At 59.7% G+C, this 40718-nt stretch carries 41 protein-coding genes and 1 tRNA gene; 15 read left to right on the forward strand and 27 right to left on the reverse strand.

Translation table 11 applies throughout. The features are described 5' to 3' along the window. Positions 1 to 30 precede the first annotated feature (30 nt). A tRNA-Met gene (locus AC1DVF_RS22895) sits at positions 31 to 107 on the reverse strand. 280 nt (positions 108 to 387) lie between these two features. Here AC1DVF_RS22895 and dinB point away from each other — a divergent pair. Then, positions 388 to 1449, forward strand: a complete 1062-nt coding sequence (dinB, locus tag AC1DVF_RS22900; RefSeq protein WP_095049107.1) for a DNA polymerase IV — start codon at positions 388 to 390, stop codon at positions 1447 to 1449. A gap of 110 nt (positions 1450 to 1559) precedes the next feature. Here dinB and AC1DVF_RS22905 read toward each other — a convergent pair whose 3' ends face one another. The 4 genes from AC1DVF_RS22905 to AC1DVF_RS22920 all read right to left on the reverse strand — a co-directional run bounded on the left by AC1DVF_RS22905 (position 1560) and on the right by AC1DVF_RS22920 (position 6332). Next, positions 1560 to 2513 carry a hypothetical protein gene (locus AC1DVF_RS22905; protein ID WP_477783175.1) on the reverse strand — a complete coding sequence of 318 codons (954 nt, stop codon included), beginning with the start codon at positions 2511 to 2513 and terminating at the stop codon, positions 1560 to 1562. A gap of 17 nt (positions 2514 to 2530) precedes the next feature. Next, positions 2531 to 4246: a proline--tRNA ligase gene (locus AC1DVF_RS22910; protein ID WP_093436373.1), complete on the reverse strand. Its 1716-nt coding sequence runs from the start codon at positions 4244 to 4246 to the stop codon at positions 2531 to 2533. A gap of 129 nt (positions 4247 to 4375) precedes the next feature. Further along, entirely contained in the window at positions 4376 to 5935 is a 1560-nt protein-coding gene (locus tag AC1DVF_RS22915; protein ID WP_093436370.1) for an AmpG family muropeptide MFS transporter, read from the reverse strand. Between the two features lie 43 nt (positions 5936 to 5978). Beyond that, positions 5979 to 6332: an MGMT family protein gene (locus AC1DVF_RS22920; protein WP_257357183.1), complete on the reverse strand. Its 354-nt coding sequence runs from the start codon at positions 6330 to 6332 to the stop codon at positions 5979 to 5981. Between the two features lie 165 nt (positions 6333 to 6497). Here AC1DVF_RS22920 and AC1DVF_RS22925 point away from each other — a divergent pair, with 165 nt between their 5' ends. Beyond that, positions 6498 to 7505: a DUF481 domain-containing protein gene (locus AC1DVF_RS22925; protein WP_093436364.1), complete on the forward strand. Its 1008-nt coding sequence runs from the start codon at positions 6498 to 6500 to the stop codon at positions 7503 to 7505. A gap of 118 nt (positions 7506 to 7623) precedes the next feature. On the opposite strand, the gene AC1DVF_RS22930 is transcribed toward AC1DVF_RS22925, so the two are convergent. Beyond that, entirely contained in the window at positions 7624 to 7833 is a 210-nt protein-coding gene (locus AC1DVF_RS22930; protein ID WP_002554837.1) for a cold-shock protein, read from the reverse strand. Between the two features lie 354 nt (positions 7834 to 8187). Between AC1DVF_RS22930 and dcd the strand changes: the two genes are divergently transcribed. Both dcd and AC1DVF_RS22940 read left to right on the forward strand, forming a co-directional pair. Beyond that, a complete protein-coding gene (gene dcd, locus AC1DVF_RS22935; protein WP_093436360.1) occupies positions 8188 to 8754 on the forward strand; it encodes a dCTP deaminase in 567 nt (188 codons plus the stop codon). Between the two features lie 107 nt (positions 8755 to 8861). After that, a complete protein-coding gene (locus AC1DVF_RS22940) occupies positions 8862 to 9071 on the forward strand; it encodes a hypothetical protein (protein WP_093436355.1) in 210 nt (69 codons plus the stop codon). A gap of 46 nt (positions 9072 to 9117) precedes the next feature. Here the strand turns inward: AC1DVF_RS22940 and pdeM are convergent, their stop codons facing one another. The 11 genes from pdeM to AC1DVF_RS22995 all read right to left on the reverse strand — a co-directional run bounded on the left by pdeM (position 9118) and on the right by AC1DVF_RS22995 (position 23292). Further along, complete coding sequence (gene pdeM / locus AC1DVF_RS22945; protein ID WP_093436351.1) at positions 9118 to 9774, reverse strand: ligase-associated DNA damage response endonuclease PdeM; 657 nt, start codon at positions 9772 to 9774, stop codon at positions 9118 to 9120. Next, the gene (locus tag AC1DVF_RS22950) at positions 9771 to 12260 is read right to left on the reverse strand and encodes a ligase-associated DNA damage response DEXH box helicase (protein ID WP_477783176.1); all 2490 of its coding nucleotides are present in this window, start codon (positions 12258 to 12260) and stop codon (positions 9771 to 9773) included. Before AC1DVF_RS22950 ends, pdeM begins: the two co-directional genes overlap by 4 nt. A gap of 192 nt (positions 12261 to 12452) precedes the next feature. Beyond that, the gene (locus tag AC1DVF_RS22955) at positions 12453 to 13217 is read right to left on the reverse strand and encodes an ABC transporter ATP-binding protein (protein ID WP_034154958.1); all 765 of its coding nucleotides are present in this window, start codon (positions 13215 to 13217) and stop codon (positions 12453 to 12455) included. Positions 13218 to 13230: 13 nt separating this feature from the next. Beyond that, entirely contained in the window at positions 13231 to 14349 is a 1119-nt protein-coding gene (locus AC1DVF_RS22960) for a succinylglutamate desuccinylase/aspartoacylase family protein (RefSeq protein ID WP_477783177.1), read from the reverse strand. Positions 14350 to 14377: 28 nt separating this feature from the next. Beyond that, positions 14378 to 15088 (reverse strand): ABC transporter permease, encoded by a 711-nt coding sequence (locus tag AC1DVF_RS22965; RefSeq protein WP_477783178.1) that lies wholly within the window; start codon positions 15086 to 15088, stop codon positions 14378 to 14380. Beyond that, positions 15085 to 15813, reverse strand: coding sequence for an ABC transporter permease (locus tag AC1DVF_RS22970; RefSeq protein ID WP_093436331.1), 729 nt, complete (start codon positions 15811 to 15813; stop codon positions 15085 to 15087). Before AC1DVF_RS22970 ends, AC1DVF_RS22965 begins: the two co-directional genes overlap by 4 nt. 56 nt (positions 15814 to 15869) lie before the next feature. Next, positions 15870 to 16652: a transporter substrate-binding domain-containing protein gene (locus AC1DVF_RS22975; RefSeq protein WP_008083900.1), complete on the reverse strand. Its 783-nt coding sequence runs from the start codon at positions 16650 to 16652 to the stop codon at positions 15870 to 15872. A 223-nt stretch (positions 16653 to 16875) separates the two neighbouring features. After that, entirely contained in the window at positions 16876 to 18564 is a 1689-nt protein-coding gene (locus AC1DVF_RS22980; protein WP_477783179.1) for an ATP-dependent DNA ligase, read from the reverse strand. Then, complete coding sequence (locus AC1DVF_RS22985) at positions 18561 to 19595, reverse strand: ligase-associated DNA damage response exonuclease (RefSeq protein WP_460090046.1); 1035 nt, start codon at positions 19593 to 19595, stop codon at positions 18561 to 18563. Before AC1DVF_RS22985 ends, AC1DVF_RS22980 begins: the two co-directional genes overlap by 4 nt. 410 nt (positions 19596 to 20005) lie before the next feature. Further along, positions 20006 to 22456 carry a penicillin acylase family protein gene (locus AC1DVF_RS22990; protein ID WP_477783180.1) on the reverse strand — a complete coding sequence of 817 codons (2451 nt, stop codon included), beginning with the start codon at positions 22454 to 22456 and terminating at the stop codon, positions 20006 to 20008. 191 nt (positions 22457 to 22647) lie between these two features. After that, complete coding sequence (locus AC1DVF_RS22995; RefSeq protein WP_454564747.1) at positions 22648 to 23292, reverse strand: glutathione binding-like protein; 645 nt, start codon at positions 23290 to 23292, stop codon at positions 22648 to 22650. A gap of 146 nt (positions 23293 to 23438) precedes the next feature. On the opposite strand from AC1DVF_RS22995, the gene AC1DVF_RS23000 reads away from it, so the two are divergent. Then, on the forward strand, positions 23439 to 23996 hold the full coding sequence (locus tag AC1DVF_RS23000; protein WP_477783184.1) for a cysteine hydrolase family protein: 558 nt from the start codon (positions 23439 to 23441) through the stop codon (positions 23994 to 23996). 233 nt (positions 23997 to 24229) lie between these two features. Here AC1DVF_RS23000 and AC1DVF_RS23005 read toward each other — a convergent pair whose 3' ends face one another. From AC1DVF_RS23005 to AC1DVF_RS23020, 4 genes are all read right to left on the reverse strand, one after another. Continuing rightward, complete coding sequence (locus tag AC1DVF_RS23005; RefSeq protein WP_034154967.1) at positions 24230 to 24433, reverse strand: SEC-C metal-binding domain-containing protein; 204 nt, start codon at positions 24431 to 24433, stop codon at positions 24230 to 24232. Beyond that, positions 24430 to 24924, reverse strand: coding sequence for an LEA/WHy family protein (locus tag AC1DVF_RS23010; protein WP_093438814.1), 495 nt, complete (start codon positions 24922 to 24924; stop codon positions 24430 to 24432). Before AC1DVF_RS23010 ends, AC1DVF_RS23005 begins: the two co-directional genes overlap by 4 nt. Before the next feature lie 115 nt (positions 24925 to 25039). Then, complete coding sequence (locus AC1DVF_RS23015; RefSeq protein ID WP_095049121.1) at positions 25040 to 25516, reverse strand: YchJ family protein; 477 nt, start codon at positions 25514 to 25516, stop codon at positions 25040 to 25042. Between the two features lie 4 nt (positions 25517 to 25520). Next, positions 25521 to 26018, reverse strand: a complete 498-nt coding sequence (locus AC1DVF_RS23020; RefSeq protein ID WP_477783181.1) for a DUF6231 family protein — start codon at positions 26016 to 26018, stop codon at positions 25521 to 25523. Positions 26019 to 26217: 199 nt separating this feature from the next. Between AC1DVF_RS23020 and AC1DVF_RS23025 the strand changes: the two genes are divergently transcribed. The 4 genes from AC1DVF_RS23025 to AC1DVF_RS23040 all read left to right on the forward strand — a co-directional run bounded on the left by AC1DVF_RS23025 (position 26218) and on the right by AC1DVF_RS23040 (position 28923). After that, positions 26218 to 26913, forward strand: a complete 696-nt coding sequence (locus AC1DVF_RS23025) for a PA1041 family peptidoglycan-binding anchor lipoprotein (protein WP_093438801.1) — start codon at positions 26218 to 26220, stop codon at positions 26911 to 26913. A 91-nt stretch (positions 26914 to 27004) separates the two neighbouring features. After that, the gene (locus tag AC1DVF_RS23030) at positions 27005 to 27727 is read left to right on the forward strand and encodes a PA1041 family peptidoglycan-binding anchor lipoprotein (protein WP_099758177.1); all 723 of its coding nucleotides are present in this window, start codon (positions 27005 to 27007) and stop codon (positions 27725 to 27727) included. Positions 27728 to 27890: 163 nt separating this feature from the next. Beyond that, positions 27891 to 28172, forward strand: a complete 282-nt coding sequence (locus AC1DVF_RS23035) for a DUF1145 domain-containing protein (RefSeq protein ID WP_093438792.1) — start codon at positions 27891 to 27893, stop codon at positions 28170 to 28172. After that, a complete protein-coding gene (locus AC1DVF_RS23040; protein WP_099758178.1) occupies positions 28165 to 28923 on the forward strand; it encodes a hypothetical protein in 759 nt (252 codons plus the stop codon). The genes AC1DVF_RS23035 and AC1DVF_RS23040 overlap by 8 nt, the downstream gene beginning before the upstream one ends. A gap of 236 nt (positions 28924 to 29159) precedes the next feature. On the opposite strand, the gene AC1DVF_RS23045 is transcribed toward AC1DVF_RS23040, so the two are convergent. Further along, positions 29160 to 29624: a CopD family protein gene (locus AC1DVF_RS23045; protein WP_093438783.1), complete on the reverse strand. Its 465-nt coding sequence runs from the start codon at positions 29622 to 29624 to the stop codon at positions 29160 to 29162. Between the two features lie 99 nt (positions 29625 to 29723). Here AC1DVF_RS23045 and dinG point away from each other — a divergent pair, with 99 nt between their 5' ends. From dinG to pdxH, 5 genes are all read left to right on the forward strand, one after another. After that, a complete protein-coding gene (dinG, locus tag AC1DVF_RS23050) occupies positions 29724 to 31868 on the forward strand; it encodes an ATP-dependent DNA helicase DinG (RefSeq protein ID WP_007918588.1) in 2145 nt (714 codons plus the stop codon). A 95-nt stretch (positions 31869 to 31963) separates the two neighbouring features. Then, on the forward strand, positions 31964 to 34435 hold the full coding sequence (locus tag AC1DVF_RS23055) for a beta-galactosidase (RefSeq protein WP_477783182.1): 2472 nt from the start codon (positions 31964 to 31966) through the stop codon (positions 34433 to 34435). A 139-nt stretch (positions 34436 to 34574) separates the two neighbouring features. Next, on the forward strand, positions 34575 to 35720 hold the full coding sequence (locus AC1DVF_RS23060; protein ID WP_477783183.1) for a serine hydrolase domain-containing protein: 1146 nt from the start codon (positions 34575 to 34577) through the stop codon (positions 35718 to 35720). Positions 35721 to 35833: 113 nt separating this feature from the next. Next, positions 35834 to 36934, forward strand: coding sequence for an OmpA family protein (locus AC1DVF_RS23065; protein ID WP_099758181.1), 1101 nt, complete (start codon positions 35834 to 35836; stop codon positions 36932 to 36934). A gap of 24 nt (positions 36935 to 36958) precedes the next feature. After that, positions 36959 to 37606: a pyridoxamine 5'-phosphate oxidase gene (pdxH, locus tag AC1DVF_RS23070; protein ID WP_093438758.1), complete on the forward strand. Its 648-nt coding sequence runs from the start codon at positions 36959 to 36961 to the stop codon at positions 37604 to 37606. A gap of 5 nt (positions 37607 to 37611) precedes the next feature. Here pdxH and AC1DVF_RS23075 read toward each other — a convergent pair whose 3' ends face one another. Continuing rightward, complete coding sequence (locus AC1DVF_RS23075; protein ID WP_093438753.1) at positions 37612 to 37848, reverse strand: hypothetical protein; 237 nt, start codon at positions 37846 to 37848, stop codon at positions 37612 to 37614. A 168-nt stretch (positions 37849 to 38016) separates the two neighbouring features. On the opposite strand from AC1DVF_RS23075, the gene AC1DVF_RS23080 reads away from it, so the two are divergent. Beyond that, positions 38017 to 38481 carry an outer membrane lipoprotein gene (locus AC1DVF_RS23080; protein ID WP_007969461.1) on the forward strand — a complete coding sequence of 155 codons (465 nt, stop codon included), beginning with the start codon at positions 38017 to 38019 and terminating at the stop codon, positions 38479 to 38481. Between the two features lie 76 nt (positions 38482 to 38557). Here AC1DVF_RS23080 and AC1DVF_RS23085 read toward each other — a convergent pair whose 3' ends face one another. Genes AC1DVF_RS23085 through AC1DVF_RS23100 form a run of 4 tightly spaced genes read right to left on the reverse strand, consistent with a single transcriptional unit; the run spans position 38558 to position 40612 of the window. Further along, on the reverse strand, positions 38558 to 38809 hold the full coding sequence (locus tag AC1DVF_RS23085; RefSeq protein WP_460090050.1) for a pyocin S6 family toxin immunity protein: 252 nt from the start codon (positions 38807 to 38809) through the stop codon (positions 38558 to 38560). 27 nt (positions 38810 to 38836) lie between these two features. Beyond that, a complete protein-coding gene (locus AC1DVF_RS23090; RefSeq protein WP_460090051.1) occupies positions 38837 to 39082 on the reverse strand; it encodes a colicin E3-like toxin immunity protein in 246 nt (81 codons plus the stop codon). Between the two features lie 53 nt (positions 39083 to 39135). Continuing rightward, on the reverse strand, positions 39136 to 39390 hold the full coding sequence (locus tag AC1DVF_RS23095) for a colicin E3-like toxin immunity protein (RefSeq protein ID WP_460090052.1): 255 nt from the start codon (positions 39388 to 39390) through the stop codon (positions 39136 to 39138). Between the two features lie 7 nt (positions 39391 to 39397). Continuing rightward, positions 39398 to 40612, reverse strand: coding sequence for an S-type pyocin domain-containing protein (locus AC1DVF_RS23100; RefSeq protein ID WP_460127309.1), 1215 nt, complete (start codon positions 40610 to 40612; stop codon positions 39398 to 39400). Positions 40613 to 40718 lie beyond the last annotated feature (106 nt).

Here is a 40718-nt window from a genome sequence, read left to right on the forward strand (position 1 = left end):
CCACTCTTTCGAGTAGCCTTTTTTGATGTTTGGTTGCGGGAGCCGGATTTGAACCGACGACCTTCGGGTTATGAGCCCGACGAGCTACCAGACTGCTCCATCCCGCGTCTGTGTGTCGGCATTCTACAGAGGAACGCAGGGGTGTCAACCCGCAATCTGGATAAAATCTGTTGAGGTTCAATCGGTTAGCGCTTTTTGTCGGGTGTTTTTCCTGCTGCAGGGCAGGTGGCGCAAGGCTTTCAGCTCTATTGGATGCCTCTCGTCGATTGATAAAATAAATTCAAAGGACATTTCCTGCCGTTCGGAAAGAACCTTCATACCACTGGTGCTATATACAGGTGTCAGTGAGATACTGCCGATCCGGTTCGCCACGTTTACTTTTCTGACATGACTCAGCGAAAAATCATCCACATTGACTGCGACTGTTTCTACGCCGCCATCGAGATGCGCGATGACCCGCGTCTGGCCGGCAAGCCGTTGGCGGTGGGTGGCTCGGCGGACCGGCGCGGGGTGATCGCCACCTGCAATTACGAAGCGCGGGCCTATGGCGTGCGTTCGGCGATGGCTTCGGGACATGCTTTGAAGCTGTGCCCGGACCTGACCATCGTCAAGCCGCGCATGGACGCCTATCGCGAAGCGTCGAAAGAAATACACACGATCTTCAGCGACTACACCGACCTGATTGAACCGCTGTCGCTGGATGAGGCTTATCTGGATGTTTCCGATAGCGCGCATTTCGGCGGCAGTGCCACACGCATTGCCCAAGACATTCGCCGGCGGGTCTCCAATCAATTGCACATCACCGTGTCTGCGGGCGTGGCGCCGAACAAGTTTCTGGCAAAAATCGCCAGTGACTGGAAAAAGCCGAACGGCTTGTTCGTTATTACGCCGGATCAGGTGGAGGAGTTTGTCAGCGGTTTGCCGGTGAGCAAGTTGCACGGCGTCGGCAAGGTCACCGCCGACAAGCTCGGCAAGCTGGGGATCGTCGACTGCCAGCACTTGCGCGAGTGGGACAAGCTGGCGCTGGTGCGCGAGTTCGGCAGTTTTGGCGAGCGACTGTGGAGTCTGGCCCGTGGGATCGATGATCGGTTGGTGCATAACGACAGCCGGCGTCAGTCGATCAGTGTGGAAAATACCTACGACGTTGATCTGCCGGATCTGCGCAGTTGCCTGGATAAATTGCCCGAACTGCTCGAAACCCTGAAAACCCGTATGGCGCGGATCGACAGCAGTTATCGGCCGGGCAAGCCGTTCGTCAAAGTGAAGTTTCATGATTTCACCCAGACCACACTGGAGCAGGCCGGGGCGGGGCGGGATCTGGGCAGTTATCAGTTGATGCTGACGCAGGCGTTTAATCGCGGCGGTAAACCGGTGCGGTTGTTGGGGGTTGGGGTAAGGCTGGAGGATTTGCGCGGCGGGTTTGAGCAGATGGAGTTGTTTGAGCGGTAGATTTGCGGTGTTTGTCAGGGCCTCTTCGCGAGCAGGCTCGCTCCCACATTGGATTTGTGTGGTTCACCAATCCCCTGTGGGAGCGAGCCTGCTCGCGAAGCTTTCAGCTGTCAGTTCGGCCCTGGATCCGCCACCAGACGCCCGGCATCCTTGGTCAGCGACTTGAGAAACTCGGTCTGCAACTCAGGATCATTGCGCGTCAATTCGATCAGGCTTTGTTCCAGCTCGCTGGCTTCTTCTTCCAGACCCAGTTCCGACAGACGTTTGACCCGGTGCACCCACTGGCTCACTTCGTCGTCTTCCAGGTCGTCATAAATCAGCCCGTGCGCTTCCAGCAACTTGCCGCGCAGATGACTGCTGATCATCAGCGATGAGTCAGAGTGCACGTCATCCTTGGCGTCTTCGACGCTGATCTGCAGTTTGCCGACATGATTGAGGTCATTTTCGGCAAACGGACTGTCGAGCAGGTTCAGGCGCAGCACACCGTTACGATCAGTGGTCATGTCGAAGGTCTGTTTGCCAGCCTTGACCTGCACCGGGCGTTCGCTCCACGGCAGGCTCGAATACTCCGTACGCTTGTCGCGCTGGACTTCATCGATGCCGGCCAGGTTCTGTTGCGCACGACCGTTGGACTGCGCGTTCATGAACGGGTTGAGCCCGGCAAAACCATAGCTCAGCCAKTCCTTGGTGACGCTGTCCGGCAAGTTGCCGAGGGCGAACACATTGACCACGTTGGCGCCGATGCCGCCCACCACGGCTACCGCGCCCAGCGGAATCTCATAGATCTCCCGCCAAGGCTGGTAAGGCGTGTAGCGATCGTAGCGACGCGTCACTTCGAACTCGGTGACTTCGAAGGTCTTCTGCTCGTTGATCTTTACGCGTCGCTGCGGCAGCTCAAGCTCCTTAGGCTCACCGACATCGATCTGCAGGCTGTGGTCGAGCAATTTTCGCTCGACCCGCTCTTCGTGCTCGCTGCGTTGTGACATGTGATTGGCACAGCCGCTGACCAGCAGGGCACCGCACAGGGCGGTGCCACCGAGGCCTAAGGTGTTTCGCTTGAACATGACGTCTCTATCTGGTTTCAGCGGCGGATACGGGCCTGAAGGAAGGACACCACATCGGCGACCGGCAGCGCTTGCGCTTCCGGCTCGGTACGGCTCTTGTATTCCAGGTTGCCTTCGGCGAGGCCGCGGTCGCTGACCACGATCCGGTGTGGAATGCCGATCAGCTCCATGTCCGCGAACTTGATGCCCGGGCTGGTTTTCTTGTCGCGATCGTCCAGCAGCACTTCAAAGCCGGCAGCTGTCAGTTCGGCGTACAGCTTGTCGGTGGCTTCGCGCACCTGCTCGGTTTCATAGCGCAGCGGCACCAGAGCGATCTGAAACGGCGCCAAGGTGTCGCTCCAGATGATGCCGTTGGCGTCGTTGTTCTGCTCAATGGCCGCAGCCACCACGCGAGATACGCCGATGCCGTAGCAACCCATTTCCAGGGTGACTGGCTTACCGTTCTCGCCCAGCACTTCGCACTTCATCGCCTTGCTGTACTTGTTGCCCAGCTGGAAGATGTGCCCGACTTCGATGCCGCGCTTGATTTCCAGCGTGCCTTTGCCGTCCGGGCTTGGGTCACCGGCGACTACGTTACGCAGGTCAGCGACGGTCGGAACCGGCAGGTCACGCTCCCAGTTCACGCCGAAGTAGTGCTTGTCGTCGATGTTCGCGCCGATACCGAAGTCGCTCATCAGCTCGACCGAACGGTCGATGATGATTGGCAGCGGCAGGTTGAGCGGGCCGAGCGAACCGGCGCCGGCGCCAATGGCGTCACGCAGTTCGGCATCGGTGGCCATGACCAGCGGGCTGGCCACGCCAGGTTGCTGGGCAGCCTTGATTTCGTTGAGTTCGTGGTCGCCGCGGATGACCAGCGCGATCAGCTTGCCTTCTTCTTCGGCGCGCACGATCAGGGTCTTGATGGTCTTTTCAATCGGCAGATTGAATTTTTCCACCAGCGCCGCGATGGTTTTGGTGTCTGGCGTATCGACCAGGCGCAGCTCTTCGGTCGGAGCAGGGCGCGAAGTTTCGCGTGGCACCGCTTCGGCTTTTTCGATGTTCGCCGCGTAGTCGGAACCGTTGCTGAAGACGATGTCGTCTTCGCCGGACTCGGCCAGTACGTGGAATTCGTGCGAACCGGCGCCACCGATCGAACCGTTGTCGGCTTCAACCGGACGGAATTTCAGGCCCAAGCGGGTAAACACGTTGCAGTACGCTTGGTGCATGCGGTCATAGGTGACCTGCAGCGATGCCTGATCAGCGTGGAACGAGTAAGCATCTTTCATGATGAATTCACGGCCACGCATCAAGCCGAAGCGTGGGCGGATTTCGTCACGGAATTTGGTCTGGATCTGGTACAGGTTGATCGGCAGCTGTTTGTAGCTGCTCAACTCGTTGCGCATCAGATCGGTGATCACTTCTTCATGGGTCGGGCCCGCGCAGAAGTCGCGACCGTGGCGGTCTTTGATGCGCAGCAGCTCAGGGCCGTACTCTTCCCAGCGCCCCGATTCCTGCCACAGCTCGGCCGGTTGGGTGCTCGGCATCAACACTTCCAGAGAACCTGCAGCGTTCATCTCTTCGCGAACGATGGCTTCAACCTTGCGCATTACCCGCAGGCCCATGGGCAGCCAGGTGTACAGGCCGGAGGCGAGCTTGCGGATCATGCCGGCGCGCAGCATCAGCTGGTGGCTGATCACGACCGCGTCGGAAGGCGTTTCTTTCTGTGTGGCGAGCAAAAATTGACTGGTGCGCATGGTTGGCCGTTGTCGGTTGCTATGACTGGAAATGACTCCGCAGTGTACCGGCGAGTTTTGCCGACGTACAGGCGTGAGGTCAGTAGGGAGGCACGACGGCGGGATTCCTCCCGCCGTTGCCGAAACGTCTTACGATTCTTCTGCGACCGGTGTCGGCACAGGCTCGGGCGTTGGCGTCGGGCCTTGGCGGCGGCTCTCCTGGAACCAGTGCAGGGCGATCAACAGCAGAGTCGGCACACCGAGCAGGGCGGTGATCAGGAAGAAACTGTGGTAACCGAACTTCTCCACCAGAACCCCGGAATAGCCGCCCATCAGGCGCGGCAACAGCAGCATGATCGAGCTGAGCAGCGCGTATTGCGTGGCCGAGAACTTCAGGTTGGTCAGGCTCGACAGGTAGGCAACGAACGCCGACGTCGCCAGGCCGGAACTGAAGTTGTCGAGGGATATGGTCACCACCAGCATCTGCAGGTTCGGGCCCATGTCGGCGAGCATGACGAACAGCAGGTTGGTGGCTGCCGAGGCCGCGCCGCCGATGAACAGGATCGGCAGAATGCCGAAGCGCACGATCAGCAGGCCGCCCATGCCGGCGCCGACCAGCGTCATGATCAGGCCGAAGATCTTGCTGACACTGGCAATCTGATCCTTGGTAAAACCCTGGTCGATGTAGAACACGTTGGCCATGACGCCCATCACCGTGTCCGACATTCGATAAGTGGCGATCAGGCCGAGCAACAGCAGTGCCTGCCAGCGATAGCGCAGAATGAAGTCGTTGACCGGCGTCAGCACCGGGGCGAGGCCGCGACGGCCCATGGTCGACAGGCACAGACCGGTCAGCAGCGTATACAGAATGGCGCGCAGAAACGCGCGGTCTTCAAGCAGCAGGTCGAGCGGGCTCATGCCGCCGAACAGTACGCTGGCGAAATCAGTGTTGTAGAGCTGGGTGAACATCGCCGGTACCGAGACCAGCAACACGATCAGCACAAACACCGACATCAGTTGGTGCATGAAGGTGTAACGCCCGGCCTGCAACTGAGTGCGTAGCGGCACCGGTGGCTCGCGCATGAACAGCGTGGTCAGCAGCGCGGGAATCATCAAGGCACCGAACAGCGCGTAGGTGCCGGCCCAGGCCGAATGCTGATAGTTGAAGCCAGTGGAGCCGAAGCCCTCAGCGAAGAACAGCGCGCCAGCGGTGGCCAGCAGTGCAGCCACGCGATACCCGGACATATAGCTGGCGGCGAGGGCGGCCTGGCGGTTGTCTTCGGCGATTTCCAGGCGATAGGCGTCGACCGCGATGTCTTGGGTGGCGGAGGCGAAGGCGACGACAACCGCAATGGCGATCAACCAGGACAGGTGCTTTTGCGGGTCGCAGAAACCCATGCCGATCAAGCCGAGGATGACCAGGGCTTGTGAGAGCACCAGCCACGAACGGCGACGGCCAAGTTTGCCCAGCAAAGGCAGGCGCCATTGGTCGAGCAGTGGTGACCAGACCCATTTGAACGCGTAGGCCAGGCCGATCAGGCTGGCGTAGCCAATGGTTTCACGGGCGACACCGGCTTCACGCAGCCAGACGGATAGCGTAGAGAACACCAGCATGTACGGCAGGCCGGCGGCGAAACCGAGCAACAACAGCACGAGCGTCGAAGGACTGGCATAAGCGGCTAGCGCGGCGCGCCAGGTTTTACGGGGCATGGGCTGAAGTCTGCCTCAAGATTGCGGAAACAAAGCGCGCACTCTAACCGCTGTGCTCTACCGGACGCCAGCCATGGCGCTGAATATCCACACGATTGTTCAGGACGGTGATGCCTTCCATGCGCAATCGAGCCCGTTGTTCATCGCCGGACGGGGTGCCCACCGGCAGGCTGATCCGACCGCCGGCGCCCAGCACACGGTGCCAGGGCAGCTTTGTATCGCTGGGTAACTGACTCAAGGTGCGGCCGACCCAGCGGGCGGCGCGCCCCAGCCCGGCCAGTTCAGCTAACTGACCATAACTGACGACTTTGCCTTCGGGCACTTGGGCGAGCGTCGAGTAGAGCGCCGTGCGTCGGATTTGCGCATCGTTTTCAACGCTGTCGAGCGGGTCTTTCACGTGCGCGGTTCCTGAGCATGAACAGTTTGATGGCTTTCAGAGTAATCGGTGATCGCGCAATTGAGAAATGAACTCATCGGAAATAGTCCGGTCAGTCCTTGTCAGGGTCTTATTCCTACGGATAATGCCGACCTTTTTTCGCAAACTTGAGCCTTCGATTTGCTTATGTTGTCCAGATCCCTGCTGTGCCTTGCTGTTTTCAGTGCGTCCACGCCCCTGCTTGCCGACACCGTCTGGTTGAAGAACGGTGACAAGTTGAGCGGCACCATCACCGTGTTCGATGGCGGCAAGCTGTTGATCCAGACCAAATACGCCGGTGCGGTCACCATTGACTGGAAAGAGGTCAAGACGCTGGACAGTGATCAGCACTTGCTGGTCAAACAGGATGCCTACAGCGGTGAAGTGTCCAAGTCGCTGACGGCTGCCGAAGATGGCAAGGTCACCCTGGCCAACGGTGAGGCGCCGAAAACCGTTGAGCTGGCGAGCATTCAGCAGATTCTCAAACCGAAACCGGTGGTCGAGGATCTGGTGTGGAAGGGCAATGTCGACCTGGCGCTGGATTATCAACGCGCCGAGAAAGACACTGATGACTACGATGTCGGCTTCAAGACCACAGCACGGCATGGGCGCTGGCGTCATACCGCCGAGGGTGAATACAACCGCGAAGTGCAGGACGACGAGACCACCACCGACAACTGGCGCGCCGAATACGCACTCGACCGCTTCCTGACCGATAAATGGTTTTGGCAAGGCCGTCTGAACTACAAGCGCGATCACATCGAAGAGCTGGCACGCCAGCGTGTGGTCGGTACCGGTCCTGGCTACCAGTTCTGGGACGACGAGTTGGGCGCGTTCTCGCTGGGCTCGCTGCTTAACCGCACCGACTACGAGTATCGCGATGGTAGCAAAGACAACTTCTATTCCGTCGCGATGAAGTGGGATTACAACCGTTACCTGATCGGCAAGAAAGTCGAGTTCTTCACCAACGGTGAAGTGGGCAAGCCGCTGTCCGGTGTCGCCGATTACGCGCTGGATGCTGAATTGGGGCTGCGCTACAAGGTCACCGACTGGGCGTCGCTCAACCTCAAGGCTGAACGCGACATCATCAGCGGCACCAACGATGCCGATCTGAACAAGACCCGTTATACCGCCGGGTTTGGCGTGGCCTGGTAAGGCACCCACAAAAAATCGCAGCCCTGGCAGGCTGCGATTTTTTTTGCCTGTACAAAACAGGCGCCCACAAAAAAGCCCCGCTTTTAAGGGCGGGGCTCTTTTCTAAAGAAGCTACAAGTTAGATAACTTGTACTTCTTCAGCTTGCATGCCTTTCTGACCGCGGGTAGCGATGAAAGAAACCTGTTGGCCTTCTTTCAGGCTTTTGAAGCCGTCGGATTGGATAGCTTTGAAGTGAACGAACAGGTCGTCACCGGATTGTGGAGTGATGAAGCCGAAGCCTTTTTCATCGTTGAACCACTTAACGGTACCGGTTTGGCGATTAGACATGGTGTAACTCCTTGAACAAAGATAACTGCGACTCAGGAAGAACCCTGGCCGAGACTGAGTGCAAAGAGCAGGAAAAATTCTTGTAGATGGTTGGATCGAAATTCAACATATCGTGTAGAGATTCTCAGTGACACAAGCAACACAGTGACGCCACCTTAACCCAGTTTCCGAGAAGTGCCAATGCTTCTTGCGAAGGTTTCTCTGTTTTCGGGATCGGCGGTGTGACGGTTCGTCGCCAAAGCCCGTATTTCATGGGTGTTCGGCGAGAATTGCACCGCGCACTTTGAACCCGGCGGCGCGCCCGGTAAGATGCCGGACAGAATTTTTCCACCTCGCTATTCAGGACACCCCGCCATGAGCATCAAATCGGACAAGTGGATTCGCCGCATGGCGCAGGAACAGGGCATGATCGAGCCGTTCGTCGAGCGCCAGATGCGCGGCAGCGATGACAGCCGAGTGATCTCCTACGGTGTATCGAGCTACGGCTACGACGTGCGCTGCACCAATCACTTCAAGGTGTTCACCAACATCAACTCGTCCATCGTCGACCCGAAAAACTTCGATCCGGGCAGCTTCGTCGACGTCCACAGCGATGTTTGCATCATTCCACCGAACTCCTTCGCCCTGGCCAGCACCGTCGAATATTTCCGCATTCCGCGCAATGTGCTGACCATCTGCCTGGGTAAAAGCACCTACGCACGTTGCGGCATCATCGTTAACGTCACGCCGCTTGAGCCTGAGTGGGAAGGCCACGTGACCCTGGAATTCTCCAACACCACCAACCTGCCGGCGAAAATCTACGCCAACGAAGGCGTGGCACAGATGCTGTTCCTCGAATCCGACGAGGAATGTGAAGTGTCCTACAAGGATCGCGGTGGCAAGTACCAGGGCCAGCGTGGCGTGACCTTGCCGCGCACCTGATCGGTCCATCCGACAGATCGCGGGAATTCTTTGGCGGGCAGACACTCTATGGGGTGTACTGCCCGTTTTTGCTTTCGGCAAAACGGGCCTTCGCCGAGGAGTGCCCTATGAAGATCGATCCGCAAATCACTGCCGAACTGGCAAGGCTCGAGCCCAATCAGATTGGCGTATTGGCCTGGTCCTTGTTGGCGCATCCGCCACTGAGCATGGCCGGCGGAATTCCCGGACAGCCCAATCCCGATACCCCCAACGAGCAACCAAGCGAGCCTGGCGAACCGACGCTTCCGGACGAGCCGCCACCGGCACCGGTTGCCTGATCTGCATTGAAAACCAATGGCCAGTCAGATGAGGTCTGCAAAGACTTCAACTGACTGGCCATATTTCGTTATCGCCGATGACGAAAATCCTGCAACTCTCTTCGCGCTCGACCGCATAGCCGCCGGTGAAGGCGCCGAATGCCGGTAGCAGGCTGAGGCGTTCGCCGAGCCTGAAACACGCCAGGCGCAAGCTTTGCCGACCCTTGCCGCGCAGCCGATAGACCGGGTGTACGTGACCCGCCAGCACGTGCCTTTCAGGGTGCGGATCAGGCTCGTGCTGCAAGGCGAATGGCCCGAGCAGCAGCGGTTCCGGCACCACCCGGATATTCAGCGATTCAGGTGGATCACCGGCGCGTTTGTCATGATTGCCGCGAATCAGTGTCATCGGCAGATCAGCGTGGCGCGCGCGCCATTGTGCCAGCGCGTCCAGCGTGCCTGGCGCATGAGAGCCGGGCCCGTGGAGGAAGTCACCGAGAAAGATCAATAACCGGCAGGGCAGCTTCGCCAGCAGCCGATCAATCACTGCGATATTGCTCGCCGTGGTGCCGTGCGGAACCGGTTGACCCAGACTGCGGTAAGCCGCCGCTTTGCCGAAATGCACATCGGCAATCAGCAGGACCTGTTGCGCGGGCCAGTACAGGGCTTTTTCCGGCAAAAGCCATAGTTCTTCGCCGGCCAGGCGTACCGGGTAGCCTGAACTCATGAGGATTTATCCTTGTCGGCGCTGTTCTCCAGATCACCAACCATTCGCCTGATGCGATCAGCGAGTTTTTCCGAACTCATGCTTTCGCGCATGCGCTCCACCAGCAGCGGGAAGCCCAGTGGTGTAGGACGTTTAACCTGATGCACGTCCAGTTTCATCCCGTTGATCCGCTCCAATGTCTGTTCCAAGCGACGAATATCCAGTTCTTCTCGCAGGACTTCTTCCCCGGCCTGGGCCAGCAACAGATTATCTGCGTCGTATTGTTTGAACACTTCAAAAAACAGTCCGCTGGACGCCTGCACCTGTCGGGTGCTTTTCGGTGCGCCGGGGTAGCCGGCGAAGACCAGTCCGGCAATCCGCGCGATCTCGCGAAAACGGCGCAAGGCCAGTTCGCCTGCGTTCAGACTGGCCAGAACGTCCGCTAATAAATCATCGGCATTGAAGAGATCGGCATTCAAATACTCGGCCCAGTCGATCGGCGTGGCGCTGAGCAATTCCAGGCCGTAATCGTTCACCGCGATGGAAAACGTCACGGGCTGCCGTTGACTGACGCGCCATGCCAACAGGCTCGCCAGTCCCAGATGCACCTGGCGCCCGGCAAAGGGATAGAGGAAAAGGTGCCAGCCTTCGCGGGACTTCAGCACCTCGGCCAACAGGTTTTCGGTGGTGGGCAGTCCAGACCAGCGCATCTGCGTTTCCAGTAACGGCCGCAGTGCGTGCATTTCCGGCCCGACAAACTCACCCTGCGCGGCCGCGCTGAAACGACTGACGACGGCGGCGGCGAGCTCATTGGAAAGCGGCATGCGCCCGCCATTCCAGCGCGGCACGGCGGCTTTTTTTGCGGTGCTGCGTTTGACGTAAGCGGTCATGTTTTCCACTCGCACCAACTCCAGTAAACGCCCGGCGAAGAGAAAACCGTCACCCGGTTTAAGCCGTGCGATGAAACCTTCCTCGACACTGCCCAACTGTTTGCCACCGCCGCCCTTGCTCCAGAATTTCAGATGGATGCTCGCGTCACTGACGATGGTGCCGATGCTCATGCGATGGCGCCGCGCCAATCGCGCATCCGGCACCCGCCAGACGCCGTGCTCGTCTGGCTCGACCCGGCGGTAATCCGGATAGGCTGTCAGAGACATCCCGCCATGGCGTACGAAAGCCAGCGCCCAGGCCCAGTCAGCAGCGGTCAGGTCACGATAAGCCCAGGCGCCACGGACTTCTTCGTACAGCTCATCGGGTAAAAATCCACCGCCAAGGGCCATGCTGACCAAATGCTGGACCAGCACATCCAGCGGTTTGTGCGGTGACTGGCGTGGTTCGATACGCCGTTGTTCGACGGCATCACGGGCGGCAGCGGCTTCGATCAGCTCAAGGCTGTGAGTCGGCACCAGCGTTACTCGCGAGGTGCGTCCCGGCGCGTGGCCTGAACGACCGGCGCGTTGCATCAGGCGCGCGACGCCTTTGGCCGAGCCGATTTGCAGCACGCGCTCGACTGGCAGGAAATCCACGCCCAGATCCAGGCTCGAGGTGCAGACCACGGCTTTGAGGTGCCCGTCTTTCAAGGCCTGTTCGACCCAGTCGCGAGTCTCGCGAGACAGTGAACTGTGATGCAAAGCGATCAACCCGGCCCAGTCCGGCCGTGCCTCCAGCAGTGCCTGATACCAGATTTCCGATTGCGCCCGGGTATTGGTGAACACCAAAGTGCTGGCGCAGGCCTCCAGTTCGGTGACCACTTGCGGCAGCATCTTCAGGCCGATGTGTCCGGCCCACGGAAAACGTTCAATCGCCGGTGGGAGGAGGGTGTCGACCTTCAGCGCTTTTTCGTTTTGCCCCTGAATGCTGATGCCGCCGCCCTGTGGGATCAGCACTTGTTCGGCGTGGGATTGATTACCGAGAGTGGCGGACACCCCCCAGACGATCAGTTCGGGTTGCCAATGCCGCAGGCGTGCGAGGGCCAGTTGCAGTTGCACGCCGCGCTTGTTACCGAGCAGTTCGTGCCATTCATCGACGACGATCATGCGCAGACTCGCCAGCACCACCTGCGCATCGGCACGAGCGAGCAGTAAGGTCAGGCTTTCCGGGGTGGTGATCAGCGTGGTCGGCAGGCGCCGGCTCTGCCGGGCGCGTTCGCTGCTGCTGGTATCGCCGGTGCGCAGGCCGATGCTCCATGGGATCTGCAGGTCATCGACCGGTGTTTGCAGGGCGCGCGCAGTGTCGGCGGCGAGGGCGCGCATGGGGGTGATCCACAGCACGGTCAGTGGTTCGGCCGGTGGTTTGCGCTTGCGTGGGCTTTCAACAACAGCGGCGGGTTTGGCGAAGCGATTGAGCGCGGCAAACCACACCGCATAGGTTTTACCGGCACCGGTGCTGGCGTGGAGCAGACCGGATTGGCCGTTTTTGACCGCCGCCCAGACCTGTTTCTGAAAGGCGAACGGCTTCCAGTTGCGGGCGCTGAACCAGATTTTTGCCAGGTCGGAGGATTTCGCCATGCGGGCTGCGCGCGCTCTGGAGGGGTTCTTCCAGTGACCACGGGGCGGGCGGACAAGTTTGATTTTTGTAGGCTGCGGAGGTCCACTGTGGGAGCGAGCTTGCTCGCGAAGGCGGCGGAACATTCAAAATCAATGTGACTGACAGAATGCTTTCGCGAGCAAGCTCGCTCCCACAGGGTTTTGCACTAATGGCTATTTGAGGTTGCCGCTGAGGAATTGTTTCAGGCGTTCGCTTTTAGGGTTGCCGAGTACATCCTCGGGCGCACCTTCTTCTTCCACCAGACCTTGGTGCAGGAACAACACCTGGCTGGAGACTTTGCGGGCGAAGCTCATTTCGTGGGTCACCATGATCATGGTCCGGCCTTCCTCGGCCAGCCCTTGAATCACCTTCAACACTTCACCGACCAATTCCGGATCGAGCGCCGAGGTCGGTTCATCAAACAGCATTACCTCCGGCTCCATCGCCAGCGCCCGGGCAATCGCCACGCGCTGTTGCTGACCGCCTGAGAGAAACGCCGGATATTGATCGGCCACTCGTGCCGGCAGGCCAACCTTGTCCAGATAACGCCGCGCACGGTCGTCGGCTTCCTGTTTGCTGCAACCCAGCACCCGGCGCGGGGCCATGGTGATGTTTTCCAGCACGGTCATGTGGCTCCACAGGTTGAAGTGCTGGAACACCATCGCCAGCCGCGTGCGCAGGCGTTGCAGTTCATCGGCGTCGGCGACGTGCATGCCGTGGCGGTCGGTGACCATGCGGATCGCCTGGCCATCGAGGCTCATGGCGCCATCGTTGGGTTGTTCGAGAAAGTTGATGCAGCGCAAAAAGGTGCTTTTGCCCGAGCCGCTGGCGCCGATCAGGCTGATCACGTCGCCGGTCTTGGCCTTGAGCGAAACGCCTTTGAGCACCTGATGGTCGCCATAGCTTTTGTGCAGGCCTTCAACGGTCAGTTTGTACATGGGACAGACATCCTCAAGGCGAAAGTAGGTAGCCGCTGCGATAGGCTTCAGCGCCCGCGACGTGGGCGATAACCATGCCGGCAGTGGCCATGCGTCGCAGCGAGCGGGCGTACATCACGCCGGCGCTGGTGCAATGAACGGGGGTGACCCGATCGTGGATCGGGTCGATGATTTCGGCGATCTGTTGCCCGGCTTCGAGGTATTGACCCGCCGTGGCGGTGTAAACCAGCAGCCCGCCGACCGGGGTGGTCACCGGTTCCACACCGGCCAGCGGCGTAGCGGGGAACGGCAACGGTGGTTGCGATTTGGTCTCGCCGACAATCGCATCGGACTGGATCAGATAATCGATCAGCGCCTGGCAGTCGCGGCTGGCCAGCGGATGGGTGACGTCGCCCTGGCCGCGCAACTCGACGGTGACTGAAAAACTGCCCAGCGGAATCTCGAAGTGTTCGCCGAAGCGCTCCTTCAGTTGCCACCACAGTAGGGTGAAGCATTCGTCGAACGACTGACCGCCTGAGTCGGTGGCCAGCAAGCTCGCCTGAGCTTCGATGTAGCGCGCCAGCGGTTCGACCTGCGGCCACGCTTCGGGCGTGGTGTAAAGGTGCACCACCGATTCGAAGTCGCAGTGCAAGTCCAGCACCATGTCCGCGTCGCAGGCCAACCGTTGCAGGGTCAGACGCTGGGATTGCAGTTGCGTGCTGGCGGTCTGGCGGGCGAGCGTGTCGCGCAGATGCGTGCGGATCAGTTCGAGGTTGTGTTGCGGATCGTCGTTCAGCTTGCCTTCGATGGCGTTGCCGATCTCTTCGCTGAGATCGACGAACCAGCGGTTGAAGTTCTGCCCGCTCTCCAGTTCGTAGCGGCCCAACGGCACGTCCATCAGCACTTGTTCGAGGCCGACCGGGTTGGCCACCGGCACCAGCACGATTTGGCTGCGCAGGCGTCCGGCGGCTTCCAGCTCCGCCAGACGCTGCTTGAGGTGCCAGGCCACGAGCATGCCGGGCAATTCATCGGCGTGCAGCGAGGACTGGATGTAGACCTTGCCTTTGGCCTGCTCCGGGCCGAAGTGGAAGCTGTGGATCTGTCGTGCGGTCCCCGGCAGCGGGGCCAGCAAGTCATGAATCAGGTGGCGCATTTTTTATCTCTTTATTCCTGAACTGGGCCTAGTGAGTCGGCCCGAGGAAGGCCAGCCATCGGCGTTCGGCAAGGCGGAACAGGCCGACCAGCGCAAAGGTGATGGTCAGGTAGATCAACGCGGCGATGCCGAACGACTGAAAGGTCAGGAAGGTCGCCGAGTTGGCGTCCCGCGCAACTTTCAGGATGTCGGGGATGGTCGCGGTGAAGGCCACGGTGGTCGAGTGCAGCATCAGGATCACTTCGTTGCTGTAATACGGCAACGAACGGCGCAGCGCCGACGGCATGATCACGTAGGCATACAGTTTCCAGCCGGTCAGCCCGTAAGCCTTGGCCGCCTCGACTTCGCCGTGGTTCATGCTGCGAATCGCCCCGGCGAAAATCTCCGTGGTGTAGGCGCAAGTGTTCAGGGCAAAGGCGAGGATCGTGCAGTTCATCGCATCGCGAAAGAAACTGTCGAGCAGCGGCTGCGCACGCACGGCGGCCAGGCTGTAGATCCCGGTGTAGCAGATCAGCAGCTGGATATACAGCGGCGTGCCACGGAACAGGTAGGTGTAGAACTGCACCGGCCAGCGGATGTAGAAGTGGCTCGAGACGCGTGCGATCGACAGCGGAATCGACACCAGGAAACCGATGAAGATCGAGGCGCTGAGCAGCCACAGCGTCATTGCCAGCCCGGTAAGGTTCTGGCCGTCGGTATAGAGGAAGGCGCGCCAGTATTCCTGCAGAAGTTCGATCATCGTACGGCCTCCCGGGCACCGGCGGCATAGCGGCGTTCGAGCCAGCGCAGGATGAAGTTCGAGGCACTGGTGATCAGCAGATAGATCAACGCGGCGAGGACCAGGAAGTAGAACAGTTGGTAAGTGCTTTTACCGGCGTCCTGCGCCGCTTTGACCAGGTCGGCGAGGCCGATGATCGACACCAGCGCGGTGGCCTTGAGCATCACCATCCAGTTGTTGCCGATGCCCGGCAGGGCGAAACGCATCATTTGCGGGAACACCACGAAGCGAAAGCGCTGGCCGCGTTTGAGGCCATACGCGGTGGCGGCTTCAACCTGACCGCGCGGCACGGCGAGGATCGCGCCACGGAAAGTTTCGGTGAAATACGCACCATAAATGAAGCCCAGCGTCAGCACCCCGGCGCTGAACGGGTTGATCTCGATGTATTCCCATTCCATGTAGTCAGTCAGGGACGTCAGCCAGGTTTGCAGGCTGTAGAAAATCAGCAGCATCAGCACCAGGTCCGGCACCCCGCGAATCAGCGTGGTGTAGAGCTGGGCGGGCAGGCGCACCAGTTTAATTTTTGACAGTTTGGCGCTGGCGCCGAGCAGACCGAGCAACACGGCCACCAGTAGCGACAACGCCGACAATTTGATGGTCATCCAGGTGCCTTCCAACAGCAAAGGGCCGAAGCCCTTGAGGCTGAAGGCGGAGAGCCCCAGATTTTGTAAGAGGTTTTCGAACATAAATCAGCAACCTGAGCGGATGGAAAAGGCGCCCATCGAGGATGGGCGCCGGGGCATTATTTGCCGCTGTACAGATTCAGATCGCCAAAGTGTTTCTTTTGAATCTCGGCGTATTTGCCGTCATCGTGTAACGCTTTGATACCTTTATCTAAAAGCGCCTTCAGCTCAGTGTTACCTTTCTTAATACCGACAGCGGTTTTGGCTGGCAGCAATTCGTTGTCGACTGGCTTGCTGACGTCATAGTCGGCACCCTGTGGCGACTTCAAGAAGCCCAGTTCGGCTTGCAGCATGTCCTGAATACCGGCGTCGAGACGGCCGGAGGTCAGGTCGGAGTACACCTGATCCTGATTCTGATAGGCCTGGGTTTTCACGCCGGCCTTGTCCAGCACGGCTTTGGCGTAGGCTTCCTGAATGGTGCCTTGCTCGTAGCCGACGGTTTTACCCTTCAGCGAAGCAACGTCGGCGGTGATGCCGGAGCCTTTTTTCGATACGTAAGCGGTCGGGCCGGAGAACAGTTCGCTGGAGAAGTCGATGACTTTTTCGCGAGCCGGGGTCACGGTCATCGACGAGATCACACCGTCGAATTTGTTGGCCTTGAGGCCCGGAATCATGCCGTCGAAGTCACTTTCGACCCACTTGCACTTGACCTTGAGTTCGGCGCAGATCGCGTTGCCCAGGTCGATGTCGAAGCCCACCAGGCTGCCGTCGGCCGCTTTCGACTCGAACGGTGCGTACGAAGGGTCAACGCCAAAGCGCAGCTCTTTGTATTCCTTGGCCAGCGCGGAGCCAGCGGCCATGCACAACGCCAGTGCAGAAAGGGTCAGCAATGCTTTTTTCATTATTCAATCCCTAAGAACCAATATGAGCGCTTGTGGCGCAGAATTATTGTTACTGGAACGCGTACGACCTATAGAAAGTAGCAATTTCCGAACCAGAGTCCCGAACAAGTGTTTTAAAAGGTTGGGCGGGGAGGGATGAGGGGAACTGAGTGCACGGAAATGGGCATTGCCCAAAGCGTGCACCGATTTGTGGCCGCGTCATGTGTTGTCCCGGGAAAAGGGGTCAGGCCAGCAGATCCTGCAAAGTGGCCAAGCTATCCGCTTCATCCACGGTCTTGTCCTGCCGCCAGCGCAGCATCCGCGGAAAACGCACCGCGATCCCGCTCTTGTGTCGGCGTGACAGGGCAATGCCTTCAAAGCCCAGTTCAAAAACCAGACTCGGCTTCACACTGCTGACCGGGCCGAACTTTTCCACGGTGGTTTTGCGCACGATGCTATCGACCTTGCGCATTTCCTCATCGGTCAGCCCCGAATAGGCCTTGGCAAACGGCACCAGCGCACGCTGGCTCGAATCGGGCGGGCCGTCCCACACCGCAAAGGTGTAATCGCTGTACAGACTGGCCCGCCGGCCATGCCCGCGCTGCGCGTAAATCAGTACCGCATCGACGCTGAACGGGTCGACTTTCCACTTCCACCATACGCCCATGTCTTTGGTGCGCCCGACGCCATATAACGCGTCGCGCGCCTTGAGCATCATGCCCTCGACACCCAGTCGCCGCGAGGACTCGCGTTGGCGGGCGAGGTCCAACCAATCAGTGCCGGTCAGCACCGGTGAGGCCAGCAGCACCGGGCTGTTGCAGCGCGCAATCACCGCTTCCAGTTGCGCCCGACGTTTCGCTTGCGGCTGGTTGCGCCAGTCTTCGCCTTGCCATTCGAGCAGGTCGTAGGCGAGCACCACCACCGGCACGTCTTCAAGGATTTTCTTGTCGAGGGTCTTGCGGCCGATGCGTTGTTGCAGCAGGGCGAAGGACTGCACGGCTGGCGGTTCGGTCGATTGCGGATCAAAGGCGTCTTCGGTGCTCGGATGCGTGCTTTTCCACACGACGATTTCGCCGTCGATCACCGTGCCATCGGGCAAACCGTGTACCAGGACCTCCAGTTCGGGAAAACGCTCGGTCACCAGTTCCTCGCCCCGCGACCAGATCCAGAGTCGGCCCTCTCGCTTGACCACTTGGGCGCGGATGCCATCCCATTTCCATTCAATCTGCCAATCGCTGGGCGGGCCGATCAGCGTTTCAAATTCTTCCACCGGTTGCGACAAGGCGTGGGCCAGGAAGAACGGATACGGCTGACCACCCCGCTGAGCATGTTCATCGCTGGATTCAGGGGCAATCAGCTTCAGGTAACTGGCGGCGCTCGGCCGGTTGGACAGATCGGTGTAACCGACCAGACGCTGCGCCACACGCTTGCTGTCCAGCCCGGCCATCGAGGCCAAGGCCCGGGTGACCAGCAATTTCGAGACGCCGACGCGGAAACTGCCGGTGATCAATTTGATGCACAGCATCAGGCTTGATCGATCCAATTGCGCCCACAGGGCCGGCAGTTGCCGGTTCAGATATTCCGGTGCTTCACCGCGCAGTGGCAGCAGTTTGTCTTCGATCCACTCGGCGAGGCCAGCGTCGGAGCTGTGCGGGTTTTCTGCGAGTACCAGCGAAATGGTTTCCGCGAGGTCGCCGACCGCTTGATAGCTTTCCTCGAACAACCACGGTTCCAGGCCGGAGATCTCGACGGCGAGTTCGCGCAGAATTCTCACCGGCACCAGTTGCCGGGGCCGGCCACCGGAGAGAAAGTACACCGCCCACGCGGCGTCGTGCGGTTCGGCCTGGGCGAAGTAGGCTTGCATCGCCGCCAGTTTGGCGTTGCTCGAGGTGGTCGCGTCGAGTTCGGCGTACAGTTCGGCGAATGCTTTCATGCGGGCATCTCTGCGATGGTCGGTTCGGTGGCGAGGTGTTCTTCTTCGTCATCGCCGTATTCGGTGTTGAAACCCTGGGCATCCAGACCCTGTTCGCGCAGATGCCGCACCAGCACGCCGATCGAGCCGTGGGTGACCATCACCCGTTCCGCGCCGGTCTGCTCGATGGCCCAGAGCAGGCCGGGCCAGTCGGCGTGATCGGAGAGCACGAAACCACGATCGACACCGCGCCGCCGGCGGGTGCCGCGCAAACGCATCCAGCCACTGGCAAACGCGTCGCTGAACTCGCCAAATCGGCGCATCCAGCTGCTGCCACCGGCCGAAGGCGGGGCGATGACCAGGGCCTGGCGCATGATCGGGTCGTTTTTTTTCACCTCTCCGGCGTAGATCGTCGGCGGCAAATACACGCCGGCCTCGCGGTAGACCCGGTTCAGCGGCTCGACCGCACCGTGGCTGAGGATCGGACCGAGGCTTTCGTCGATGCCGTGGAGAATTCGCTGAGCCTTGCCGAACGAGTAACAGAACAACACGCTGGCCTTGCCGGCCGCGATGTTCGCTGCCCACCACTGATTGATCTCGCCGAACACCTGCGCTTGGGGCTGCCAGCGATAAATCGGCAGGCCGAAGGTCGATTCGGTGATGAAGGTGTGGCAGCGCACCGGTTCGAACGGGGCGCAGGTGCCGTCCGGTTCGATCTTGTAGTCGCCCGATGCGACCCAGACTTCACCACCGTATTCGAGGCGTACCTGTGCCGAGCCGAGGACATGGCCGGCGGGATGAAAGCTCAGGGTGACACCGTGGTGCGTCAGGCGCTGGCCGTAGGCGAGGGTTTGCAGGTTGATGTCCTGCCCCAGACGCGCGCGTAAAATCCCTTCGCTGGCGCTGCTGGCGAGGTAGTGCTGATTGCCGGTACGGGCGTGATCGCCGTGGGCATGGGTAATCACCGAGCGCTCGACGGGGCGCCACGGGTCTATGTAGAAATCTCCGGCAGGGCAGTACAAACCCTCGGGGCGGGCGATAACAAGGTCCATGTCCTTACCAGAATGGGGGGCTTGTTAGCTATGAGGCTGACGCTGGGCTGGAAGTTCTATCGACTTTGAAGAGCAACCCTCACCCCAGCCCTCTCCCTGAGRGAGAGGGRGCCGACCGMGGTGTCTGGGAGAGCTACGCCGACGTGAAATACCGAGTCGAACACAGATTCTGGACCAGATCAAAAGCCYCTCACCCCAGCCCTCTCCCKGAGGGAGAGGGGGCCGACTGAGGTGTCTGGCCAGCTACATCGACCTGAAAGACCGAGTCGATTACGGATTCGGCAAGGCACGAACTGAGTTGATTCTGGATTCGGCAGTGCACGTTCAGGTCTGCGTATGACTCAAGCATCCCCCAATCAGTCCCCTCTCCCTCCGGGAGAGGGTTAGGGTGAGGGGCTTTTGATGTACAGCTATTTGCCGGGAGTAAGCGTCAGACGGGTCTTGCCGTAGACCCGGTCAAAGTTCTGCGGCTGCATCGGCAAGCCGATGTACTGCCCCTTCAGCCACGCATCGATGCCATTGAGGTAGTTCGGACTCACCGGATTACCCGACTGCCCCGTACCGTTCTGCCCCATCAGCGGTTCAGCCTGGCCGAAGTCGACGATGAAACGCATCGATGGCGCACGCGTCGTGGTGAAATCCTGACCCCAGGCGAACGCCGACGTGTTCAACGTGGTGTGATCGCCACCGGCCGCCAGTGGTCCGCGCACAGTCTGTCCATTGCTGTTCTTCCAGGCATAACTGTGCAGCTTGCCCCATTGCCAGGCGCGGTGATCGCCGCCCAACTGACTCTCGCCAGCGCTGATCGCCGCCGCGAAGCTACGGGCAAGAATCAGCGCTTTGTCTTCTTTCTGCGGCGTACGAATGTCATCCCAGAACGGACTGTCCTCACGTCCCAACAGATGGTCAGCCTGCGCCGCGTAAGACAGATCACCATTGGCGATAAACGCCTTCCACGCAGGACTCGATTCCGGACCGAGCTCGTCGAGGAAGATCTGCTTCATGCTTTCTTGCAGGAACAGTTCGTAGATCGCCGTATCCGCCGAGGTCGGGCTGAGCTTGCCGTCGAACGCCATCAACCGCGTGAACGCTTCGCGCGCCTTGCTGCGATCCGCTTCCGGCAGGGCATCGATCGCCTGTTTCAGCGGCTGCTTCATGCCCGGTGCTTCGAAGACTTTCTTCAACTTGGCGGCGAAGGTGGTGGTCTGGTCGTACTGCATGGCGATCACGCTGCGGCTGTCGTGCTTGCCGCTGCCGGCCAGTTCCGCCAGACGCTCGCCACGCTCCGGCGCCGCCCATGAATTGGACAGTTGCATGCCATAACCGTGAGGAATCACGCGCTGGTTGGCGGTGCCGAGCCAGCCTTGTGCCGGATCCTGATCGTACGGATGCAGCATCGGGTCGGCGTAACCGTCCCAGTCGTAGCGACCTTCCCAGCCCGGCGACGGCAGCAAGCCTTCGCCTTCGCGGCGGTTGGGGAAACGCCCGGTGACCTGCCAACCGATGTTGCTCGCATCGGCGAACACCAGATTCAGGGCGATGGCGCGGATCTCGCGGCTCGCGTCGGAAGCGCGTTCAACGGTTTGCGCGCGGGTCAGATCAAAAAACGCATCCAGCGACTTGTCGTCGGTGAAGCTCGGGGTCTGCAAGGCCAGGCCGAAACCGCTGCCTTGCGCGGCCGCCTGAGCACTGTTGAGCAATGCGCCGTGGCGGGTTTCGTACACCGCTTCGCGAATCGGCCGTTGGCCTTTGACGAAGTAGGTTTCGTTGCGCACGCCCAGCGGTTGCCATTTGCCGTTGACCTCGTAGGTCAGGCTGCTGCCCTGACGGCGAATTTTTTCCAGAAACAGATCCTGGTTGTCGCCGAGCACGCTGGTCATGCTCCACGCGACTTTGCCGTTGAAACCGCCGAGGACCATCGGCAGACCGGCAACGGTGACGCCGGCGGCCTGATATTTCGGTGCGCGGATCTGCACGAAACTCCACAGCGAAGGCGCGGCCAGCGGCCCATGGGCGTCGCTGGCCAGCAGGCTCTTGCCGCTGCGGCTGCGTTGCGGGGCGATCGCCCAGTTGTTCGAAGACGGGGTGCCGAGCAGGTTCAGCGCGGACAGTTGCTGGCTGGCGTTGCTCAGTTCGGTCAGGCCGGGGATCTGCCCGTTGAGCTTGAGCCCTTGTAGCTTGTCGGCCTCGGCCAGTGGCAGGTTTTCGTCAGGCGCGGACGGCGTCAGCCAGGCGAGTTTGTCGGTGGTGACGGTTTGCGCCAGCACCAGCGAGGAAATTTCTTCCGGCAGGTTGGCCGACTGGCTGAAATTCAGCAGGGCGAAAATCAGCGCCGAGTCTTCCGGCTTCCAATACTCCGGCTTGTAACCACTGGAGGCGAGGTCGTCCGGCAGCTTGTCGGCGTAGCGGAACAGGTAGGCGTTGACGCCTCGTGCATAGACTTCGAAGAAGCGCTTGAGGCGTGGCGACGAAGCCTTGTACAGCTCGCCAGCGCTTTTCTTCAGATTGACCGCGCGCATGTAGCGGTCGGCATCGAGCATCGACGCGCCGGACATTTCCGCCAGGCGGCCCTGCGCCAACAGGCGCAAAGTGACCATTTGATTGATGCGATCGCTGGCGTGGACGTAACCGAGGCTGAACAGTGCGTCATGGAACGTGTTGCTCTCGATCAGCGGCATGCCCATGGCATTGCGCCGCACCGATACGTTCTGCGCCAGCCCCTTGAGCGGTTGCACGCCGGAAGTCGGGGGGAGGGTGTCCTGAGCATTCCAGGTCTGGCAACCGGACAGGCCCAAAACACCGGCCACTGCTGCGGCAACGCCGAACCGGGGAAGAAAATGTGTGAGGGCTGGCGAGGCCATGGCAAAGCTCCTGCGGGGGGTAGCGTCAGTAAAGGCGCTACGTTAGTGAGCAGGAGGTGGCCGCGCAAGCGGGGGCGGGGGTTATTTGCGTATTTCTGTCGAATGGAAAAGATTGCAGCCTGCGGCAGCTCCTATAGAAGCATGCATTCCCCTGTAGGAGATGCCGAAGGCTGCGATCTTTTGCCGTTCAATCAAGCCTTCGGTGGATTGATTTTCTGCACCAACGCGTAGGCCTTCACCGTCGCCGGGCGATCCTTGATGCGGTTGAACCAGCGCTGCACATGCGGGAAGTCTTCAAGGTTCTGGCTTTGCCATTTGTGCGAGACGATCCACGGATAGATCGCCATGTCGGCAATGCTGTATTCGCTGCCGGCGACGAATTCGTTATCAGCCAGTTGCTTGTTCAATACGCCATACAACCGCGCGGTCTCGTCGATGTAGCGCTTGATCGCGTAGGGGATTTTCTCCGGGGCGAACTGGCTGAAGTGGTGATTCTGCCCGGCCATCGGCCCCAGTCCGCCCATTTGCCAGAACAGCCATTGCAGCGCCGTTTGCCGACCGCGCAGGTCTTGGGGCAGAAATTTCCCGGTCTTCTCCGCCAGATACAAAAGAATCGCCCCGGATTCGAACAGCGACAACGGTTCGCCGCCATCGGCCGGTTCATGATCGACGATGGCCGGGATGCGGTTGTTCGGGGCGATTTTCAGAAAGTGTGGCTGAAACTGCTCACCCTGACCGATGTTGATCGGGTGCACGTTGTACGGCAGGCCGGCTTCTTCGAGGAACAAAGAGATCTTGTGGCCGTTGGGGGTGGTCCAGTAATACAGGTCGATCATGGAGAACTCCAAAGCAGAAATGGACTTGCGTGCGGACAGCAAACGCCGGCGTCAGGTCGTCCCGTGTGCGTTCGATAGCTTGCTTAGTAGGAAGAGGTGATGCTGAACTGCGCAGAATTCAATGACTCTGCATGAGAAAAATCGCCATGGAGCTTAAGGCCAACGCTGCACTGATCATCATCGACCAGCAAAAAGGCATCCTGCAGCCGCGTTTGGGGCGAAGAAATAATCCTCAGGCGGAAGAGCGAATCCTTGATCTGCTGGGGCTGTGGCGGCGTAGCACAAGGCCGGTGATTCATGTGCAGCATCTGTCCCGTGAGCCGGAATCGGTGTTTTGGCCGGAGCAGGAAGGGGTGGAGTTTCAGGAGAGGTTTTTGCCGCAGGACGGCGAATGGCTGATTCAGAAACAGGTGCCGGATGCGTTTTGTGCCACTGGATTAGAGGCGCGGTTGCGCGAGGCGGGCATCTCGCAATTGATCATTGTCGGTGTGGCGACGAACAACTCAGTGGAGTCAACGGCGCGTACGGCGGGCAATCTTGGCTTTGCTGCGTGGGTGGCGGAGGATGCCTGTTTCACCTTCGACAAGGCCGATTATTTCGGCACATTGCGTACGGCGGAAGAGGTGCACGGAATGTCGCTGGGGAATTTGCAGGGGGAGTATGCGACGGTAGTCAGTTCTGCACAGATTCTGGTGGCCGGCTGAAAAACTTCACTGTATGTGCCGGCCCCTTCGCGAGCAAGCTCGCTCCCACAGGGGAACGCATTGCAACTGAAGAAACCCGCTCAGGCGACGACGATGTTGGATGTGCCGGCCTCATCGCGAGCAGGCTCACTCCTACAGGGATTGCATTCCAACTGGAGGAACTCGATTGACTGTGGGAGCGAGCTTGCTCGCGAAAGCGGTCTGTCAGGCGAAACGACTGTTCGCCCCGGGCATCACGCCCCGTGGCACTTCTTGAATTTCTTGCCGTTGCCGCATGGGCACGGGTCGTTGCGGCCGACGTCTTTCAGGGCGTTGCGCACCGGTTCCTGGTGGGCGTGGCCGCAGTTCGGGCCGTGAACGTGGCCGTGGTCATGTTCGTGATGATGGTCATGATCGTGGTTGCAGTCAGGGCCATGGACATGAGGTTGCTGGGTCATCGGTGTTGCTCCGGAATTAAATCGGCGGGGATTATCACGCCATTGCGCTCAAGGTGCACGTAGTGAGCGATGAATAAACCGGTTTCCATCTCACCCTGCAAGCGATAGGGAATCTGTTGATTCGAGCTTTTCAGCATTTTCACCACATCTTTTACCCGGGGCCACAGGTTGGTGCGGATCGGCACTTTGAAGTAGGCACTGCGTTTTGGTCCGACCGTAAACCAGTGTTCATGCTCACCCTCGGCCAGCAGTATGTCGGCCAGATGAATGCGGTATTCGAGGCCGCGCACGGTCAGGTCGCTATCGTTGGGGTTATCGACGCGAAAGTGCAGGATGAATTTCTGTTCAAGCAATTTGGCGCGCACCACTTCGACTTTCACCAGATGCACGGCGGGGTCGACGCTGTCATCGCTGAACCACGACGCGCAACCGCCGAGGTTCAGGATCAGCATCAAAAACAGAAAATGTAGTGTGCGCCAGCGACCGAGCATGGTTTTACTCCCTTTGCTGGCAGTCTAGCCGCTAAAAGATCGCAGCCTTCGGCAGCGCCTACAGGGGAAACGAAAATCCTGTGCAGGAGCTGCCGCAGGCTGCGATCTTTTGATCTTAAGCGCCGAAATATCCCGCACAGCACTTCTTGAACTTCTGCCCACTTGCGCACGGGCAACTGTCATTGCGCCCCAGCTTCAACTGCACCGTCGGATCAATGAAGTACCAGTGCCCGGCGTTCTGCACGAACGACGAACGCTCGCGATGGCTATGCTCGCCCTGACCGTCATGCCAGCGCGCGGTGAAGGTGACGAAAGCGTGTTCCGGCTGGCCGCCGAAGACTTCCGAGCTCTCGACTTCAAGGCCGAGCCAGGTGCTCTGCGCACTCCAGTCGGTGATCGATTGGCGATTGAGGCCCGCTTGCTGGGCGGGCAGGGTGGTCGCCACCAGATAGTCGATCAGCCCCAGCACATAGGCGCTGTAGCGCGAACGCATCAGCGCTTCGGCGCACGGTGCCGGATGGCCGTCGTGATAATGGCCGCAGCAGGCCTCCAGCAGATTGCCGCTGCCGCACGGGCAAATGGCTGTACTCATTGCATTACCACCAGTATTTCCCGAAGTTTTCCGGATTGGCCCAGAACCGTGAGTTGAGCCAGTCGGGGACTTGTTTGTATTCAAGCAGATCATAGGTGAACAGGGTCAGCACTTGATCGTCGCGTTGAAAACGTTCACTGGCTTGCAGCGCCAGTGAATAGAAGTCGGTTTCCTGCCAGCCGCTGGCCGCCAGGTCCGCCAGCACGGCGATGCGGCTGGCGTTGAGATTGCGAATCCCGCCCAACAGGTTCAGGCCATCGAGTTTGGGCAAATGTTCCAGGCAATCGACCACCAGCGCCAGATCGAAACGCTGTGCCGCCAGTTCAGCAGGCAGTGCACCCGGCGCCGCATGGGCGACGACGGTGTCTGGATGTGCCTCTTTAAAGGCGCTCAGGGCTGGAAATTCGCTGGCGCCGATCAGCAACAGCCGCGCCGGGGCGTAGCGATCCAGCAAAGCGGCTAACGCCTGTTGCGGCGTGCGGGAAGAAATGGCGACGTTCATCGAAGCTCCTCAATCAGACCGCCAAGACTAGCCTGCCTGACGGTGGCGGCAAAGCGCCCTGTTCCGCCCGTTTCGGGTAAATGTGCCGAAGTCCTGTGAACAGGCTCGCAAACAGCGGTGGCCTATTGCTGGCGGAGATTAAAACTCCGGTCTTTACTCCCTGAATCGGTTCTAAGCCGATCCCTCAGGAGAAAACCAGATGAGCATAGTTCGGACAGCATTACCTTTGATTCTGCTAACCAGTGTGTTGACTGGTTGCGCAGGTTTGCAGAAAACCGACTGGCCGACCTGTGCGGCGGTCGGTGGTGTCGTCGGTGCCGGTCTCGGCGCAACCGAAAGTTCGGCATGGGCCGGCTACGGTGCGTTGCTGGTCGGTGGCACGGCAGCGGCCTATTGCTGGGTTCACGGCGATGGCGACGAAGACGGCGATGGCGTGCCGGACAGTCGCGACAAGTGCCCGGGCACGCCTAAAGGCGTACAGGTCGACGCTGACGGTTGCCCTCCACCAGCGCCTGCACCCGTGGTCGAAGAAGCTGTAGTGGTCAAGGAAGAAACCATTGTTATCCGTGATGTGCACTTCCAGTTCGACAAAGCCACGCTGACCGGCCCTGACAAGCAAGTGCTCGACAAGGTCGCCACCCGCCTGAAACAGGAATCCTCGACGGCGCAACTGACTGTGACCGGTCACACCGACAGCGTGGGCAGCGATGCCTACAACAAGAAACTGTCGGATCGTCGTGCGCACTCGGTGGTGGAGTACCTGATCCAGCAGGGTGTGCCACGCGCCAGCTTCGTTTCGGTGTCCGGCATGGGTGAAAGCCAGCCAGTGGCCGATAACAAAACCGCTGACGGTCGCGCACAAAACCGTCGTACCGAAATCAAAATCCAGCGTTAAGCCCCTCTCGCATCCGCGGCTTGTGCAGTCGCGGATGCGGGTCTTTACTCCTGTGTAACCGGTATGGGCCGGTGACACAGGAGCTTTCACAATGACTGTTTTCTCAAGGTCCGTCTTGCCGGTGCTGCTGCTAGGCAGCTTGCTCACCGGTTGCGCCACCCACAGCGATGGCACTGCACCCCTCAATCAACGTACGTGGCCGATCTGCAGCCTTATCGGCGGGCTGGTCGGTGGCGGTCTCGGCGCCATTGAAAGTGGCGGCTGGGCCGGCGGCGGCGCAGCGCTGGGGATTCTTACCGGCGGACTGATCTGTTACGCCCAGGACGGCGATGAAGACGGCGACGGTGTATTCGACCGCCGCGACCGTTGCCCGGACACCCCGGAAAATACCCCGGTCGATCACCGTGGTTGCCCGTTGCCGCAATACCCGGTCACGGAAAAAGTGCCGGAGCCTGCACCGCAAACTGAAGTCATCACCCTCAGCGATGCCGGCAACGTGCTGTTCGATTTCGACAAATCCGACCTGACCCCGGCGGCGAAATCCCAGCTCGATACGCTGATGGACAAACTGCGCAATGCCGACGTGGTGAGCATCAAGGTCATTGGTCACACCGACAGCAAAGGTTCGGATGCGTACAACCAGGCCTTGTCGGAAAGGCGTGCAAGCAGTGTCGCCACGTATCTGCTGAGCCAAGGGCTGGCGCCCAACAAACTCACCAGTGAAGGGCGCGGTGAAAGCGAGCCGGTTGCCGATAACGCCACCGATGAAGGTCGTGCGCAGAACCGGCGTGTGGAGTTGCACATCAATCGTTAGGACGCGTCTGTAGGGCGCAGCCTAGAGCTGCCGGGCGACGATCAGCGTCGTTTCGGCAGCCATTTGGCAGACGATCGAAGTTTTTTCATTTTCCCCTCTGGCTTATCCCCCGCAGAAGCCGTTACTGTGCGCCCAAAGAATAATTCGCAACACAGGGGAGCGTATGAAAGTGTTCTGGGGGCTGGGGCGATTGTTGACCCTGCTGTTCTGCTGCGTGGTACTGGCCAATCAGTTGGTGCCGTTCGTACATCCGTTGCATCTGCTGGTCAATCTGGCCGGCGGTCTGTTGTTGCTGATTCATCTATTCGAAGTGCTGCTGTGCAATCGCAGCCTCCAAGGTCGCCCGCACCCTTGGCGTGACCGTGGCCGCATCCTGCTGTTCGGCGTATTTCACCTGCAAACCATCCCGGCCCCGGCCGCTCCGGAGGCTTCTTCCCATGCGTAAACTCTGCTTGCTCGCTGCATTCATCAGCCCATTGGCCTGTGCCCAGGTGGTCAGCGTTGAAACCAATTCGCTGATGCGTTTGCCCAATACCGCCAGCACCTTGCAGCTGGAAAAACTCGAAGTGGCCGATTACGGCACGCTGTTGATTCCGGCGAACGTGACTGAGTTGAGTGTCGGTGAACTACGTCTTGGCCATGAAGCACGCATCGCGATCGTTCCGGGCGAGAACGCTTTGGACATGAAGGTCGTTCGCGCAGAGCTGAGCGATGGCAGCCAGATCACCGCGCGCGGGGCGCCGGGGACGTATGAAAAAGCTGCCCGTGCCGGACGTAATCTGAATCTGCAATTCAAGGCGTTGAGCGCGCCGCAGCTGTTGGTCGATGCCCGTGGCGGCACCGGTGCGCCGGGCTTTGTCGGCCTTGACGGCGGTAACGGCGAAGACCCGGGCTGCACTTATGGTTCGGCCGGGCATGGTTTTGATGGCAGCAACGGCAGTGATGGCCAACCGGGCGCTCCGGGTGCGCTGGTGCGGCTGGAAGTGCCGCGCGAGTTTCCGGCTGAGCTGATCAAGGTCAATGTCGCGGGCGGTGCGGGCGGACCAGCCGGTGTTGGCGGCAAGGCAGGCAAGGGCGGCAAGTCCAAGGGCTGCCTTGTGTATCGCGCCGATGGTGGCAAGAACGGCAAGGCCGGGGCGGATGGCCAGCCTGGGCCGGTGGGGGCGGCGGGTGCTGTGACCGTGCAGCGCCTGTAAAGGCAGACCCTCACCCCAGCCCTCCCGAAACGTCGGACCGCCCGTAGGGAGAGGGGGCCGACCGAGGTGACTCAGGCTATCCATCGACCTGAAAAACCGTGTCGATTATGGATTCAAAGCTAATCCTTCAGGTCGGCGTAACTCTTCAATATCCCCCATTCAGTCCCCTCTCCCTACGGGCGGTCCGACGTTTCGGGAGGGTTAGGGTGAGGGGCTTTTGATCTCAGTCCCCAATTTCAGAATATCGGCCGAGCCGCGGCAATCGCCACCAGCACCAGCCCGACAATCAGATTAAGCCCCACCACCCGGCGAATTCGCCCCAGCACCGCCGCACCCGCCGGCCAGTCCTTCGCCTCCACCACCGTACGCAGTTCAGGCAACATCAACCCCTGAATGCGGATAAACAGCGCCGTCATCACCACATACAAGCCCATCATCACCTGCACATACTTCGGCGCGGTCTCAAACCCGACCTGCTGCAAATGCAACATGCCCACGCCGCTGATGGGCAAAAGAATCACCGCGACCCAGACCCACCGAAAAAAACCTTGAAACACTTCCACCCACAAGGTGAGGCGGGCTGGGCCGTCGAGGGCCTTCACAGCCGCGGGGCGCAGGACCATCCAGGCAAAAAACATGCCGCCGACCCACACCAGGGCGGACAGCACATGCAGGGGGTAAACGAGGCTAAAAGGTGTCATTGGGGCACTCCGTTCTGCGCGGGATTAATTAGCGGGGTATGATAGCCGCCATCCGAAACCACTGAAAATTTATCCAGCGTTTTTTGCGCCCGACAATCCATGATCAGTACTGAACTCAAAACCACGATCCAGGGCGCCTATTCGCGTTTTCTAGAGGCCAAGAGCCTCAAACCGCGTTACGGCCAGCGCCTGATGATCGCTGAAATCGCCAAAGTCCTCGGGGATATCGACACCGACGACGAAGGCCGGCGCAGTGGCGACCCCGCGATTGTCGCGGTGGAAGCCGGCACCGGTACCGGCAAGACAGTGGCCTACAGCCTGGCCGCGATCCCCACCGCCAAACTGGCCGGCAAACGCTTGGTCATCGCCACTGCGACCGTGGCCCTGCAAGAGCAGATCGTCTACAAGGACTTGCCCGACCTGATGCGCAACAGCGGGCTGAACTTCAGCTTCGCTCTGGCCAAGGGCCGTGGCCGCTACATGTGCCTGTCCAAGCTCGACATGCTCTTGCAGGAAGGCCACGCGCAAACCGCCACCGCGCAGCTGTTCGAAGAAGAAGGCTTCAAGATCGAGGTTGATGAGGCCAGTCAGAAGCTGTTCACCAGCATGATCGAAAAGCTCGCCGGGAATAAATGGGACGGCGACCGCGACAGCTGGCCGAATGCGCTGGAAGACGCTGACTGGGCGCGCCTGACCACCGATCACAGCCAGTGCACCAACCGCCATTGCCCGAACTTCGGCCAGTGCGCCTTCTACAAGGCCCGCGAAGGCATGGGCAAGGTCGACGTGATCGTCACCAACCACGACATGGTCCTGGCTGACCTGGCACTGGGCGGCGGCGCGGTGTTGCCGGATCCGCGCGACACCATTTACGTGTTCGACGAAGGCCATCACCTGCCGGACAAGGCCATCGGCCACTTCGCCCATTACACGCGCCTGCGTTCCACCGCCGACTGGCTGGAAACCACCGCGAAGAACCTGACCAAACTGCTGGCCCAGCATCCGCTGCCGGGCGATCTTGGCAAATTGATCGAACAAGTGCCGGAACTGGCGCGTGAGATCAAGGCTCAGCAACAGTTCATGTTCAGCGCCTGTGAGCAGGTCGCCGATTTCAAACCCGGCGAAGACGTCGAGGGTCGCGAGCGGCCACGGCATCGCTTCGTCGCCGGGGTGATTCCCGAGCACATGCGCGAAATGGGCATCGAGCTGAAAAAAGGCTTTGCCCGTCTCAACGATCTGTTCACCCGTCTGACCGACCTGCTTAAGGAAGGCATGGACGGCGAGGTCAACATCGGCATCGCCAGCAATCAGGCTGAGGAATGGTATCCGCTGTTCGGCAGCCTGTTGTCGCGAGCCTCCGGCAACTGGGAGCTGTGGACTGCGTTCACCGCCGAAGACCCGGAAGACAGCCCGCCGATGGCGCGTTGGCTGACCCTGGCCGAAAGCGGTTCGCTGTTCGATATCGAGGTCAATGCCAGCCCGATCCTGGCGGCGGAAACCTTGCGCCGCAGCTTGTGGAACGTGGCTTACGGCTGCCTGGTGACCTCGGCGACCCTCACGGCGCTGGGCACTTTCGACCGCTTCCGCATGCGCGCCGGTCTGCCGAAAAAGGCCGTCACTGCTGTGGTGCCGAGCCCGTTCCATCACGCCGACGCCGGTGTGTTGCGGGTGCCGGACCTGAAGGCCGATCCACGCGATGCCGCCGCACACACGGCAGCGATCATCCGTGAGTTGCCCGATCTGGTCGAAGGCTCGCGCGGCACCCTGGTGTTGTTCTCCTCGCGCAAACAGATGCAGGACGTGTTCGACGGTCTCGACCGCGACTGGCGCAAGCAAGTGTTCATTCAAGGCAACCTGTCGAAACAGGAAACCCTGAACAAGCACAAGGCACGGGTCGATGGCGGTGATTCCAGCGTGCTGTTCGGTCTGGCCAGTTTCGCCGAAGGTGTCGACTTGCCGGGTGCGTACTGTGAACACGTGGTAATCGCCAAGATCCCGTTCTCGGTCCCGGACGATCCGGTCGAAGCGGCGTTGTCGGAATGGATCGAGGCCCGTGGCGGCAATCCGTTCATGGAAATCTCCGTGCCCGACGCTTCGCTGAAGCTGGTTCAGGCTTGCGGGCGTCTGCTGCGCACCGAAGAAGACCGCGGCACCATCACCTTGCTCGATCGGCGCCTGGTCACCCAGCGCTATGGCAAGGCGATCCTCAATGCGTTGCCTCCTTTCCGTCGTGAAATATCCTGAGACAACGGTGGGCAGTTTTGCCCGCCGTGTTGTCTATCTCTCTGCCATCGCTTTTCCATTGGCCATTGTTGGTCGTTAGGGAGAACTCCGTTCTTATGATCCGCCGTTCGTTGCCTGCCGTATTTGCCTTGATCTTCGCTGCCCCGTTGCTGGCAGCGCCCGCCGGTCAGCAGACCCTGTTCAACTTTGTCCGTCCTGCCGACGTGGTGAAAATCGCCACTGAAAACGCTGATCTGCCGCAAGCCAACGCCGAGCAAACGCCTGAGGGCGAAGTGCTGCGCCGGGTGACGTTCAACCCGGTGGCGCGCCCGACCTTGCGTCTGACGCCGCAGACCGGCGCTTGGGACTGGTCGCAGTCGGGCATGATGACCCTGCGATTGCAGAGCGCAATGGACTGGGCGGTGACGGTCTACGTACAGATCCAGAGCAACGACGGCCGCACCCTGGTCAGCCGCGTCGACCTGCCGGCCGGGCCTGCGCAAACCCTGTTGGTGCCGCTGGTCGCGTCGACACCGCTGAGTCAAGGCATGAAAGCCGGGCCGCCGATGCCGATGACGGTCGATGGTCAACGGATACTGCTCGCCAGCAGCAGCGGTGAGATCGACCGCAGCCAAGTGGTCTCGGTGAGCCTGTCGATGGATCAGCCGAAAGTCGCGCAGAGTTTGCTGCTGGAGCGTTTCGGTGTGCAGGAGGGCGAATCGGTCACCCAGGCCGTTTACGGCAATCTGGTCGACGCCTACGGGCAATCGACGCGCAGCAAGTGGCCGGAAAAGGTCAGCAACGATGAACAACTGAAATCCGCCGCCGCCAAGGAACAGCAACAACTGAAAATCTGGCTGGCCGAGCGTGAGAAGTCCTCGCTGGACAAATTTGGTGGCTGGAACAAAGGCCCGGCGTTCAAGGCCAGCGGTTTCTTCCGTACTGAAAAGCGTGATGGCCGCTGGTATCTGGTCACGCCTGAAGGTCATCCGTTTTACTCGCTGGGCGTGAACACCGTCAGCCCGCAGGTCAACCAGACCTACGTGGCCGGTCGTGAGTACATGTTTGAATCCCTGCCTAAACCTGATGAACCGTTGGCCAAGCATTTTGGCGAGGGTGACAACCGTGGCGGCAACGGTGTTGATCAGGGCCGGGGATACGGCAACGGGCGCTGGTACGACTTCTATGGCGCCAACCTGCAGCGCGTGTACGGTGAACCGTGCAAAGCCGACAGTGAGAGCAAGTCCGGAGTCGCCGAAGCGGCCAAGTCTGCCGCCGCTGAAACGGCCGCCGAGAAAGCCGCAGAACCTGTGTCTGTGGCTGCCGAGCCGAAGTCCGGCGTCGCTGAGGCAGCCAAAACTGAAACCGTACAAGCGACAGCGGAAAAGGCTGCTGAGCCGTGCAAGGCCACCATCGATGAGCAACAGTGGGCCAGCCACACGCTCGATCGCCTGCAAGCCTGGGGCTTCAACACGGTAGGTAACTGGAGTGCCGATTCGCTAAGTGATGCCGAGCGTGTGCCTTACACCTTGCCGCTGTCGATCGTCGGTGACTACACCAGCATCAGCACCGGCAGCGACTGGTGGGGTGGTATGCCGGATCCGTTTGATCCGCGTTTCGCCATGGCCACCGAGCGCGCCGTCGCCATCGCCGCCCGCGATCACCGCGACGATCCGTGGCTGATCGGCTACTACGCCGACAACGAACTGGCGTGGGCCGGTCCCGGCGATGATCCGAAATCCCGCTATGCGCTGGCTTATGGCACCCTGAAGATGACCACCGACGTACCGGCCAAACGTGCGTTCCTCAAGCAATTGCGCGACAAGTACCGCAATCAGGCGGGGCTGTCGAAGGCGTGGGGCATCGATCTGCCGGCGTGGGAATTGATGGAAGACCCGGGTTTCGTGCCACCGCTGCCGAATCCCGAGCATCCGGAAATCGAGGCGGACTTCAAATATTTCCAGAAAGTCTTCGCCGACACTTACTTCAAAACTATCTCCGACTCGCTGAAATGGCATGCGCCGAACCAGTTGCTGCTTGGCGGTCGCTTCGCCATCAGCACGCCGGAAGCCGTGGCGTCCTGCGCGCAGTATTGCGATGTCCTGAGCTTCAACATGTACACGCTGAAACCGCAGGACGGTTATGACTTTGCCGCCCTGGGCGCTTTGGACAAACCGGTAATGATCACCGAATTCAACTTTGGCTCAGCGGATCGTGGCCCGTTCTGGGGCGGCGTCACGCAACTGGCCAAGGAAGACGATCGCGGCCCGGCCTACGCCAACTTCCTCAAACAAGCGCTGAGTGAACCGTCGATTGTTGGCGTGCATTGGTTCCAGTATCTGGACCAACCGGTAACCGGCCGTCTGCTTGATGGTGAGAACGGCCACTTCGGTCTGGTGGGAGTGACTGATCTGCCGTATCAGGGTTTTGTCGAGTCAGTGCGCAAGAGCAATTTGCAGGCGATTGATCAGTTGGGCAAAGAGGCTGAGAAAGCCCCTGAGCACGAAGCCGAAGGCGGCAGGAAAGGTGAGGCTGGCAAAGGTGCGGGAGCGGGGCACGCGGGTGGGCACTCGGGGAATGGTCATTAATCTGTGATGCGCTAAAAGATCGCAGCCTGCGATCTTTTGACTTGGCTTTTAACCGTCTGGCCCGCAGCTGTTCCCAAATCCCTCGAGGGCTGGAACAATGCGGGCCACTTTGTAGAGCGTTTTCGCGGGGGAGTTGCGGGTGCAGATTCAGGGACATTACGAGCTTCAATTCGAAGCGGTGCGCGAAGCCTTTGCCGCACTGTTCGACGATCCCCAGGAACGCGGCGCAGCCCTGTGCATCAAGGTCGGTGGAGAAACCGTTCTCGACCTCTGGTCCGGCACTGCCGACAAGGATGGCACTGAGGCCTGGCACAGCGACACCATCGCCAACCTGTTCTCCTGCACCAAAACCTTCACTGCCGTCACCGCGCTGCAACTGGTCGGCGAGGGCAAGTTGCAACTGGATGTTCCGGTCGCCCGCTACTGGCCGGAATTCGCCGCTGCCGGAAAAGAATCCATCACCCTGCGTCAATTGCTCTGCCACCAGGCCGGTCTGCCGGCCCTGCGCGAGCTGCTGGCGCCGGAAGCGCTCTACGACTGGCAAACCATGGTCGACGCCCTAGCTGCAGAAGCGCCATGGTGGACGCCGGGCACCGGTCACGGTTATGCCGCGATCACTTATGGCTGGCTGATCGGTGAATTGCTGCGCCGTGCTGACGGTCGTGGGCCGGGTGAATCGATCGTCGCTCGTGTCGCCAAACCGTTGGGTCTGGATTTTCACGTCGGTCTGGCTGACGAAGAATTCCACCGGGTGGCGCATATCGCTCGCGGCAAGGGCAATGCTGGTGATGCTGCCGCGCAACGTCTGCTGCAAGTGACCATGCGCGAACCGACTGCCATGACCACCCGTGCTTTTACCAATCCGCCGTCGGTGCTGACCAGCACCAACAAACCTGAGTGGCGACGCATGCAGCAACCGGCGGCCAATGGCCACGGGAATGCGCGCAGTCTGGCCGGTTTCTACGCTGGTTTGCTCGACGGCAGCCTGCTCGAAAGCGACATGCTCGAAGAGCTGACCCGCGAACACAGCCTTGGCGAAGACAAGACTTTGTTGACCCAGACCCGTTTCGCTCTGGGCTGCATGCTTGATCAACCGGATGTGCCCAACGCCACTTACGGCCTTGGCCCACGGGCGTTCGGCCATCCGGGCGCGGGCGGTTCCATCGGTTTTGCTGACCCCGAGCATGATGTCGCGTTTGGTTTTGTGACAAATACCCTTGGGCCGTACGTCTTGATGGATCCGCGCGCGCAAAAGCTCGCGCGGGTGCTTGCCACTTGTCTGTAAAGTTCCATTCGGGATTCCAGGGCCGGAACCTCGAACGTTTTTTCGTTTCAAAGCGACTGTTTATCCGGGCGAAAGTGCTCTGATTTTTCATTACTTCATTTTGTGGATTTTCAATGTCATCTAAAAAGACCCTCGCCCTGGCCCTGTGTGTAGCGATCACCGGTTGTGCACAGACCCCGAAAAACGATGCGGACGGCGGCAGTTGGTGGCCGTTCGGTTCTTCCGACAAGGTGGCGGCCAAAGAACCCGCGCCGGCGCCTTTGAAACCGGCTGCTACCGCACCGGTTGCCAAATCTGAAAGCAGCAGCCCATGGTACTGGCCGTTCGGTTCCGATGACGAAGCGGCCAAGGCCGACATGAAGGCTGAAGTCGCCCCTGAAGCGAAAAAACCGGTCACCGTGGCCAAAGCTGAAGCCGACGCGGGTGGCAAATGGTGGTGGCCGTTCGGCGGCAAGGATCAACCCACCACCAAAGCCGTGCCGATGCCGGATCCGAAAGTGACCCAAGCCTGGCTCGACGACTACGAGCCGCGCCTGCGTGAAGCGGTCAAGGACAGCAATCTGCAACTCGAACGCCGTGAAAACGTGCTGGTCGTGACCGCGCCGGTGGAAGGCTCGTTCAACCCGGATCGTCCAGCCATGTTGCTGCCGGTCACCCTCGGCCCGTTCACCCGCGTGGCGAAAATCCTTGAAGCCGACCCGAAAACCGCCGTGCTGGTCCTTGGCCACAGCGATTCCAGTGGTGCCGCGCCTGCCAATATCAAACTGAGCCAGGAGCGTGCCCAGGCCATCGCCGCAATCTTCCGTCTCAGCGGCCTGCAGCGTGATCGCCTGATGCTGCGTGGCATGGGTTCCGAAGCACCGCGTGCGGCCAACGACAGTGTTGAAGGTCGTGCGTTGAATCGTCGTGTTGAACTGCTGGTGACCCCGCAGAACACCATGGTTGCCTTGCTGAGCAAGTACAACATGCCGGCACCGAAGCCAGTGACCCTGGTCGCGGCACAGGACGTCAAGCCAGTCGCCAAACCGGTCACTCCGGCTCCTGCCGCGAAAAAAGCCGCTGTACCGGCAACCAAAAAGGCTCCGGTAAAAAAAGCGGCTGCCAAGGCACCGGCCAAAAAAGCCCCGGCCAAGGCCCCAGCGAAAAAGACTGCTCCAGCCAAAGCCGCCGCGACCGACAAGAAAGTCGCCGCGACCGATACCACCAAGAAGTGATCCGCTAACGAAAAGGAATGCGCCATGACCCAGGCTCTGGCAGATATGCGTCGTGATTACACCCGGGATGGGCTGACCGAGGCGCAAGCCCCGGCTGAGCCATTTGCGTTGTTTCACCAGTGGTTTGCCGACGCGGTGAAAACCGAACAGCCACCGGTGGAAGCCAACGCTATGACCCTGGCCACGGTCGACAAGGATGGGCGACCGCATTGCCGCATTCTGCTGCTCAAGGGCCTGGACGAGCAGGGCTTCACCTTCTTCACCAACTACGACAGTGCCAAGGGTCAGCATCTGGCGGCCAACCCGTTCGCCGCCATGACTTTCTTCTGGCCAACCCTCGAACGCCAGGTGCGCATCGAAGGGCGGGTGGTGAAGGTCACGCCTGCGGAGTCGGATGCGTATTATCAGGTGCGTCCGCTGGGCAGCCGTCTCGGTGCCTGGGCATCACCACAGAGCCGGGTGATCAACGGGCGCGGTGAACTGGAAGATTTGCTCAAGGCCACCGAGCAGCGTTTCTCCGACACGCAACCCGACTGCCCGGAACACTGGGGCGGTTACCGCTTGCTGCCTGAGCGCATCGAATTCTGGCAGGGCCGTCCGAGCCGTCTGCACGATCGCCTCAACTACCGTGTGCAGGGCGCCGACTGGATTCTTGAACGTCTGGCACCTTAAGCAGTCTACCGAGCGGGATAGCCTGCCGCAGCGGCCTCCAGCCACTTCGGCAGATCCCGGCGCTTGATCTTCTGCATCTGAGCATTCGCTAACTGTTCGAGCATGAAGGCACGTTTTCCTTCATCCTTGCCCGCCAGTGACAGCGCCAGGTCGCGATCCATCCAGCGCTTGATCCGCACGTACAACCACCAATGGAAGTACAAACCAGCGGCAGTGGTGACGACGATGATGAAGTAATCCATGAAAATCCTTGGTGTCCGTGGCGCGGAATCGGTAATTTGGCGCTACTGTTGGGAAACCTTGCAGGCGTCTGTACCGCGCCTGAATGAAAGCCAATTTATCCGGGCGGCGTCGTGACAGGCGTCAAGCCACGGAGTTTAATGAATATATGTTCCTTTGGAGTTGATGCTATGCGTAAGTCTGTTCTGCTGGTTGCTTCCTTTTCCACGATGGCGATGTTGCTTACCGGCTGCCAATCGAGCCTGACCGGTGACTCCTACTCCCGTGACGAAGCGCGTCGTGTGCAGACGATTCGCATGGGCACCATCGAATCCCTGCGTCCGGTGAAAATCGAAGGCACCAAGACCCCGATCGGCGGCGCTGCAGGTGCAGTGGTCGGCGGCGTCGGCGGCAGCGCCATCGGCGGCGGCAAGGGCAGCATCGTTGCTGCGGTTATCGGTGCGGTGGCGGGCGGTCTGATCGGTTCGGCGACTGAAGAAGGCCTGACCCGTACCCAAGGTGTGGAAATCACCGTGCGTGAAGACGATGGCAGCATGCGTGCCTATGTGCAGCAGGTGCAGGAGAACGAAGTGTTCCGCGTTGGCGAGCGCGTGCGCATCTCCACCGTTGGTGGGACCAGCCGCGTTTCGCACTAAGCGGAATTCAGGGTAAAGAAAACCCCGATCAGGTGACTGGTCGGGGTTTTTTGTTTTTTGCTTCCAATTCGGTAAGTCAGTAATCAGCACAGGTGCCCATGAAAAACTCCAAACCCTTCGGGAGGCTAACTTTGAGAAGAGTTTTCAGCGCAGTGACTTGATCTGTAGTCAATAGCAGCTCTCCGGGTTCCAATTCATTCAGGGGCTTAGACTCAATGAACTGTGCAACTTTTTCGTTCATCTCGCTATCTTGGATATACAGCTCGAATTGCAAAGAGTCATCTTGAACGTCATCAGGGTAAAAGCCGGTTATCGAAAGGTAGCGCATAAAGTTTCAATAGCCTGTTTGTCGGTATTAACTGTAGTCAAACGAAATTTGATAGTCGTTGGCACTCAGAATGATTTGATGTTGAAAGTACGGCTGAATGGTCGCACCCCACTTCTCGACGACGTTGAAGCTGCCATTATTGATGTTGCCCTCCACCGGAATGCCCAAGGCATTCAGTACTGATTCATCATCCCCCAGATCTTTTGACGACTCCTCGCCCTGCAATTGCAGGGTTGCTGTGTCGTACCATTCCAGTCTCAGTTCTAGCCCCATCTCTTCCTCACATATATCTTTTTTTGATATTTTTTCGGGTGTTGAATGGGTGCCTACCAGTTGTTGCGGTATACGAACGATATCTGATAGTCGTAAGACGAATATTGAATGAAGTGCTGGAAGTACGGTTGAAGAATCTTTAACCAATCGGATTTAACATTAAATCCGCCATTATTTATGTTTCTGGCAGGCGACAGGCCTAACGCTTCAATTAGTGAGCAGTCCTCACCAAAATCTTTCGACAGCTCCTCTCCTTCACCCAGTTCGGTTTGCTTGTCATACCATTCAAGCCTGGCCTTCAGTCCCATGTAATCCTCATAAATATTTTTTGATATTTCGTTTCTTTTTGGGCGGATCTATCTGTTCGCCGGTCCTATGGTCGAAAGAGCCTAAATGGCTGCCATCGCTTGCGCGGTATGCCTCAAGTTCACCGTGCAGATAGTCCCATTCGTAGATTATCCGGCCTTTCGCGTTGATCCAGCGATCCCGAAGCCCTCCGTTGTATGGTGTTTTCTTTTTTGCTCTTCTCAAATCAGGAAAGGCTGTTATATCCACCGTTTCAGGAGCTGGGTGATAGGTATGACCCTCTTCGGCGGTACCTTTCGCAGCGCTGACAACAATGTAAATCGGTTTTACTCCCGACCCCACCGGAAAAACCAGAATGAAATCCCGGTACTCCGGCGGATAAACCGGATTCACCAGCATCCCATCCGCCGCTTTCGTCGGCGGATAAACCCAGATGTGCGGTGCCTGCGGTGCAGCCTCCAGCGCAGGAATGCCGAGGATGTCCGAGCCATTCACAGCCGGCGTCCAGATCAGTTCTACGCCTTCTCCCAAGTCAGCAATGAACTGGCTGTCGCGCAACTTGAACTGCACGACATCAACCATTTCCCAATCGCGATTCTTGCCGGTGTAGAAGCCATAGCCCTTCAGGCTGCCGTCGGCCTGCTGTTCGACCCTCAGCCGAACACGCGTTCGCGCCTGTTCAAGTCCACGCAGTTGCTCGTCGGTATAGAGTGCGCTGTCACCAAGGTTCGAGGGCATGAGCAGCGCTACCAGGGTCACCAATGGCGTGACCACTGCGGTGGATATAACTGTGGGCAGTGCTTTGAAAGCCGAACCCGTCAACGCAAAACTGCCGAAGCCTGCCGGGATGGCCGTTGCGCCGATTTTCTTGAGAGGCACTGCGCCGCTTTCATCGGCTTCACGCGCGCCCAGCAGAATCAGATCGCCGTAATCCTTCAGGCTGTCGGTCGGCACCATCCCCGAAGGACTGGAGTAATCGATAATCGCATCCGGCAATTTGCAGGACTTGGCAAATACGCAACCGGCACGCACGGGCTCGGCTTTCTTGACCGCCACCTCACGGCTGCGCTCGAAAGCCTCCTGCCGTGCCAGCATGGTGTCGTAAGCGTTTTGTCTGGCGTCGCGCTCGGCCAATTCCGTGGCCGTCATGTAGCGGTAGGTAACGTGATGCCCGTCGCCTTGCGGTGGGTTTTGAACCCGGGGGATGTCCTTGTTGCCAGCCACTGATCGTCCTTTCGTTCATCCATCGACAGCCCTTCGCAAAGGGCTGCGCAACGTTAACGAAGCAGGAAAATGGTGGCTGTAGGACGCGTCTCTAAAGACGTGGGAT

It is taken from the genome of Pseudomonas sp. P4_D7 (assembly GCF_056401755.1).

Excerpts from the sequence above, each read along its gene's own strand:
- AC1DVF_RS23090 (WP_460090051.1), bottom strand. The coding sequence starts at position 39,082 with ATGGGGCTAGAACTGAGACTGGAATGGTACGACACAGCAACCCTGCAA.
- AC1DVF_RS22940 (WP_093436355.1), top strand. The coding sequence starts at position 8,862 with ATGAAGATCGATCCGCAAATCACTGCCGAACTGGCAAGGCTCGAGCCC.
- AC1DVF_RS23080 (WP_007969461.1), top strand. The coding sequence starts at position 38,017 with ATGCGTAAGTCTGTTCTGCTGGTTGCTTCCTTTTCCACGATGGCGATG.
- pdxH (WP_093438758.1), top strand. The coding sequence starts at position 36,959 with ATGACCCAGGCTCTGGCAGATATGCGTCGTGATTACACCCGGGATGGG.
- AC1DVF_RS23075 (WP_093438753.1), bottom strand. The coding sequence starts at position 37,848 with ATGGATTACTTCATCATCGTCGTCACCACTGCCGCTGGTTTGTACTTC.
- dcd (WP_093436360.1), top strand. The coding sequence starts at position 8,188 with ATGAGCATCAAATCGGACAAGTGGATTCGCCGCATGGCGCAGGAACAG.
- AC1DVF_RS22985 (WP_460090046.1), bottom strand. The coding sequence starts at position 19,595 with ATGGACCTTGTTATCGCCCGCCCCGAGGGTTTGTACTGCCCTGCCGGA.
- AC1DVF_RS22975 (WP_008083900.1), bottom strand. The coding sequence starts at position 16,652 with ATGAAAAAAGCATTGCTGACCCTTTCTGCACTGGCGTTGTGCATGGCC.
- AC1DVF_RS23065 (WP_099758181.1), top strand. The coding sequence starts at position 35,834 with ATGTCATCTAAAAAGACCCTCGCCCTGGCCCTGTGTGTAGCGATCACC.
- AC1DVF_RS23040 (WP_099758178.1), top strand. The coding sequence starts at position 28,165 with ATGCGTAAACTCTGCTTGCTCGCTGCATTCATCAGCCCATTGGCCTGT.
- dinB (WP_095049107.1), top strand. The coding sequence starts at position 388 with ATGACTCAGCGAAAAATCATCCACATTGACTGCGACTGTTTCTACGCC.
- AC1DVF_RS23035 (WP_093438792.1), top strand. The coding sequence starts at position 27,891 with ATGAAAGTGTTCTGGGGGCTGGGGCGATTGTTGACCCTGCTGTTCTGC.
- AC1DVF_RS23045 (WP_093438783.1), bottom strand. The coding sequence starts at position 29,624 with ATGACACCTTTTAGCCTCGTTTACCCCCTGCATGTGCTGTCCGCCCTG.
- AC1DVF_RS22960 (WP_477783177.1), bottom strand. The coding sequence starts at position 14,349 with ATGCGCCACCTGATTCATGACTTGCTGGCCCCGCTGCCGGGGACCGCA.
- AC1DVF_RS23010 (WP_093438814.1), bottom strand. The coding sequence starts at position 24,924 with ATGCTCGGTCGCTGGCGCACACTACATTTTCTGTTTTTGATGCTGATC.
- AC1DVF_RS23085 (WP_460090050.1), bottom strand. The coding sequence starts at position 38,809 with ATGCGCTACCTTTCGATAACCGGCTTTTACCCTGATGACGTTCAAGAT.
- AC1DVF_RS23005 (WP_034154967.1), bottom strand. The coding sequence starts at position 24,433 with ATGACCCAGCAACCTCATGTCCATGGCCCTGACTGCAACCACGATCAT.
- AC1DVF_RS22990 (WP_477783180.1), bottom strand. The coding sequence starts at position 22,456 with ATGGCCTCGCCAGCCCTCACACATTTTCTTCCCCGGTTCGGCGTTGCC.
- AC1DVF_RS22995 (WP_454564747.1), bottom strand. The coding sequence starts at position 23,292 with ATGATCGACCTGTATTACTGGACCACCCCCAACGGCCACAAGATCTCT.
- AC1DVF_RS23095 (WP_460090052.1), bottom strand. The coding sequence starts at position 39,390 with ATGGGACTGAAGGCCAGGCTTGAATGGTATGACAAGCAAACCGAACTG.
- AC1DVF_RS23015 (WP_095049121.1), bottom strand. The coding sequence starts at position 25,516 with ATGAGTACAGCCATTTGCCCGTGCGGCAGCGGCAATCTGCTGGAGGCC.
- AC1DVF_RS23055 (WP_477783182.1), top strand. The coding sequence starts at position 31,964 with ATGATCCGCCGTTCGTTGCCTGCCGTATTTGCCTTGATCTTCGCTGCC.
- AC1DVF_RS23025 (WP_093438801.1), top strand. The coding sequence starts at position 26,218 with ATGAGCATAGTTCGGACAGCATTACCTTTGATTCTGCTAACCAGTGTG.
- AC1DVF_RS23000 (WP_477783184.1), top strand. The coding sequence starts at position 23,439 with ATGGAGCTTAAGGCCAACGCTGCACTGATCATCATCGACCAGCAAAAA.
- AC1DVF_RS22965 (WP_477783178.1), bottom strand. The coding sequence starts at position 15,088 with ATGATCGAACTTCTGCAGGAATACTGGCGCGCCTTCCTCTATACCGAC.
- AC1DVF_RS22950 (WP_477783176.1), bottom strand. The coding sequence starts at position 12,260 with ATGGCGAAATCCTCCGACCTGGCAAAAATCTGGTTCAGCGCCCGCAAC.
- AC1DVF_RS22915 (WP_093436370.1), bottom strand. The coding sequence starts at position 5,935 with ATGCCCCGTAAAACCTGGCGCGCCGCGCTAGCCGCTTATGCCAGTCCT.
- AC1DVF_RS22970 (WP_093436331.1), bottom strand. The coding sequence starts at position 15,813 with ATGTTCGAAAACCTCTTACAAAATCTGGGGCTCTCCGCCTTCAGCCTC.
- AC1DVF_RS23020 (WP_477783181.1), bottom strand. The coding sequence starts at position 26,018 with ATGAACGTCGCCATTTCTTCCCGCACGCCGCAACAGGCGTTAGCCGCT.
- AC1DVF_RS22910 (WP_093436373.1), bottom strand. The coding sequence starts at position 4,246 with ATGCGCACCAGTCAATTTTTGCTCGCCACACAGAAAGAAACGCCTTCC.
- pdeM (WP_093436351.1), bottom strand. The coding sequence starts at position 9,774 with ATGAGTTCAGGCTACCCGGTACGCCTGGCCGGCGAAGAACTATGGCTT.
- AC1DVF_RS22925 (WP_093436364.1), top strand. The coding sequence starts at position 6,498 with ATGTTGTCCAGATCCCTGCTGTGCCTTGCTGTTTTCAGTGCGTCCACG.
- dinG (WP_007918588.1), top strand. The coding sequence starts at position 29,724 with ATGATCAGTACTGAACTCAAAACCACGATCCAGGGCGCCTATTCGCGT.
- AC1DVF_RS23030 (WP_099758177.1), top strand. The coding sequence starts at position 27,005 with ATGACTGTTTTCTCAAGGTCCGTCTTGCCGGTGCTGCTGCTAGGCAGC.
- AC1DVF_RS22930 (WP_002554837.1), bottom strand. The coding sequence starts at position 7,833 with ATGTCTAATCGCCAAACCGGTACCGTTAAGTGGTTCAACGATGAAAAA.
- AC1DVF_RS22955 (WP_034154958.1), bottom strand. The coding sequence starts at position 13,217 with ATGTACAAACTGACCGTTGAAGGCCTGCACAAAAGCTATGGCGACCAT.
- AC1DVF_RS22980 (WP_477783179.1), bottom strand. The coding sequence starts at position 18,564 with ATGAAAGCATTCGCCGAACTGTACGCCGAACTCGACGCGACCACCTCG.